This window comes from Acidobacteriota bacterium (genome assembly GCA_018001935.1).
GTDB lineage: Bacteria > Acidobacteriota > JAAYUB01 > JAAYUB01 > JAAYUB01 > JAGNHB01.
Genome location: JAGNHB010000023.1, coordinates 1 through 57,671 on the forward strand (window position 1 = coordinate 1; position 57,671 = coordinate 57,671).

The 57,671-nt window shown below is 66.9% G+C and carries 46 protein-coding genes (1 of these 46 running past the window's edge); 12 read left to right on the plus strand and 34 right to left on the minus strand.

Going from position 1 to position 57,671, the window contains the following annotated elements:
- Positions 1-695: hypothetical protein (locus KA419_10485; protein ID MBP7866366.1), on the plus strand; the 695-nt coding region annotated here is incomplete at its 5' end.
- 80 nt (positions 696-775) lie between these two features.
- Here KA419_10485 and KA419_10490 read toward each other — a convergent pair.
- Entirely contained in the window at positions 776-1,363 is a 588-nt protein-coding gene (locus KA419_10490; GenBank protein ID MBP7866367.1) for a hypothetical protein, read from the minus strand.
- A 24-nt stretch (positions 1,364-1,387) separates the two neighbouring features.
- Here KA419_10490 and KA419_10495 point away from each other — a divergent pair, with 24 nt between their 5' ends.
- Positions 1,388-2,209, plus strand: a complete 822-nt coding sequence (locus KA419_10495; GenBank protein ID MBP7866368.1) for a hypothetical protein — start codon at positions 1,388-1,390, stop codon at positions 2,207-2,209.
- 20 nt (positions 2,210-2,229) lie between these two features.
- On the opposite strand, the gene KA419_10500 is transcribed toward KA419_10495, so the two are convergent.
- Complete coding sequence (locus KA419_10500; GenBank protein ID MBP7866369.1) at positions 2,230-3,123, minus strand: M23 family metallopeptidase; 894 nt, start codon at positions 3,121-3,123, stop codon at positions 2,230-2,232.
- Positions 3,124-3,352: 229 nt separating this feature from the next.
- Here KA419_10500 and KA419_10505 point away from each other — a divergent pair, with 229 nt between their 5' ends.
- Genes KA419_10505 through KA419_10520 form a run of 4 tightly spaced genes read left to right on the plus strand, consistent with a single transcriptional unit; the run spans position 3,353 to position 8,641 of the window.
- A complete protein-coding gene (locus KA419_10505) occupies positions 3,353-4,339 on the plus strand; it encodes a peptidylprolyl isomerase (GenBank protein MBP7866370.1) in 987 nt (328 codons plus the stop codon).
- Positions 4,329-5,357: a peptidyl-prolyl cis-trans isomerase gene (locus KA419_10510; GenBank protein MBP7866371.1), complete on the plus strand. Its 1,029-nt coding sequence runs from the start codon at positions 4,329-4,331 to the stop codon at positions 5,355-5,357. The genes KA419_10505 and KA419_10510 overlap by 11 nt, the downstream gene beginning before the upstream one ends.
- A gap of 23 nt (positions 5,358-5,380) precedes the next feature.
- Positions 5,381-7,879, plus strand: a complete 2,499-nt coding sequence (mutS, locus tag KA419_10515) for a DNA mismatch repair protein MutS (protein ID MBP7866372.1) — start codon at positions 5,381-5,383, stop codon at positions 7,877-7,879.
- A gap of 9 nt (positions 7,880-7,888) precedes the next feature.
- Positions 7,889-8,641: a Nif3-like dinuclear metal center hexameric protein gene (locus tag KA419_10520; protein MBP7866373.1), complete on the plus strand. Its 753-nt coding sequence runs from the start codon at positions 7,889-7,891 to the stop codon at positions 8,639-8,641.
- 100 nt (positions 8,642-8,741) lie between these two features.
- On the opposite strand, the gene KA419_10525 is transcribed toward KA419_10520, so the two are convergent.
- Together KA419_10525 and KA419_10530 are read right to left on the minus strand one after the other, a co-directional pair.
- Positions 8,742-10,844 carry a hypothetical protein gene (locus KA419_10525; GenBank protein ID MBP7866374.1) on the minus strand — a complete coding sequence of 701 codons (2,103 nt, stop codon included), beginning with the start codon at positions 10,842-10,844 and terminating at the stop codon, positions 8,742-8,744.
- Between the two features lie 267 nt (positions 10,845-11,111).
- The gene (locus KA419_10530; GenBank protein MBP7866375.1) at positions 11,112-14,948 is read right to left on the minus strand and encodes a hypothetical protein; all 3,837 of its coding nucleotides are present in this window, start codon (positions 14,946-14,948) and stop codon (positions 11,112-11,114) included.
- A 457-nt stretch (positions 14,949-15,405) separates the two neighbouring features.
- Here KA419_10530 and KA419_10535 point away from each other — a divergent pair, with 457 nt between their 5' ends.
- Entirely contained in the window at positions 15,406-15,804 is a 399-nt protein-coding gene (locus KA419_10535; GenBank protein ID MBP7866376.1) for a hypothetical protein, read from the plus strand.
- 35 nt (positions 15,805-15,839) lie between these two features.
- Here the strand turns inward: KA419_10535 and KA419_10540 are convergent, their stop codons facing one another.
- Complete coding sequence (locus tag KA419_10540) at positions 15,840-19,208, minus strand: hypothetical protein (GenBank protein MBP7866377.1); 3,369 nt, start codon at positions 19,206-19,208, stop codon at positions 15,840-15,842.
- Positions 19,209-19,905: 697 nt separating this feature from the next.
- On the opposite strand from KA419_10540, the gene KA419_10545 reads away from it, so the two are divergent.
- Positions 19,906-21,927 (plus strand): CHASE2 domain-containing protein, encoded by a 2,022-nt coding sequence (locus KA419_10545; protein ID MBP7866378.1) that lies wholly within the window; start codon positions 19,906-19,908, stop codon positions 21,925-21,927.
- Positions 21,928-22,078: 151 nt separating this feature from the next.
- Here KA419_10545 and KA419_10550 read toward each other — a convergent pair whose 3' ends face one another.
- Both KA419_10550 and KA419_10555 read right to left on the minus strand, forming a co-directional pair.
- Positions 22,079-22,309 carry a hypothetical protein gene (locus KA419_10550; GenBank protein MBP7866379.1) on the minus strand — a complete coding sequence of 77 codons (231 nt, stop codon included), beginning with the start codon at positions 22,307-22,309 and terminating at the stop codon, positions 22,079-22,081.
- Between the two features lie 53 nt (positions 22,310-22,362).
- Positions 22,363-23,016, minus strand: coding sequence for a cyclase family protein (locus tag KA419_10555; protein ID MBP7866380.1), 654 nt, complete (start codon positions 23,014-23,016; stop codon positions 22,363-22,365).
- Between the two features lie 280 nt (positions 23,017-23,296).
- Between KA419_10555 and KA419_10560 the strand changes: the two genes are divergently transcribed.
- A complete protein-coding gene (locus tag KA419_10560; GenBank protein MBP7866381.1) occupies positions 23,297-24,940 on the plus strand; it encodes an endonuclease/exonuclease/phosphatase family protein in 1,644 nt (547 codons plus the stop codon).
- A 369-nt stretch (positions 24,941-25,309) separates the two neighbouring features.
- Positions 25,310-28,048 (plus strand): vitamin B12-dependent ribonucleotide reductase, encoded by a 2,739-nt coding sequence (locus KA419_10565; GenBank protein MBP7866382.1) that lies wholly within the window; start codon positions 25,310-25,312, stop codon positions 28,046-28,048.
- A 35-nt stretch (positions 28,049-28,083) separates the two neighbouring features.
- Here KA419_10565 and KA419_10570 read toward each other — a convergent pair whose 3' ends face one another.
- The 27 genes from KA419_10570 to KA419_10700 form a co-directional block, all read right to left on the minus strand.
- A complete protein-coding gene (locus tag KA419_10570; protein ID MBP7866383.1) occupies positions 28,084-28,245 on the minus strand; it encodes a rubredoxin in 162 nt (53 codons plus the stop codon).
- A gap of 32 nt (positions 28,246-28,277) precedes the next feature.
- Positions 28,278-29,474 (minus strand): FprA family A-type flavoprotein, encoded by a 1,197-nt coding sequence (locus KA419_10575; GenBank protein MBP7866384.1) that lies wholly within the window; start codon positions 29,472-29,474, stop codon positions 28,278-28,280.
- Positions 29,475-29,667: 193 nt separating this feature from the next.
- Positions 29,668-31,977: a ribonuclease R gene (gene rnr / locus KA419_10580; GenBank protein MBP7866385.1), complete on the minus strand. Its 2,310-nt coding sequence runs from the start codon at positions 31,975-31,977 to the stop codon at positions 29,668-29,670.
- Positions 31,978-32,010: 33 nt separating this feature from the next.
- Positions 32,011-32,496, minus strand: a complete 486-nt coding sequence (locus KA419_10585) for an adenosine-specific kinase (protein ID MBP7866386.1) — start codon at positions 32,494-32,496, stop codon at positions 32,011-32,013.
- A gap of 54 nt (positions 32,497-32,550) precedes the next feature.
- Entirely contained in the window at positions 32,551-33,408 is an 858-nt protein-coding gene (locus KA419_10590; GenBank protein MBP7866387.1) for a CPBP family intramembrane metalloprotease, read from the minus strand.
- Between the two features lie 66 nt (positions 33,409-33,474).
- Entirely contained in the window at positions 33,475-34,641 is a 1,167-nt protein-coding gene (gene truD, locus KA419_10595; protein MBP7866388.1) for a tRNA pseudouridine(13) synthase TruD, read from the minus strand.
- Positions 34,638-35,807 carry a glycosyltransferase gene (locus tag KA419_10600; GenBank protein ID MBP7866389.1) on the minus strand — a complete coding sequence of 390 codons (1,170 nt, stop codon included), beginning with the start codon at positions 35,805-35,807 and terminating at the stop codon, positions 34,638-34,640. Before KA419_10600 ends, truD begins: the two co-directional genes overlap by 4 nt.
- Complete coding sequence (locus KA419_10605; protein ID MBP7866390.1) at positions 35,804-36,784, minus strand: glycosyltransferase family 2 protein; 981 nt, start codon at positions 36,782-36,784, stop codon at positions 35,804-35,806. Before KA419_10605 ends, KA419_10600 begins: the two co-directional genes overlap by 4 nt.
- Positions 36,785-36,794: 10 nt before the next feature.
- Entirely contained in the window at positions 36,795-38,312 is a 1,518-nt protein-coding gene (locus KA419_10610) for a hypothetical protein (protein MBP7866391.1), read from the minus strand.
- Positions 38,313-38,429: 117 nt separating this feature from the next.
- Positions 38,430-38,927, minus strand: coding sequence for a hypothetical protein (locus KA419_10615; protein MBP7866392.1), 498 nt, complete (start codon positions 38,925-38,927; stop codon positions 38,430-38,432).
- 3 nt (positions 38,928-38,930) lie between these two features.
- Positions 38,931-39,494: a hypothetical protein gene (locus tag KA419_10620; protein MBP7866393.1), complete on the minus strand. Its 564-nt coding sequence runs from the start codon at positions 39,492-39,494 to the stop codon at positions 38,931-38,933.
- 3 nt (positions 39,495-39,497) lie between these two features.
- Entirely contained in the window at positions 39,498-40,085 is a 588-nt protein-coding gene (locus KA419_10625) for a sigma-70 family RNA polymerase sigma factor (GenBank protein MBP7866394.1), read from the minus strand.
- Positions 40,086-40,202: 117 nt separating this feature from the next.
- Complete coding sequence (gspD, locus tag KA419_10630; protein MBP7866395.1) at positions 40,203-42,749, minus strand: type II secretion system secretin GspD; 2,547 nt, start codon at positions 42,747-42,749, stop codon at positions 40,203-40,205.
- A 45-nt stretch (positions 42,750-42,794) separates the two neighbouring features.
- Positions 42,795-43,790: a hypothetical protein gene (locus tag KA419_10635; GenBank protein ID MBP7866396.1), complete on the minus strand. Its 996-nt coding sequence runs from the start codon at positions 43,788-43,790 to the stop codon at positions 42,795-42,797.
- 28 nt (positions 43,791-43,818) lie between these two features.
- Complete coding sequence (locus KA419_10640; GenBank protein ID MBP7866397.1) at positions 43,819-44,850, minus strand: hypothetical protein; 1,032 nt, start codon at positions 44,848-44,850, stop codon at positions 43,819-43,821.
- Positions 44,851-44,902: 52 nt separating this feature from the next.
- Positions 44,903-46,318: a hypothetical protein gene (locus KA419_10645; GenBank protein MBP7866398.1), complete on the minus strand. Its 1,416-nt coding sequence runs from the start codon at positions 46,316-46,318 to the stop codon at positions 44,903-44,905.
- Positions 46,315-47,337 carry a general secretion pathway protein GspK gene (locus tag KA419_10650; GenBank protein ID MBP7866399.1) on the minus strand — a complete coding sequence of 341 codons (1,023 nt, stop codon included), beginning with the start codon at positions 47,335-47,337 and terminating at the stop codon, positions 46,315-46,317. Before KA419_10650 ends, KA419_10645 begins: the two co-directional genes overlap by 4 nt.
- Complete coding sequence (locus tag KA419_10655; protein ID MBP7866400.1) at positions 47,324-48,139, minus strand: prepilin-type N-terminal cleavage/methylation domain-containing protein; 816 nt, start codon at positions 48,137-48,139, stop codon at positions 47,324-47,326. Before KA419_10655 ends, KA419_10650 begins: the two co-directional genes overlap by 14 nt.
- A complete protein-coding gene (locus KA419_10660) occupies positions 48,132-48,590 on the minus strand; it encodes a type II secretion system protein (protein MBP7866401.1) in 459 nt (152 codons plus the stop codon). The genes KA419_10655 and KA419_10660 overlap by 8 nt, the downstream gene beginning before the upstream one ends.
- Positions 48,587-49,126, minus strand: coding sequence for a prepilin-type N-terminal cleavage/methylation domain-containing protein (locus tag KA419_10665; GenBank protein MBP7866402.1), 540 nt, complete (start codon positions 49,124-49,126; stop codon positions 48,587-48,589). The genes KA419_10660 and KA419_10665 overlap by 4 nt, the downstream gene beginning before the upstream one ends.
- Before the next feature lie 4 nt (positions 49,127-49,130).
- Entirely contained in the window at positions 49,131-49,541 is a 411-nt protein-coding gene (gene gspG / locus KA419_10670) for a type II secretion system major pseudopilin GspG (GenBank protein ID MBP7866403.1), read from the minus strand.
- A gap of 63 nt (positions 49,542-49,604) precedes the next feature.
- Positions 49,605-50,822 (minus strand): type II secretion system F family protein, encoded by a 1,218-nt coding sequence (locus tag KA419_10675; GenBank protein MBP7866404.1) that lies wholly within the window; start codon positions 50,820-50,822, stop codon positions 49,605-49,607.
- Positions 50,823-50,853: 31 nt separating this feature from the next.
- A complete protein-coding gene (gspE, locus tag KA419_10680) occupies positions 50,854-52,500 on the minus strand; it encodes a type II secretion system ATPase GspE (protein ID MBP7866405.1) in 1,647 nt (548 codons plus the stop codon).
- A 55-nt stretch (positions 52,501-52,555) separates the two neighbouring features.
- Positions 52,556-53,167: a hypothetical protein gene (locus KA419_10685; protein MBP7866406.1), complete on the minus strand. Its 612-nt coding sequence runs from the start codon at positions 53,165-53,167 to the stop codon at positions 52,556-52,558.
- Positions 53,164-53,850 (minus strand): zf-HC2 domain-containing protein, encoded by a 687-nt coding sequence (locus KA419_10690; protein ID MBP7866407.1) that lies wholly within the window; start codon positions 53,848-53,850, stop codon positions 53,164-53,166. The genes KA419_10685 and KA419_10690 overlap by 4 nt, the downstream gene beginning before the upstream one ends.
- 7 nt (positions 53,851-53,857) lie before the next feature.
- On the minus strand, positions 53,858-54,442 hold the full coding sequence (locus KA419_10695) for a sigma-70 family RNA polymerase sigma factor (GenBank protein MBP7866408.1): 585 nt from the start codon (positions 54,440-54,442) through the stop codon (positions 53,858-53,860).
- 64 nt (positions 54,443-54,506) lie between these two features.
- Entirely contained in the window at positions 54,507-55,190 is a 684-nt protein-coding gene (locus tag KA419_10700; GenBank protein MBP7866409.1) for a Crp/Fnr family transcriptional regulator, read from the minus strand.
- A 356-nt stretch (positions 55,191-55,546) separates the two neighbouring features.
- Here KA419_10700 and KA419_10705 point away from each other — a divergent pair, with 356 nt between their 5' ends.
- Both KA419_10705 and KA419_10710 read left to right on the plus strand, forming a co-directional pair.
- Entirely contained in the window at positions 55,547-57,163 is a 1,617-nt protein-coding gene (locus tag KA419_10705) for a carboxypeptidase regulatory-like domain-containing protein (GenBank protein MBP7866410.1), read from the plus strand.
- Between the two features lie 13 nt (positions 57,164-57,176).
- Positions 57,177-57,671, plus strand: partial view of an FAD-dependent oxidoreductase gene (locus tag KA419_10710; GenBank protein ID MBP7866411.1) — the 5' end (the start) only. The gene runs 1,248 nt beyond the window's last position; 495 of the gene's 1,743 nt are visible here — the first part of the coding sequence; its start codon is at positions 57,177-57,179; the stop codon falls past the right edge of the window.

The following is a 57,671-nucleotide window of genomic DNA, read 5'->3' on the forward strand; positions in this document are numbered from 1 at the left end:
CGGCGGAGGTGCCGGCGGCAACCGCGGAAGTGGCGGAAATCTCGCCGGGAGAACTGGCGGCGACGGCGGAAACGGCAAGGAGTTCCTCTGGGTTGCTGACGGCGACCGTGGAACCGTCAGGGGTCCAGTCGGGGATGCCGGCGGCGGAAACGCCGGGAACCCCGGCAGTAGCCGGGATCCCGCCGCAGATGCCGGTGGAACCGACACAAGCCCCGGGGACGGCAGGGATCCCGCCGGCGGTGCTGGCAACGGCGGAAGCGGAAGGGATCCCGCCGGAGGTTCAGGCGGCGGCGGAAGCGGCGGGGATCCCCCCGGAGGTGCTGGCGGCGGCCGTGGCTGAGGCGGCGCGGGCGCAGGCGCGGGCGTCGTGGCTGGCACCGCTGAACGGCACGGGCGACCGCAAGGGGGTCTTCGCCACGCTGACGGCGGCGGAGTACTACCGGGTGCTGGACGCGGTGGGCCGCGTGGTGCGCCCGGACAAGGCGGGGGCGATCCCGGCGGAGCTGGCGCCGATCCTGGAGCGGCTGTCGCTGGACGCGTCGGAGTGGCTGGCGTCGGTTCAGGGCTACGAGCGCCGCTTCCGCCGGGTGGTGGGCTGCGCCGGCCGCCTCGCGGAGCTGGCCCGCGCCGCCGGCCTCAAGTGGTTCCAGGGCGTCGCCGCCTGCCGCCGGCTCTTCCTCCCCGCCCGGGCATAGGAGAGATCCGTGAATGGGCCCTGGAGCGGGCAGGGGCAATTATCCCCTTTTCCGCGAAGAGTCCGTTCCGGATGGTCTTTTCATTTAAGCCGTTCGAGCGCCTGGCGGGCCAGTTTTTCGGATGCCGTAAAATCGGCCTCCTCACTTCCCAGGCTCACACCAACGGTGAAATAGACCTCGCCCTTGAGCACATGAAGCCCCGCACCGGCCCGGAGACCCGTGCCTCCCCAAAAGGCCTTTTCTCCAAGATTCGGCACCGGTTTGACCTCGCCCAGAAGGCTGGCCGAGTCGTCGAACAGCTTTGGAGCCGATTGGCCATTGCGGCGCATCTTCTCCGGCATGGCGACGGTCTGGTTCACGGAGACCTGGACCTGACCGGCCTGGCGCCCCTCGGTCACGGCGGTGTAGGTCAGGATCTTCTGGCCCATGGGGTTGGTGACGACCTCGGGATCCTTGACCGACGCGCCCAGGGCGGCTTCGGCGTCCGCCTTCGTGACCAGCACGGCAGGATCCACCAATGCCAGGCTTTCAGGCCCTGTACCCCTCGGGCCGTCGGTGGCTGTCACGGCTCCGCCGGACTCTGAGACCTTATTGCCCCCACCGCACCCTTCAAAGCACATCAGCATCCCGAGTACCACAAGACAGATTCCCGTCATTGTCCTTGCCATGTCGAACTCCTTTCCTCTGAATTCATGATCAAGCACAGGAAAGAGGACACTCACCATTCACAAGGAACGAGTGTCCTAATCCTGCCAATCCTGCTTCTATTGAGTGTCCTGTTCTCCTTCCCCGGTATCAGCCGTTATTCCGATGATCCGACCGAACGCTGCGGAATACACCCCCCTTCCGGCGTGGACCACGAGGGAGGGGAGCTCTACGGCTTCACCCACGGGACCGGGTGTGAAGGCCATGAGAACCTGTTTCGCCCGGGCAGATTCCGGGAAGGGGAAGACCCGTCGGAAGGTTTCCAAGGCAAAACCACGGGAGGTTGCTATCTTGCGAACCTCCTTCTCACGCTCTGCGAGGTGGACCAGGAAAAGCCGTCCCGAATCCGCGAGAAACCGCCGGGCGGCGTCAAAAAGGGCGCCCAGGTCGAGGGTGAGCTCGTGCCGTGCCGCGGCCCGCTGCGGGTCGGGGTTCAGCCGGCCGCTCCCCACGGCCCTGAACGGAGGGTTCGAGAAGACGATATTCACTTGCGCGGGGAGCGGAGGCGACGCAAGGTCCCGCACGTCGCCTTGAATCACCGTGACCCGGCCCGCCGCGCCGTTTTCGACGACGTTTTCCGCAGCCAGCGCGGCCAACTCCGCCTGGATCTCGACGGCCCACAGGTGGCGGAACGGTTTCCGATGGAACAGGATCAGCGGGATGATCCCGCACCCGGTCCCGATCTCCAGGAGGTCGTCCTCCGGCCGGCACTGGACGAAGTCCGCCAGGAGGGGAGCGTCGAGGGCGAAGCGATAACCGCGGCCGGGCTGGCGAACGCGGATCTTCCCGTCAAGGAAACGGGTCGATGATACCGTGTCCGGGCTCGTGTTCAGGATGGGTTCCCCCGGTTGAGGAAGAGGATCGGGTTGACAGGCTTGCCGTTCAGGTGGACCTCGTAGTGAAGGTGGGGCCCGGTGGAGCGGCCGGTACTCCCCACGTAGCCCACGCTGTCGCCTTTCTTCAGGCTCTGCCCGGTCCGGGCCTCGATGGCGGAGAGGTGCGCGTACCGGCTGGTGATCCCGTAACGGTGCCACAGGATCACGGTGTAGCCATAGCCCGACTGGGCGCCGGCAAAGAGGACCGTTCCGTCGGCGGCCGCGACGACCCGGGCCCCGGAAGGGGCCGCGATGTCGAGCCCGGCATGGAAATCAGGGGCGCCGGAGAAGGGGTCCGGCCGGCCGCCGAACCAGGAACTGATGTAACCCCGGACCGGCCACTCGCTGGGGATGGAGGAGAGGAACAGGCTCCGCTCCAGAGTCTCGTTCTTCATGCGAACGAGGGAACTCTCGAGTTCCTTCATCCGCCGCCTCAGATCGGGGAGCCGCTCGGGGCCGTTGAGCCCGAGCCCCTGCAGCGCCCTTCCGCCGATTCCGCCCATGCCGCCGCTGGTGGAAACCGGGTTCCCCATGTCGATTCCCGCCAGGTGGCTGATGGTTCGGGTCATGGTTTCCATGTAGGCGAGTTTCTCCGTCAGGCCCTCCGTCTCCGCACGGAAGCGGACGTTCTCCTCCCGCAGTTTCCCGAGGGTCTCCACCGTGCGCTCGTAGCCGTCGAGCCGGGAAATGGCCGTGAAATAGCGGAAAGTGGCGAAGAGGCCAACGACAACGAAAGCCAGGGCCACGGACGCAAAAAGGTACAGGATGCGGGGAGACACCCGGAACTGCCGCATTCGGCGGGAGTCGCGCGGAACAATGATGATCGTGAACAGTCTCTCTTTTTTCATGCCTGTCCGAAGCGTTCAATCGTCATGGCACAGCCGGTTCGAAACGCCATTTTACTTGAAATGGGGAAAGCGTCAAGTCGGAAAAACAAATGTGAAAAGATTTGCCCGACCGACGCGATCATGATATGCTCGCAAGCCGGTTTTCAAAGCCGGGCCCTTGGGACGAAGGGCGTCGGACGAACGCTTCTCCCGGCCCCTTCGGGAGAACCGCCGTGATCGAGGCGAAGTCATGCAGCCAGGGTTGAGACCGTTGAAACACGCCTGCTTCGTCCTGTCGATGGTTGCACTGTCGAGCGCCTGCGGAACCGGCCCGGGAAGCGGGCCCGAGCGGCGGGGCAAGGGCGGCGCGGCGACGTCCCCCGTGGTCTTGCGGGTGGGTGACAACATCTCCACCCTTGCCGATTTCCTGAGTTTCCGGAGCAATGTGGAACGGCGCCTCGGGATCACGGGCCTGGCCGGCCCCGCGGAACGTACGGAGCTTCTGAACCACTTTGTCCTGAGCCGTTTGTGCCGGGTTGCAGCGAGCACCGAAGGGGTCCGGATCACCGATGCGGACCGGGCGAACCTGGCCCGGGGACTGGGGCTGAAAGGCGAGGAGGCGGACGGCCTGCCGGAGGACGAACTGCTCCTGCTCGCTCTGCAGCGGTCCCGGGACATCCGGGTGCCGGAAGTCACCGAGGAGGAGATGCAGGCGTATTACAACGCGCGGCGGGGGGATTTCGATCTGCCCGTCGGGTGGCACGTCCGGGAGATCCTGGTGGACGACCCCGCGCTGGCCCGGCAGCTGTTCCAGGAGTTGGTCGAGGGGGGGAAAGGCCGCTTCGCGCACTACGCGAGGCAGTTTTCCCTCTCCCCGTCCCGGGAAGCCGGCGGGGACATGGGAACCTTCCACCCGGGAGACCTGCCTTCCGAGTTCGAGCGAGTCATCCGCACCTTGCGTCCGGGCGCCTTGTCGGGGGTGGTCAACACTCAGTACGGCCATCACATCTTCTACCTCGAGGAGGTCGTCCATGCACACGCCGCCCGGTACCCGGAAGTCCGGGAACGGATCCGGTCGACGCTGCGGCAGGAAAAGGAACGACAACTGGCCGACGAGCTTCGGAACGCACTTTTCGAGAAATATCGTCCGGTCCTTTTCACGAGATCCCTGGATTTCCGCCCGGACCGGAACCTGCTCTCACCGAAAATCACCGTGGAGGAATTCGATGCCCACTGAGAAGATCGTCCGCCTGGCCCTCCTCGCCGCCCTCGTGGCCGGCGCCGCCATATCCGCCCGTGCGGAAGTGCTCGAACAGATCGTCGCCCAGGTCAACGGAGAGATCATCACCCTCTCCGAGTACACCCGCGAGAAGAACATGGTTTACCAGATGATGCGGTCCCAGTTCACCGGGCAGGAGCTGACGCGGCGTTACGCCGAGGCCCTCGGCCAGATCCTGCCCAACATGATCAACGAGATCCTCCTCCTCGAGAAGGCGAAGGAATACGGGTTCAGCACGGACCTCGACCTGGAGGCCCGGCAGTTCGTCGAGGACATGATGAAGCGCGAGCGGATCCCCAACCTGGAGGCGCTCAAGCAGGAGATGAGCAAGCAGGGCATCACCTACAGCCAGTACTTCGAGGGCCTTAAGAAACAGATCCTTCTGAACCGGATGCGGGGCGCCATCGTGCGCCAGCGGGTGAAGGTCATGAAGGATGAACTCGAGAAATACTACAAGGAGCACGCGAACGAATTCGCCCTTCCCGCAAAGGTCGAACTCCAGGAGATCGTGATCTACTCCAAGGACAAGACCCGGGATCAACTCAAGGCGAAGGCGGCCGAGGTCGAGACCCGCCTGAAGGGTGGCGAGGCTTTCGAGGAGGTCGCCAAGGCGCTGTCCGAAGGTCCGACCGCCGCGCAAGGCGGCAAGATCGGTTCTTTTGCCACCAATGCCCTCTCCGCCACCATCGGCAAGGCGATCACCGGGCTCGGTCCCGGTCAGACCGCCGGCCCCCTGGAGACGGACTACGGGATGGTCGTGGTTCGCGTCACCGCCCTGACCCCCTCCCAGCTCAAGCCTTTCGACGAGGTCAAGGACCAGATCGAGGACGACATTTTCCGGGTGAAGGTGGGGCCGGTCATCGAGACTTACGTCAAGGAACTCCGGGAGGACGCCTACATCAACGTCTCCCCGGAATTCCGGGCCGACTACAACCCCGAAACCCAGGTCAAGCCCCTCGAGGGGGAAACCCGCTAGCGCGGTCCCGCCGGGGAGTCGACATGAACGATCACGCCACCCCCATGATGCGGCAGTACCAGGAAGTGAAACGCCGCTTCCCGGGCAAGCTGGTCTTCTTCCGCCTGGGGGATTTCTACGAGATGTTCTTCGACGATGCCGTGACCGCGTCCCGCGAGATGGAAATCACCCTCACCTCGCGAAACCGGGACCGGGGCGGCGAGCCCATCCCCATGTGCGGCGTCCCCCACCATGCCCTCGAGGGTTACCTGACCAAACTGGTCCGAAAGGGCTACAAGGTGGTCGTGTGCGAGCAGACGGAGGACCCCCGGCCGGGGCATCTGGTCCGGCGCGAGGTCTCCCGCGTGGTGACGCCCGGGACCGTCACCGAGGACGCGATGCTGGACCCCCGGACCAACAACTTCCTCGCCGGGGTGGTCCAGCGGGGCGACGGATTCGGGGCCGCCTTCCTGGACGTGAGCACGGGGGATTTCTTCGTGACCCAGTACCGGGGCGAGGAACCCGGTGCCCGCCTGGCCGCGGAAGTCAACCACTTCCAGCCGGCGGAGATCCTCTACCCCCCCTCCAACGCGCCCCTCTTCGCCGACCGGACCATGAAGGTCCTGTTGGAGGACACGGTCCGCACCGAACTGGAGGAGGAGGCTTTCCGGCCCGACACCGCCCGCGCGAGACTTCTGGAGGTGCTGAAGACCTCCAGCCTGGCGGGCTTCGGGCTCGAAGGCCGGGACCTCGCGGAGGCGGCGGCCGGCGCAGTGGTCCACTACGCCCGGGACGGCAACCTGCTCAACCTGGAGAACCTGGACGGCATCCGTTACTTCGAGTCCACCGACTTTCTCCGGCTGGACGCCGAGAGCATCGCAAACCTCGAGCTGATCACCGCGGGCGGCGGGGGACGCAAGCACACCCTCCTCTCGGTCCTGGACCACACGGTCACGGGGATGGGGGGGCGGCTCCTCAAGTCCTGGATCCTGCGGCCCCTGCTGGACCTCGAGGAGATCCACCGCCGCCACGGGGCGGTGGGGGAGTTGTTCGGCTCCTTCCGGGCCCGGGACACCCTTCGGCGCTGCCTCTCCGGGATCCTCGACGTGGAAAGGCTGATGGGCAAGGTGACCCTCGGCACCGTGCGGCCGCGGGAGCTCCTGGCGCTAAAGGTTTCCCTGGGGCGGTTCCCCGAGTTGAACGCCCTGCTGGGGGGCCTGGACGCCCCCCTGTTCCGGGAGCTGTCCCTCCGCTTCGACCCGGCGGAGGACTTGTGGGAACTGCTGGAGCGGACCCTCCACGAGGACCCGCCCGCGACCATCAACGAGGGCGGGCTCATCCGCGACGGATACCGCGCCGATCTGGACGAACTGCGGGCCCTGGCCCACGGCGGGAAGTCCCTGATCGCCGGGATCGAGGCGAGAGAGCGGGAACGGACGGGCATCAGCTCCCTCAAGATCGGGTACAACCGGGTGTTCGGGTATTTTTTGGAGGTCACCCGGGCCAACGCCCACCTGGTTCCCGAGGACTACATCCGCAAGCAGACCCTGGTGAACGCCGAGCGTTACGTCACCCCCGAGTTGAAGGAACTCGAGGAGAAAGTGCTCCACGCCGAGGAACGTATGGTGACCCTGGAGCGGGAGATCTTCCAGGAAGCCCGGCGGTCGGTCGCCGAGCAGTCCCGCCGGGTGCTGGCCTCGGCGCGGGTCGCCGCCGCGGTGGACGTCCTGGCGGCACTGGCGGAAGCGGCCGTGCGCAACCGGTACGCCCGCCCCGATGTGGACGCGTCGCTGGTTCTCGAGGTGCGCAACGGACGACACCCCGTGGTGGAACGGACCGAAGAGAGCTTCATCCCCAACGACTGCCTTCTGGACGGGGAGGAAAACCAGCTCGTCGTCCTCACCGGCCCCAACATGGGCGGGAAGAGCACTTACCTGCGTCAGGCGGCCCTCATCGTCATCCTGGCGCAGATGGGGTCCTTCGTCCCCGCGGACGCCGCCCGGGTGGGGATCGTCGACCAGGTCTTCACCCGGGTCGGGGCCTCCGACAATCTGGCCCAGGGGCGGTCCACCTTCATGGTGGAGATGATCGAAACGGCCAACATCCTCAACACCTGCACGCCCCGCAGCCTGGTGCTGCTGGACGAGGTCGGGCGCGGGACGGCCACGTTCGACGGCCTCTCCATCGCCTGGAGCGTGGCGGAGTTCCTTCTCGTCACCGAAGGCCGCAACGCCCGGACCCTCTTCGCCACCCACTACCACGAGTTGACCCGCCTCGACGACCTCTACCCCAACGTGAAGAATTACTGCGTAACGGTGCGGGAGGGTGTCGACGAGATCGTTTTTCTCCGCAAGGTCGTGGCGGGTCGCGGCGCCCGCAGCTACGGCATCGAGGTGGCCCGGCTGGCGGGGATGCCCCGGGAGGTGACCCAGCGGGCCACGGAGATCCTCCGTAAACTGGAGCGCAAGGAGATCGATTTGGCGGGCCGATCCAAGCCGGCCCTCGCTCCCGCGCCCTACGTCCAGAAACGCCTTTTCGAGTGAGGTGTCCCCATGGAACTGAAAGCCCTGGTCCGCTGCCTCGACGAACTCCTGGACACTCACTCCATCGAGGACGAGTCCCCCAACGGCCTGCAGGTGGAAGGGCGCGCCGGCGTTCGCCGCGTCGCCTTCGCCGTGGACTATTCCCCCGAGTTCGCCGAGATCGCCGCGGCCGACGGGGCCGACCTCCTCTTCGTCCACCACGGGGCGATCTGGGGCTCGCTCCGCTACGTCCGCGGCGTGGCCCGGGCCTTTTTACAACCCCTCTTCCGCCACGACCTGTCGCTCTACGTGGCCCACCTCCCCCTGGACGTGCACCCCGAACTCGGTCACGGGGCCTGCATGGCCCGACGGCTGGAACTGGGAGACACGGTGCCCTTCGGGCCTTATCGGGGCAAGTGGGTGGGTGTCCTCGGTTGTCTGGCGGAACCGGTGGCCCGGGAGGCCTTCCTGGAGCGGGTTCGCGAGCGAGTGTCCCCCGAGGCGCAACTCCTGCCCTTCGGCCCCGACCGGGCCCACCGGGTCGCCATCGTGAGCGGCGGGGGGGCGAAGATGGCCCCCGAGGCCGCCGAGGCCGGCGCCGACTTCTTCCTGACGGGGGAGACGTCCCACGGGGCCTACCACCCGGCCCGGGCCGCCGGCGTCAACCTCTGCTTCGGCGGGCACTACCGCACCGAGACCTTCGGCGTCCTCGCGGTGATGGAGCGCGTCCGCGCCGACCTGGGCCTCGAGTGCCGGTACTACGACTTCCCCACCCCCTTCTGAACCCCGCCCGCGACGCGGGGCCGACAGACGGGCGCGGCAGTTCGCCCCGCGGCGCCCGGGCCCGGCGCAAGGTCCGGGGAAGCGCCCCGGGCAAGGAGCTTCACAGACTTTCGATGGCCCGCTCCAGCAGGTGCAGGTCCAGGATGTCGACCGCTCCGTCGTGGTTGAGGTCCGGGCAGTTGGAACCGCAGGGAAGGAACTGGAGGTTCCCCGCCAGGCGCTGGGCCAAGGCCTGCGCGTCCAGGCCGTCCAGGAACCCGTCGTCGTTGACGTCGAAGGTCGCGTCGTACACGGTGACGGTGGCCGTTGCCGAATCCGCCTGACCGCAGACGTTGGTCACCCGAACCCAGAACAGGGCTGTTTCCGCCAGGGGGCCGGTGGCGTAGGTGCTCGAATCCGCCCCGACCGGGTGGGTCGTGTCGCCGGTGCCGCCCCGGTACCATTGGTACGCGCGGGGCGCCGTCCCCGACGTGCCGACGGAAAGGGTGACGCCCTGGCCGGCCAGGATGAACGGGGACTGCGGCGGCTGGGTGATCCCCGGGGCGAAGCAGTCCGGGGTGCGGACCGTCACCTCGGTGCTCTGGGGGCTCATCAGGACGTTCTGCTGCTCGCCGTGGGCCTCGGTGCGGGTCTGGACGCGCAGGTAGTAGGTGGTGGAGGGCGTCAACCCGGCGAGGTCGAGGTGGTCGACGGCCTTGTCGGCGGTCGACCCGAGCAGGGTCAGGGCGCCGCCGGGGTTGGTCCTTCCGTAGACGCGGTAGGAACCCGCGTCGCCGGTGTAGAGGATCGGCGTCCACGACACCCGGGCGGACACGGGGGAGAGGGGTTCCGTGGCCAGCTCGGTCGGGGGCACGGTCTGGGTCGCTTCCCAGCCCGGGGCTTCCACCGCCAGGAAGTCGCGCAGGGCCGGGTCGGAGGTGTAAAGCATGTTGTAGCCGATCCAGCACGAGAGCAGCCGGGTCAGGGCGGTGAGACCGGCCGGGAGGGGGCCGGCGAGCGCGTTGTTCCGGAGGTTCAGGGTCGACAGGTGTCCCAGGTTTCCCAGGCTCGCGGGCACCTGCCCTTCCAGTTGGTTGCCGCCCAGATCGAGGGTCAGCAGGAGCGGGATATTGCCTAGGGAGGCGGGGATAGCGCCGGACAGCCGGTTGTCGGAGAGCACCAGGTGATTCAGGCCGGCCAGGTTCCCCAAGCTGGAGGGGATGCTGCCGGTGAGCTGGTTGCCGGACAGGTCGAGCGTCCACAAGGCAGTCAGGAGGCCGAGGGACGGGGGGATCGTGCCGGAGAAGAGGTTGTCGCTCAGAGAAAGCAAAGTCATTTGGGTGATGCCGCCGAGCTCGGTCGGGAGACTGCCGGAAAACTGGTTTCCGGCGAGATCCAAAACCGCCAGCCCGACGGCGTTTCCCACCTCGGCCGGCAGGGTCCCCGCCAACTGGTTGTATTGCAGATTGAGGGTCCTCAGGGAAGGCCGGTTCCAGGCCTGGAGGGGGATGCCGCCGGTCAGCTCATTCCTTTGGAGATAAAGGTATTTCAGGGCCGGAATGCCGAAGAGCGTGGCGGGGATCGAACCGCTGAACTGGTTCCAGCTCAAATCAATTCTTTCCAGGCCCACGAGGTTGCCGAGCTCCGCGGGGATGCTGCCGGACAGCTGGTTGTTGCAGAGTTCGATACTCTGCAGGGACGCCAGGTTCCCTGCCGCCGAAGAAAGACCGCCGGTGAGCTGGTTGTTCTGGGCGGACAACTGTTTGAGGTTAAAGAGGTTCCAGATCGTTTCGGGGAGGGGCCCCGAAATCTGGTTCCCCGCAATACTCAAATCTGTCAACTGAACCAGGTTGCCGATCTCGGGCGGGAGGGCCCCGGAGAGCTGGTTTACATTTAGTTGAAGTTCCTTCATATAAACGAGATTGCCGATTTCACGCGGAATCGGGCCGACGAGATGATTGTGGTAGAGATCGATTTTCGTGACCCGGTCCAGCGTCACCGTCACCCCGTACCACGACCCTTCGGTTCCGGGCAGGGCAAAGCCGTCGGTGTGAAGCGGCGGGGTCTTCCAGCCGTCCTTGTGCGTCCACCCGTTGCCGGCGGTACTGTTGTACAAGGCCGTGAGGGCTTTCCGCTCCAGGGCGGAAACGGCGCCTTCGGCCGGTCTGCCGGCGACGGCGATGAGCAGCGCCGCGGTTGACAGCATCAGGATCGCATGTTGCATAGGGCACCTCCCAACGTCCTGAATACAGAATATTGCGGGACGGTTCGGTGCGCCAGTGCCACAAATCGTGGGTTGGACGGGAAGAATCACAGGTTTTCCGCCTGCACCCGGAGCGGATCGCTTTCCTGGCGCGCCGGACGCCGTTGCGGGAGAGGGTCCGGAATGGTCCTCGCCAAGGCGCCAAATCCTTCAAGAAAAAGGAAAAGGGACACCCGGCGGAAACCGGGTGTCCCTTTGAAGGAGGGGCCCGAAAGAGGGTCCGGGCCGTCAGTCGAGGATGTCAGGGCGCAGGACGGCCTTGTCGAGACGGTCCCGGGCCGCTTCCCGGAAGATCCCCATGTACTCCCGGAGCTGCTCGTACAGGGGTTCGCCCAGGCGCGCCACCAGTTCGTCCCGCCGGCTCTCGATCTCGAGGGCGCAGGTCTCGACCTGGTCAAGGTCCTTCCGGGCGCTCCGGTCGGGGACCCAGACGAAGAGGTTGGCGTTGCGGTCGTCTGCCGGGAACCCCAGGGCCGACGCCGGGATGGAGGGGTTCCGGAACTCGGCGCGGATGAAGTGGAGGCCGTGGTCCAGCGGGCGCCAGTAGTGGTTGGCGTGCGCCAGGTGCCGCCGCTCCCCCGGGTGCCAGGAAACGCCGCTGAGCAGGTGACAGGCGATGGCCTTCTGGGGTTTGTCCGACAGGACGACCCAGTCGTAGAACACCACCTGCAGGTTTCGCCGGTCGGGGACGTCCGCGCTGACCAGCACGCCGAGCCGGCTCCACTCGCCTTCCGGAACGACGCCCCACCCGAAGTGGATCGTGTCGTCCGGTTCGCGGACCCCCAGGACCATCTTCGGTTCGAAGAGTTCCTCGTTGTCCCAGACGCCCGCCGCCTTCCGGGCCGTGGGGTGCCAGATGGCGATCCCGCCGCTCCAGGGCCAGAATCCTTCCTTGTTGTCACAGACGGACCCCCGCGGGTGGATCGTCTCGAAGGTGTCGGGAATGTCCAGGGTGACCCAGATCCGGTAGTTGGTGGAGGCGTTCACCTGAGTGGGCCCGAGCCCGGTGGTGTCCCATTGGACCGAGACCTCCTGCATGCCCCGGGCCTGCATGGAATCGACCTGGGCGTACCCGATGAGGTGACGGCCGCCCGGGTCCTCTCGGTCGGCCCCGTTCACGGCCACGTACTCGAACTTGACGTTGAAGGGGGTCTGGCACGGCATCAGACTGAAGTTGTGGACCCGGGCCCTGAGGGTGAGCCCGGTGCCGGCGGTGATCCCGGCTTTCATCACCGTGATGGGGTCGCCGGTGGAGTCGCTGGGCTGGGTGGTCTCCACGAAGAAGCCCCGCATGCACTTCCCCGACAGGGTGTCGTTGAGCACCCAGGTGTCGTACTCGCCGATGTACTCGTTGTACTCGGCCATGAAGTGGGCCGGCAGGTTGAGCCCCGGGTCGGGGGCCCAGTTGTAGACCTTCTTCCACCAGGAGCCGGACGAGTCGTCGATGACGGCGGCGTGCTGGACCTTGGTGTTGCCGGAGTTGGAGATGTAGGCGTAGGGCTTGAACTTGTAGCTCATGCCGTTGGACGCGATGCCCGGGAAGGACGGGACGCTGATGGTGAGGCCCTGGGACTGGGACGACTCCTTGTCGTCGGTGTCCATCTGCGACCAACTCCCGTTCGCCTGCAGGCCCAGGTTGAAGTTGACCGTCTGCTTGCTGAAGAGGATTTCCTTGACCGACGCCGAGAGCTTGAAGTCGATGTCGCCGCTGAGGTCCTCCTCCCAGGACTTGGAGGTATCCTTCCCCACCGAGTCCTGCCAGGTGACGGAGGTCTCCTTGGACCCGCCGTCCACCCCGATGACCACGTCCGTCTTGTTCAGGAAGTCCTTGACGGGCCCGGGGGCGCCCGGGTAGGTGATCTCGCCCAGGTAGTCCTTGAACAGGTCGTTGGACGGCATCGGGTAGGAGAGCACGTTGCCGTTCTGGTGGATGGGCTGGTAGAAGTCCGGGCAGCCCAGGCCGGCGACGATGACCGTTTCGGGGTTGGACGGGGGGTAGACCACCTCGTAGTAGGACTGGGCCTCCTGGTTCGTGGTGTCGTTGAGGGCCGTGTAACCGTAGACGGGGTAGCGCCAGATGTCGTAGTTGCGGGTCTTGTACAGGAGCATGTCGTCGCAGTCGGTGGCGTACTCCAGGTCGTAGCTGTAGGTCTCCGTGTGGGTGTTCATGGTGTCGATGGCCCGTTTGAAGGCGAAGTCGATCTTCGCCTGGATGTCCATGTCGAGGGTGCACTTGATGAGGAAGAAGAGGTTGAACTTGGCCGTGATGTCGACCCCGAGCCCCGCGTTCAGGCCCATCCCGCCCTCTGACTTGGTCTGCCCGGTGTGCTTCTGGGAGTACTCCCCGTTCTTGGTGAACTTGACCTTGAACTCGGGGTCCCGGCTGAGGTAGACCGTGTCCCACTCCCACTCGGAGGGGTCGGCGTCCGGGTTCGTCGGGACGTAGTCCACGTGCTTGGGCGGTTCCTCGATGGTGAAGTTGGGCGTGATGTAGTCCTGCAGCACGATGTGGGTGGGGGGGCCGATGACCAGGGAGGACCCGTCCCAATCCATCTTCCCCACGCTGATCAGGGGGAAGGCGGCGGGCAGCGGCGCGAAGCCGCTGTCGGTGAAGTAGGGGGAGCCCACCCCGGTTTCACCGTCCCCGTTCCAGACGGTGTAGACGGAGAAGAGGACCTTGCGCCCCCCCTCGGCGGCGGCATTCTGCACCAGGACGAGGCCGAGGTCCATGGCGGGGCCGGCGGGGTTGAGGGTCCCCTTGAAATCACCGGGGATCACCTTGATGTCGTCCAGGGGGGACTTGTAGTGGCCCTCGGTGGGGTTGATGATGTTGGGGTGGTTGTAGTAACCCCAGGTCGCGTCGAAGTCGATGGCTTCGAGGCAGAGGAGCATGTTCTTGCCGCCGTTCGTCTGGTCGTCGTGGTCCGGGTTGATGCCGAGGTTGGCGATGACCAGTTGGCGCTTGGTGAGCGGTTGGTCCGGGTTGGGGGTCCCGAACCAGCCGATCCCGATGGACAGGCGACACTGCTCCGGGGTCAGGGTGAAGGCGGGCGGATAGGGGATGAACTGCTGAGGCCACACCGACGCGTGGATCGAGGCGGTCAGGTTGGCATCCAACCCGTAGACCACCACCTTGTACTGGACGAAATGGCTGGCGGTGATGGACTTGATGGCGCCCAGAGCGACCTCGTCGATGCCGTCCCCGCTCAGGTCGCCGGCGGTGAGGCAGACGGGGAGGGGCTTGTCGGAATTCATCTCGGTCCAGACGGCGGTGGCGCCGGGGACGAGGTGACCGTTCTCGTAACGGAAGGCGATCATGTTGGGGTAGTTGGTGTTGTTGGTGAACGCCTGGAAACCGACGAGGACTTCCTTGGCCCCGTCGCCGTTCACGTCCCCCGCGGCGAGGGCGGCGCTGGGGCCGTCCAGGAAAACCAGGCCCAGCGCGGTCACGTCCGTCGTCACCAGGGTCGCGAGGTGGTAATCCAGCACCGTGACGCGGAGTTTTTCCACGCCGTCCTGGATGTAGTTGTACAGGACTATGATCTCGTCGTGGTTGGTGCCGTCGGGGTCCACCTGGCGGTCCACGTCGCCGGCCGCCAGGCAAAGGTCCCCGTAACGGCGGGGCGCCTGGGCGCCGTTGCCGGCGTCGAGATGGACCTTGGCGCCGGTGTTGAGCCGCACCTCGACGAAATTACCCGTTCCCGACGACGAGTAGACGGCGGTCACGTAGTAGTCCTTCGACTGGTCCACGATCCGCCCGGCGGTGACGGCGGCGGGGGCGTTGAAGGCGGCGCCCCCCAGGGCGGGCGTCCCGGGGTAGTCGTGGTGGTGCCACCAGCCGTCGGACTCGTAGTGGACGTAGTTGAGGTTGAGGTTCCCGTCGGTCGGGTTGGGGATGGGGAAGAGAGCCCCCACGTCCTCCCACGTGGCCAGACCCGAGGAGGTCGGCAGAGGGGGGGTGTCGCCGGGGTTCGTGTCCCCCGCGAGGAAGGCCGCCGTGCCGGCCAGGACGACGAGGCAGAGAAGGATCCGCTGTCGTCGTCGGGATGCGTGGTGCTTCAGCATAAAACCTCCCAGGATGATAGGAATGCAGCAGGCGATATGGGCGCAACCCCCCGGGAGCGCACCCGGCGGCGGCCCGGGTCGGGCCGTCCGGGCGTGCGGAGCCCCGAGGGAAAACCCGCTTCCTTACCCGTTGTCAAATCACGGTGCCGGAAGAGGCAACATCCCCCGCATCCTCGCGGGCCGAAGGGCCCGGGCTTCCCGTGCGCCACGGTGCAGCCCCTTCCGGACGGTCCAGGTCGTTGTACCCTTGATGAAATTCCCCTCGCTCGCAGGATACACCCGCGGTCCAGGATATTCAACGAAAGAAATTCAAGGATATCACCCCGGCATCGCTGCGAGTGACCGTCCGACGGTGGTAAAATGCAACGTGAACGATGGACGCCCCCGCGATTTGGCCGGTAGGGCGTTTCCGGGGCTGTCGTCGGCCCCGACCCGAGGTCTGAAGGAGGTTGAGCGAATGGGTGAAGAGAGTCGGCACTGCCCGAACTGCGCGGCGCCACTGGACCTGGGGCTCGGGGAGCTGGAGACCGTCTGCGCCTACTGCCGCTCGAGGGTGCGCTTTGTCCCCGACCGGCAGGAGATGGAAGTCATCCGCACCCGGGAGGAGATGAAGCACCGGGAGCGGATCGCCGTCCAGCGGGAGATCCTGAACAAGCAACTCCGGCAGGAGGAACTGGCGAAGTGGCGGGAGACCGCCGGGAAGATCGCCATCTCGTCGCTGCCCTTCTTCGGCGAGGGCATCGGGCGGGCCCTCTTCCGGGCCGTCCTCGGCCGGGGCGGGGGGTGCTGCGGTTGCCTTTTCGTGATCCTGGGGGCCTTGGGCCTCGGTCTGTTCTCCGTCCTGAGGGGGATCTGATCCGATTGCGGCAACGGCCGCACCGACGCGTTGAATCAAACGGAACTGTCCGTCGGAAGGGTGAAGCGGAAGACGCAGCCGCCGCCGGGGTTGGGCTCGGCCCAGATCCGCCCGCCATGGTGCTCGACGATCTTGCGGCAGATGGGCAGCCCCAGGCCCGCCCCTTCGGGCTTGGGCGCCAGCGTGTCGCCTGCAGGGTGAAAGACGTCGAAGACGGTGTCCCACTCGTCGTCGTCAAGGCCCGGGCCGGTGTCGACCACCGAGACGCGGGCAAACCGGGGGGCCGCGGGCGGGGAGGCCGCCGGCCCCGGCCCCTCGCCCACCGCCGGCAGCCGGTCCGCCCCGGCCCGGCGGGCGTCCGGCGGCTGGCCCTCGTCGTCCGGGACACCCCACTCCAGCCGGATGCTCACGGCTCCCCCGGTCGGCGTGAACTTGACGGCGTTGCCCACGAGGTTGTCGATGACCTGTCGGAGGCGCTTGCCGTCGCCGAACAGGGCGGCCGGGTCGGCGCAGAGGTCCTGCCGCAGGGTGAGCCCCTTCGCCCCCGCAGCACGCCCGTGCGCCGCGATGACCTCGACGATCAGCCCGTGCAGGTCGACCGGCTCGGTCTTCCAATCGACCAGCCCCGACTCCAGGGTGCTCAGGTCCAGGATCTTCTCGATCAGCTTCTCCAGGCGCCGGCTCTCCTCCAGCAGCACCTCCATGTTGCCCATCACCTGCCGGGTCGCCTTCTGTCGGCGGAACTCGTCCGTGACGTCCGGGTTCAGGAGCACTTCCTGCAGTTTCTTCCGGGTGAGGTTGGCGTACCCGACAATGGACGTGAGCGGCGTGCGCAGCTCGTGGGAGGTGGTGGTCAGGAAGTCGTTCTTCATCCGGTTGACCTGCTCCAACCACGCGGACCGGAGTCGCTGGGCTTCCGTCTCCGCTTTCTGTCGGGACAGTTCCCGCTGGTGGCGGCGCTCGAGGGACGCGACGCCCCAGCGGAACCCTCCGTACCCGAGCGCGACCAGGCCGGCGAGGGCCAGCGCCCGGGCCCACCAGGTCTCGGTCCATGGGGGAAGGATCCGGAAGGGGTAGTCGCCCTCCCGCCCGACGTGCCCGTGGACGTTCTTCGCCCGGACCCGGAAGCGATAGTCCCCCGGGGGCAGGTTGGTGTACTCCTTGAAGGGCGCAGGGCCCCAGGGGGACCAGTCCGGGTCGTAACCCTCCAGGCGGACCTGGTACCGGAGGGCGGAAGGGGCATCGAAGCTGGTGGCGGCGAACTCGAAGGCCAGGGAGTGGTCGGCGGGCTCGAGGCGGGGCCCCTCGGCGCCCCCTTCGCCGGGCGGCGCCCCGGCCCCCCCGAAAAGGCCCCGGCCGTTCACGCTCACCCGCCGGACGAGGGTGGCGAAGTCCCGGGCATAGTCCTTGGGGACCCGGGGGTCGTAGCGCAGGAGACCGTCCGTCCCCCCGAGCCACACCACCCCGTCCGGCTCCGGGCAGATCGCGTCGATGGCATACTCCGCCAGGCGGAGGAAGGGTGTGTCCACGAAGCGGAAGGTCCCGTCGGCCTGGCGGAGGGCCACCCCCGTGCCGTGGGCCCCCTGGGTTTCGATCATGGTGTGCAGCCAGAGGTCGCCCCGGGCGTCCTCCCGGAGGAGGGAGACCCGGCGCGCCTCGCCGCCGAAGAGGCGGGCGAACCGCGGGTCGGGAAGGAAGCGGCCCCTGGGCGTATCGAAACGGTAGATTCCCGCGTGCGTGCAGAAGAGGATGCCGCCCGCGGCCCGGTCGACCCGGTTCTCGTTGGGGGAAGGCAGGCCGTGGGAAAGCCCGTAACGCTCGATTGCAGGCACGGGCCGGGCTGCCTTGCGTCCGCCGCCGGGGAACGTCAGGCGCAGGACCCCGTGATTTCGCGTCCCGAGCCACAGCCGCCCGTCGTCGTCCTCGGCGATGCTGCGGACCTGTTCCGTGATACCCGGGACCCGGCCCTCGTCGACCCACGGCCCCCCGTCGACGTCCGATCGACGGATGGAAGCCAGCCCGTCCTGCATCCCGACGAAGATCCGGGAGGGGTTCACCCGGGAGGGGCACAGGCAGCCGGTGTTGCCGACGGAGGGACGGACCATCGTGGCCTGGCTGCCGCGGATCTCGTGCACGCCCTCGTTGTCGGCCACCAGCAGGGACGTCCCCACGGGGAGGAAGGCCCAGATCTGGCTTCGGATGCCGGTGACAGGGAGAAACGCCGGGGCGGGCAGCCCGTTGTCCGCGCGGAGGACGCTCTCCAGGCGGTGTATCCCCCGGCTGGTACCCACGTGGAGCACCCCCGCGTGCCGGCAGACGGTCATCACCGTGCCCTTGAGCCCCGACCGCTCGTCGTACCGGGAGAGCGGCTCCGACATCGCCACCCGGGAAATCCCGTTCTCCAGGCCCAGCCAGAGCCCTGACTGGCCGTCCAGGAACAGGGCGTAGACCGTCTCGTCCTGCAGGCCGGACCGCTTGTCCACGACCCGGATCAGCCTCCCTTCGTGATCCAGGTGGACGACGCCCCCGTGGACGGTGGCGAGGGCCACGGAGCCGTCCGGCAACACGAGACCGTGGTAGAGCAGGTTCTGCCGGAGGAAATCGTCGGCCTGGGTCGGGAACTCCGCCAGGCCCCCCCCGTCGAGGAGGAGCAACCCCTGGCCCCGCGTGCCCACCAGGATCCGGTCAGGGCCCCCGGGAACAGCCGCGGGCCACGGCAGCATGCACCCGATCTTCTCCCCGGCGAACCGCTCCCCGCCGGGGAGCGGACGGAGGGCGTCCCCGTTCAGTTCCACCAGGCCCCGGCCCGGCTCGCGGAGGAAAAGGCGCTCCCCCACCCGGTAGGACTGGTGAAAGGACGTGGTCGGGGCCCAGGACCGAACCCGGCCGCCGCTGTAGCGAAACAGGCGGTTTCGGGTGGTGAAGAAAACCCCCGCGCGCGTGGCGTGCGTGCACCAGACATCGTTGAAGGTCCGGTGTTGCGGTTTTAGCCGGTCCGCCAGCGAGACGAAGACCAGGGCCCCTCCGGCGTCGGGCCGGAGATAGCCGAATTCGCCCTGGGCGCCCACCCAGATGCGTCCCTCCCCGTCCAGGTCCAGCGAACGGACGCAGGTCCGGTTCGCCGTGGGGATCAGCCGCCAGCGCACCCCGTCGTATTCGAGGACCCCGTCGTTGTTGCCGGCGTAGACCACCCCGCGCCGGTCCTGGACGAAGGCCCAGTTCTGGGGTTGCGCCCGATACTCCCGGGGGCTGAAGTTCTGGATCCAGGGGAGGCCCTGCTCGGCAGGCGGCCCGGCCGCCGCCAGGGACGCCAGGGCGAAGAGGAGGCCGACGACGAGGGTCCGTCGGACGAAACCCCCGGCCGTGCTGCCGGACCCGGTCGTCGTGAAGGGTCGAATCACCATGGCCGTCATCCTGGGCGGATCATGCTCCGGAACGTCGGGCTCCGGCCGAACACCGGGAAGAACCCGCGGCGACAAGGCGCATCGGCGTCCCGCCGGCGGCTCGAACAAAGGTTGTGCGTACACCTTTCCGACCGTTTTCCGTCATTTCCGAGAAACTCTCACGTCCCACTATTATACCGGGGTATAAGCCAAGTCAACATATTCTTCATTCCCTATGGGCCTGTTCCCGAGAACGGTGTGGGTGGCACTGCTGGCGGCCGCCGGGTTCGAGCCGCTCGAGGTTCCCCTGGAGACCCCCTCGGTCGGCAACGCAGGGACGAAGGTTTTCCTCGGGCTGCGCCCCCTCGCCAGCGAGCGGGTTCAGACCGTACGCGCGCCGAGCCGAGGCGCGCGCCTGGAGCAGGTCTCGGCGCAAACGCACGATTGACTGTCCCATGCCCCCGCAACCGACTGTCCCGTCTCTGCGCCTCTCCACCCCCACCCCGCTCACCCGGCGGACGCAGACGATTGCCCTTGACACGCTTTCAGCGCCGTTGTAAGTTCCGGGGAGGGGAAGCGGAAACCGAGGCCGACCGCCCGGCCTGGGACCGCCACGCTCCACCGAAGCCAAACCTTGCCGGTGACAGGACGGATCGCCAGCGTGAACGCAACGGTACGCAACCGGATCAGGCGCCTGTTGAGGAAGTGGTCTCCCGTCGTGGCAGCCTGTCTGGCGGTCTTCCTCCTTTTCGCCTTCCTGCGGGAAACGCAAACCCTCCGGGTGCTGGAGCTGAAAACGCGCGACTGGAGGCTCCGGCTGCGCAACGCCGCCTTCCTGTCCTCCCTGCAGGCGCCCACGCACGTGCGGTCGGACCGGGTCGTGATGGTGGGCATCGACGACCGGGCCCTCGGCACGATCGAGGAACCGATGCTGTTCTGGACCGGCCACTTCGCCGAGGTCCTCGGCGCCCTCGACCGGGCCGGTGCGGCCGTGGTGGCGCTGGACCTGCAATTCCAGGTTTCGGGAGACGACTTCCTGCGCCGCCGAATGGCCCGTGAAACGGGCGGGGCCCCGGACGGGCGGGTCGCCGCCGGCAGCCTGGGCCCGGGTGATCGTGCCCTCTTCAAGGTGCTGCGCTCCGGACGGGTCCTTCTCCTGTCCTACCTTCGCCCCGACGGGTCGCTGCAGTGCCCCTGGCCGCCGTACCGCTTCGCGGCGGGCGATGCGAACCTCTTCCTCGGCAACGTGGAAGCCGATCCGGACGGGGTGGTCCGGCGGCAGTACCTGTACCGGACCGCTCAGTTCCCCGACGGCACCCAGGCCCCCTGCTACAGCCTTCCCTTCCTGGCCGCCTGCCGGGCCCTCCGCGCGGAGCCGGTCTTCGACGGCTCCCGGCTCCGGATCGGCACCCGGCCGGTCGTTCACGACCGCGAGTTCTTCTTCGACATCAACTTCATCGGCCCCCCGGGGACGTTCCAGGACGGCCCGGGCTTTTCCGAACTGCTCGAGCGGGCCCGGGCGAACGACGACCGGTGGTTCGCCGAACGGTTTCGCGACCGCGTGGTGCTGATCGGGCCGACGTACGCCGGCAACAACGACCTGGTGCCCACGCCGGCCGGCGGGGACAGCCACGGCGAGATGGCCGGGATCGAATTCCACGCCAACGCCCTGCACACCCTTCTGAATTCCGACTTCATGATTTCCTGGACTGACAGGGCCAACCTGGCGGTCCTGCTGCTCCTCTGCCTGGGGTCGGCCGTGATCTGCCGGTTGTTCCGGCCCCGCCCCGCCCTGGTCGGCCTGGCCGGTCTTGGCGTCGGGCTGGCGGCCGGCGCCCTGGTGGCCTGCGCCCGGTGGAATACCTGGCTGGACCTCGCGACCCCGCTCCTCGCCCTGCCGGTGGTGTACATGTCGGTGTTCACCTGGCGCTACCTGGCCGAGGACCGGAGACGTCGACACCTCCGGCAGATCCTCGGGCGGTACGTCTCCGAAAACGTGGCCCGGGAACTCCTGAAGGATGCGTCCAGCCTGGCACTGGGCGGGGTGCGGCACAACGTCACCATCCTGTTTTGCGACCTCAACGACTTCACCGAGCTTTCCGAGCAGAGCGAGCCGGAGCAGATTATCTCGATGCTCAACGACTACTTCACCCGCATGGAGACGGTGATCTTCCGCCATGGGGGGACCCTCAAGCAGTTCGTGGGCGACGAGATCATGGTGATCTGCGGCGCCCCCGCGGCTGACCCCGACCACGCCGTGTTCGCCTGCCGGATCGCCCTGGAGATGGAGAAGGAACTGATCCGGTGGCAGGACGAACTCCGGGGAAAAGGCGGACCGACCCGGGACGCCAAGTTCGGCCTTCACAGCGGCGAGGTGGTGGCGGGCAACGTCGGTTCGCCGAACCGGTCCGAGTACGCCACGGTCGGCGACGTGGTGAACACCGCCTCGCGGATCATGGGGCTATCCAAGCGGCTGGGCCGCCGGATTGTCGTCAGCGAGCAGACGCGCCGCCTGGCGGGGGAGGCCTTTTCGTTCGAGGACCTGGGCTCTCACGAACTCAGGGGAAAATCCGCGGCCATCCGGGTCTTCGCCCTGTCCGGCCCGGATCGGCAGCCCGCCCCCACCGCACCGGAAGCCCCCCAGGCCGGACCGCCCGTGGAAACCGGCGGACAACCGGTTCCCAACCTGGATAAACCGGATAATCCACGGATGAACACGGATCGAGTTCCGTCAGACTGAAGCCGGACAACTCGACGAAGTCGACCCGGCCGGCGAGGGATTCGGAGACCTCTCTCACCTCGGTTTCGTTCGATCATGCCCTGATTTTTCCATGAAAACTCGGAGTTCTCCTCCGAATTTTCAAGGAAGCGGTGACGACGTCCGGTGCGGTTTAATCGGGGTCGGGTTCCTTCCGGTCTTTCTCCGCCGCCGCCTCCCGGGCCCGGGAGGCCAGGTGGAGGACGAAGAGGATCCCGGCGGAGACCATGCAGAGGATGCTCGCCGTGGCGAAAACCAGGGGCCGGTCGATGCACGGGGCGACTTTCCAGAAAAACAGCCCGGCACTGATCAGCATCAGGGCGATCCCCGCCCCGTGGTAAAGCGTGCTGTCCTTGAACGTCATGGTGTTACCCTCCACTGCGCGGGATGCCGATCCGTCCCGTTCCGAGCCCGGTTTCAGGGGAGAGCCTCCCCGCACTCGTCCACCAGGGCCACGGCACGGACGGGGGAGCCGTCGGCGGCGGGGATGGGAAGGGGGAAGGCGGCGAAGCGGAACGCCCTGCCAGCCAGGCCGCCGAGCCCCCGCAGGTTCTCCACGAGGATGGCGCCCCGGGAGAGCAGCGCCCGGTGGACCGGCAGTCCCCCGCTGTCGAAAGCATCCACCGACGGGGCGTCCACGCCGAGTCCCTTGATCCCGGCGAACGCCAGTCGTTCGGCAGCGGCGGGGTCCAGCGCCGGGTAACCCCGGTTGTATGCCTGTGTCCCCCAGAACGCGTCCCAACCGGTCCACAGGAGCACGAACTCCCGGGGCCCCGCCCAGCCGGGCGTCCGCTCCAGGTTTTCCCACCGGACGGGGCGCCCGGCGAAGGCGCGCACGTCCGCCACGAACCCCGGACCCGTGAAACGCTCGAGCGTCAACCCGTCCAGGGCGGGGCCGTCCGTCAAGTGGGCGGGGGCATCCACGTGGGTGCCCGTGTGCGTGGTGAGGGTGAGGCGGCGTTCCTCGTAACCGTGACGGGGGCGGTTCTTCAGGAGCTTCACCGCCGGTGACGGCGTGCCGGGCCAGACGGGCATGTCGGGGGCGATGGGTTGAGAAAGGTCTATAACCATGGTTTTTACAGCTTTTTGTAAATCGTTGCGATCTTCATCCCCATGTCGCGGACCTTCTCCGGGACCGCTTCTTACGTGTCGCCCCGGGCCCGTTACCTTCTTGAACCGGCCTTCCCGGTCCACGTATTTTACCCCATCCACGGCACCTTTGACAGGAAATCCCCTTTTGCGTATACTGGCACGGATCATTCGGCGTGTTCCGCGCGTTCTGCGGCCGGCCCCGGCCTGAATCGCGAAGCACAAAGAGAAGAAGAGCATGGGCGTGATGGGGGAAACGGGGATGAAACCGCTTCGGGTTGCTTCAGTCCTGACGATCGTCGCCTGCCTGGCGGGCGCGGCCCTCCGGGCCGATCCCGGGGAGCCCGGCCGTTCGGCGGCGGGCGCCCCGGCGAAACCCGCCGCCGCCCGGCCCGCCGTCTCCGGGCCCGGGTTGCTCTCCTGGGCCGAACTGGACGTGCTGGGCCGTTGCGGAGAGTCCTACCCCCCCGGTCTGAAAGCCCGGATGGACAAGATCCTCGAAACCCCGTTCCGGGGCGGCGCGATCCGGCGGCCGGCCGCGCCGAAGTCCTCCCCCGAACTCGGGCCCTTCGTCCGCGCCGCCATGTGGAACATCGAGCGCGGCCTCAACTTCGACGCCGTGGCGGCGGCCCTGGCCGACCCCGGCAAGCTCGCCGCCCTGCTGGACCCGAAGGAGTGCCCGCCCGGCAGCGCCGCCCGCCGGGAGGCCCTGGAACAGGCCGCCCTCCTCCGGGAGGCGGACATCCTCGTCCTCAACGAGGCGGACTGGGGGATGAAGCGCACGAAATACCGCTTCGTGGCGGAGGACCTGGCCCGCCTCCTTGGCATGGAGTTCGCCTACGCCGTGGAGTTTTTGGAGGTGGACCCCATCGCGCTGGGGACGGAGACCTTCGAAGGGATGGACAGCGCCGAACGCGAAAGGCTCCGCCGCGAGATCGCGGTGGACCGCTCCCGCTACCGTGGCCTCCACGGGACGGCCGTCCTCTCCCGCTTCCCCATCCGGAAGGCCGAGATCCTGCGTCTGCCCCAGGTCTACGACTGGTACGCCGGGGAGAAACGGCCGGTCTCCCTCCCCGAGAAGGCCAAGCGGTCGACCTCGGAGAAGGTGTTTCTCGAGACCGTCCTGCGCGAGGTCCGCCGCGGGGGGCGCAACTGCCTCCGGGTGGACCTGGAGGTGGCGGGACTTCCCGGGAAGACCGTCACGGTACTCGCCACCCACCTGGAGAACAAGTGCAAGCCCGAGAAGCGGCGAAGCCAGGTCTATTCCCTTCTGACCCACTACCTTGACATCCCCCACCCCGTGATCCTGGCGGGCGACATGAACACCACCGGCTCCGACGGCACCCCCACCTCCATCTCCCGGGAGGTGAAACGCCGCGTGGGGAGCGCCGAGTTCTGGACCACCCAGGGGGTGAAGTACGCCACGGGGGTCGGGATCCTCTTCGACCTGATCAGCGGCGGGGTGAGGCTGCTGAAGAACCAGTACGACCCCACCTCCCGCCACGTCCCCGTCTTCGCCCCGAACCCCGAGGCCGCCTTCTTCGACACCCTTCGGGACATGCGTTTCGACGACGGCGGGGCCTTCGACTTCCGCGGCGACGCCGGGCGCACCGTCAACGGCACCGCCGGGAAGTTGGCCAACTCCAACATGCGGCAGGGCAAGGGCTTCGTCCCGACTTTCGAGGTGGAGCGCACCATCGGCGCCCTCGGCCGCCTCAAGCTGGACTGGTTCTTCGTCAAGGGCTTCGCCCGGGACCCGGACCGTGCCGCCGAACCGTACCGCTTCGCGCCCCACTTCCCGCGGACCCTCAAGGCCCTCAACGAAGCGGTGCCCGAGGACATCTCGGACCACTGTCCCATCACCGTGGACCTCCCGCTGGCCGAACCCGGATCCCTCGTCCCCTGAAGCGAGATCACCGGAAGCAGCAGGCCGAAGGGGTCCGGCCGGCGTTTCATTTATACTGTATTCTGAGTGGAAAACCGCCACGGCAGGCCCTCCCTGACCTCCGACCCTCGTATCCGCATTAGATACAATATATTGTGGTTATCAATTTTCCGCCACAAAATATTGTGCTTTCCCCCTTGACAAGCCCCCCCCCGGAGGCATATAAATCGGGTCCGCAATCACGCGCCCGGCGGCCTGCGTCCCACAGGGTCCAGGAGGGGAACTGCGCGCCACGTGACCCGGTTCTCCGGACGCCTGCCACCCGCCCGCCCGCCCGCGATTCCCGGCCGGAAAACCCTCGCCGGGCCATTCTCGACCAAGGAGCCAGCCATGCCGAAAAACGGGAAGAGGGGGACCAAGACCCGGAAAACCGAACCCGTCGAACAATCCCGAAACGCCGCCGGGCTGACGATCCCGGCGCACTACACGGGGACCGGCCCCCACCCCTTCGAACTCCTGGAGTGGAAAAAGCGCGACGCCGTCATCTCCAGCAACAAGGGGGAGGTCATCTTCGCCCAACGGGACGTGGAAGCTCCCGCCGCCTGGTCGGACAGCGCGGTGAACATCACCGTTTCCAAGTACTTCCACGGGGTCCTCGGGCATGCGGACCGCGAGTCCAGCGTGCGCCAGGTGATTTCCCGGGTCGTGGACACCCTGACCGTCTGGGGCACCGAGGGCGGGTACTTCCGCACCGTGATGGACGCAACCGCCTTCTCCCGGGAGCTGGCGTACCTGCTGGTCAACCAGATGGCCTCCTTCAACTCCCCGGTGTGGTTCAACGTCGGGGTCGAGAAGCACCCCCAGTGTTCCGCCTGCTTCATCAACTCCGTCGAGGACACCATGGACTCCATCCTGGAACTGGCCAAGACCGAGGGGAAGCTTTTCAAGTTCGGCTCGGGGACCGGGACGAACCTCTCCCCGCTCCGCTCCTCGTACGAAAAGCTCTTCTCGGGGGGCAACGCCTCCGGGCCGGTGTCGTTCATGAAGGGCTACGATGCGTTCGCCGGCGTCATCAAGTCCGGCGGGAAGACCCGCCGGGCCGCGAAGATGGTCATCCTCAACATCGACCACCCCGACATCGTGGAGTTCATCCAGTGCAAGGCCAAGGAGGAGAAGAAGGCCTGGGCCCTCATCGAGGCCGGCTACGACGGCTCCTTCAACGGCGAGGCCTACAGTTCCATCTTTTTCCAGAACGCCAACAACAGTGTCCGCGTCACGGACGAGTTCATGCGCGCCGTGGAGATGGACACCGTCTGGAAGACCCGGGCCATCACCACCGGCGAGGTGATCCACGAGTACGCCGCCCGCGACCTCATGCGGATGATCGCCGAGTCCGCCCACCTCTGCGGTGACCCGGGCATCCAGTTCGACAGCACGGTGAACCGCTGGAACCCCTGCAAGGCCAGCGGGCGCATCAGTGCCTCCAACCCCTGCTCCGAGTACATGTTCCTGGACAACTCCGCCTGCAACCTGGCCAGCCTCAACCTCCTCAAGTTCGTCGACGACGAAGGCCGTTTCGACGTGGACGGTTTCCGGCACGCCGTGAACATCGTCTTCACGGCCCAGGAGATCATCGTGGAGAACGCCAGCTACCCCACCCCGAAGATCGGCGTCAACTCGGTGGAGTACCGCCCCATCGGCCTGGGGTACGCCAACCTCGGCGCCGTCCTGATGCACATGGGGCTCCCCTACGACAGCGACGAGGGGCGCAACTACGCCGCCGCCGTCACGGCCCTCATGACGGGCGAGGCCTATCGCACCTCCTCCCGCCTCGCCGCCGTCAAGGGACCCTTCAAGCACTTCGAAATGAACCGGGCCTCCTTCATGGAGGTGATCGAGATGCACCGCGGCCACGCCTGGCGGATCGGTAAGGCCGGCGTGCCGCCCAACCTCCTCACGGCCGCCCGGGACGCCTGGGACAAGGTGACCAAGGAAGGGCCCGTCCACGGCTTCCGGAACGCCCAGGCGACGGTCCTGGCCCCCACGGGGACCATCGGCTTCATGATGGACTGCGACACCACCGGGATCGAGCCCGAGCTGGCCCTGGTGAAGTACAAGCAACTGGTGGGCGACGGCATGCTCAAGATCGTGAACCGCACCATCCCCACCGCACTTCGGCGCCTCGGTTACACGGGGGAGGAGACGGAGGAACTGGTCGGCTACATCGAGAAACACGGGACCATCGAGGGCGGGCCCCACCTGCGCGACTCCCACCTCCCCGTCTTCGACTGCGCCCTGAAGCTCCCGTCCGGTCAGCGGGTCATCCACCATCTCGGGCACGTCCGGATGATGGCCGCCGTCCAGCCGTTCCTCTCCGGCGCCATCTCCAAGACCGTCAACATGCCCAACGACGTCACCCCGGAGGACGTGGAGAAGGTCTACCTCGAGGCCTGGAAGCTGGGGCTCAAGTCCGTCGCCCTCTACCGCGACGGGTCGAAGAAGGCCCAGCCCCTCTCCCTGAAGAAGGAGGAGCCGAAGGCCGAGCAGACCGTGGTTTACAAGCCCGTCCGCCGGAAGCTCCCGTCGGAGCGGACTTCCATCACCCACAAGTTCCGGGTGGCCGACCACGAGGGCTACATCACGGTGGGGGCCTACGAAAACGGGCAGCCGGGGGAGATCTTCCTGCTGATGGCCAAGGAGGGCTCCGTCATCTCGGGCCTCATGGACGGCTTCGCGACGGCCATCTCCATGGCCCTCCAGTACGGCGTCCCCCTGAAGGTGCTGGTGGACAAGTTCACCCACACCCGCTTCGAGCCGTCGGGCTTCACGGGCAACCCCCACATCCCCATGGCCAAGTCGATCCTGGATTACATCTTCAAGTGGCTGGCCCTGAAGTTCCTCCCCGAGGACGACCAGCGGAAGCTCGGCATCATCAACCCGACGGCCAACCCGTCGTTCGTGGAGCCGCCCGCGGTGATCATCGCCAGGGGGGAGGAGCCCGGCAAGCCGGAGCGGACACCCACCATCCAGGGCGACGCCCCGACCTGCCCGGTCTGCGAGACCCTGATGGTCCGCAAGGGGACCTGCTACTACTGCCCGAGCTGCTTTTTCAACAACGGGTGCTCATAAGTTCTTGGCCGCTCCTTCCGGGGCGGCCAAAAACTTCAATCCATGGGCTCGAAGTCGCTCTTGCCGACCCCGCACTCGGGGCAGACCCAGTCGTCCGGGAGGTCCTCGAAGGCGGTCCCGGGGGAGATGCCGCCGTCGGGGTCTCCGTTGGCGGGGTCGTACACGTAGTTGCAGATGCTGCAGACGTACTTCTTCATCGCTTAGTCTCCTCTTTACGTATAGTTTCCGATCAGGCCAGCCGGGCGGCGACGGCGCGGCCGAGTTCGAAGCACTTCTCCAGGTCCTCCGGGCGAGGGACGTACTGCACCTGGATCCCGTCTCCCACGAGGTCCACACCCATCTCCCGGAGGGCGGCGTTGAGTTGGTCGACGGTTTTCCCGCTCCAGCCGTAGGAGCCGAACGACGCGCCCACCAGGTTCTTGCGCTTCAACCCTTTCAGGTAGGTCAGGACGTCCGCCACCGTCGGGAACATCTGGTTGTTCAGGGTCGGTGAGCCCACCACCAGGGCGCCCGCCTCCAGGATCTCCGTCGCCACCTCGCTCCGGTGGCTGCCCGAGAGGGGCATCAGCTTCGGCACCGCCCCGCCGGCAGCCAGCCCGTCGCCGAGGGCCCGCGCCATCCGGTCGGTGCTCCCCCACATGGTGTCGTAGACCACCACGGCCTTCCGGGTCGGTTTCTGCTGCGCCCACAGGGCGTAGAGGTTCACGATCCAGGCCGGGTCCTTGCGCCAGAGGGGCCCGTGGTCGGGGGCGATGACGTCGAAAGTGAGACCCGCCGCCGTCACCTTCTCGATGAGCTTGAGGACCAGGTTCGAGTAGGGGTTCAGGATGTTGCCGTAGTACTTCGCCGCCTCCTCGCGCAGGAGCTCGGCGGGGAGTTCGTCCGCGAAACGCTCGCCGGAGGCCAGGTGCATGCCGAAGCCGTCCTGGGAGAAGAGGAGCTTGTCCTCTTCCAGGAGGGAGAACATGCTGTCGGGCCAGTGAAGCATCCGGGTCTCCAGGAAGCGGAGGGTCGCGCCGCCCAGTTCCTGGCGGTCGCCGTCCCGGACGGCCTCCAGCCCGGGGATGGCCCCAAAGTGGGCATGGAGCGCCTTGACGCCCTGCTCGGAGGCGAGAACCCGGGGAGACGGCCCGATGGCGGCCACCGTCTCGAGGAGCGCCCCGGAATGGTCCATCTCCGCGTGATTCGAGACAACGATGTCGATGGTCGTCGGGTCCACTACCGAGGCAATGCGGGACATCATCTCGTCGAAGAAGGGTTTCTTCACCGTGTCGATCAGCGCGGTTTTTTCTCCCCGCACCAGGAAGGCGTTGTAGGTGGTCCCCCGCTTCGTGGCGTACCCGTGGAAGTCCCGGATCGACCAGTCCACGGCGCCGACCCACCACACGCGGTCGGTCACTTTCACGGCCTTGAATACGTTGTTCATGTTCGCTCTCCTGTCCGATCTCGGCCGGCGTCCTCCCGGTCACGCAAAGCACGAGGGAATTATAATCGCTCCTCTGCCAACGTTCAAGGTTGAAGGGTTCGCACAAGTCGTCCCGACGCGGGAGGCACCCACTCAACCCCAACCCTCTCGATGACCGCTCACGCCCGCGCCGGGACGGTGCGTGGGAGCGGCGTCACCGCTTGATGCGGCGGCGACGGAATTTCTCCAGGCCTTCCTCCCCCCGCCGCGCGGCCCGGGCCGCCGCCGGGGCGAACTCGATGTGGTGACGGCTCATGTCCACTCTGGCCACCCGCACCCGCAGGGGGTCTCCGAGCCGGAAGGTCCGGCCCCCGGTCTTCCCGACGAAGCAGTGCTTGACCTCGTCGAAGAGGTAGTAGTCGTCATCCACCAGGGACAGGTTCACGAATCCTTCCACGAAGTGCTCGAGCAGCTCCACGAAGAACCCGTTGGTCTTGAGGCCGGAGATGAAACCGTCGAACTCCTCGCCGAGGCGCTCCTTCATGAACTCGGCCTTCTTCCACGCCATGACCGCCCGCTCGGCGTCCATGGCCTCGTGCTCCCGCTCGGAAGATCGGCGGGCGATCTCGGGGAGGTCCGCCGGCCCCGCCACCGGCGCCTCGAGGACCTTTCCCGCCAGGACGTGCCGCAGCAGCCGGTGGACCACCAGGTCAGGATACCGCCGGATGGGGGAGGTGAAGTGGGTGTAGTCCTTCAGGGCCAGGCCGAAGTGCCCGATGTTGTTCGTCGAGTAGACCGCCAGCTTGAAGGAACGCAGCATCAGGTAGCTCAGGAACTTGCCCACGGCCGAGTCGCCGAGGCCGTCCGCCACGCGCTGGAAGTCCTTCGGTTCGTAAGTTTCACCTTTCGACTCGAAGCGGTGCCCGAACCGGGCCGCCACCTCGGCGAACTCCTCCACCTTGACAGGGTCCGGCACGTCGTGGACCCGGAAGAGGGCAGGGAGCGCCTTCCGGGTGAAAAGGGACGCCACCGCCTCGTTGGCGGCCAGCATGAACTCCTCGATGAGCCGGTGGGCGTCGTTCCGCTCGGTGCGGACGATCCCCAGCACCTCGCCCGTCTCGGCGAGGCGGACCACGCTCTCCGGCAGGTCGAAGTCCACGGCCCCCAGCTTCCGGCGCCGACGGTTCAGGACCCGGGAGAGGTCCGCCATGGTCCGGAAGTGCTCCGCCTGGTCGGCGAAGCGGCCGAGGAGTTCAGGGTTCCCCTTCAGGACGCCGGCCACCTGGGTGTAGGTCATGCGGGCGCGGCTCCGGATCACCGAGGGCGTGAAGCGGGCCTTCCGGACGCGCCCCGTGACGCCGTGAACGTCCAGGACCGCGGTGAAGGCCAGCCGGTCCCGGCCGGGGAGGAGGGAGCAGACTCCCGACGAGAGGGCCGGCGGGAGCATGGGAACGGAACGGTCGGGGAAGTAGACCGAGGTTCCGCGGAGGAAGGCTTCCGTGTCCAGGGCGCTCCCCGGCCGCACGTAGTGGGAGACGTCGGCGATGTGGACCCAGAGGGTGAAGTGGCCGTCGGCCCCCCGGGTCACGTTCACCGCGTCGTCGAAGTCGAAGGCGGTCTCCCCGTCGATGGTGACGGTGTCCAGGCGCCGGAGGTCCTCCCGCCCCGCCACGTCGCCCGCGAGCGGGTCCGGCGCGAAGGCGTCCGCCTCCGCCAGGGCCTCCGGGGGAAAGTCCGTCCGGATCTCGTGCCGGGCCAGGATGATCTTCAGGGGCAGCTCGGGGTCGTCGGCCTTACCCACCAGCCGGAGGACGCGCCCCCGGGGGCGGTGGCCCGCCGACGGCGGCACGGTGATCTCCACCTGCACCACGTCCCCGTCCTCGAGGGGGAAGCCCCCGTCGTCGTCCACCAGGACGGAGTGCTGAAACCGCGCGTCCACGGGGATGACGGTCAGGGTCTTGAACCGGATCACCTTCCCGATGACCTTGGCCTTCGACCGTTCCAGGATCCGGGTCACCCGGCCTTCCAGGCGCCGCGGACGGCGGGGCGGCTCCGCGGCCTCGTCCGCCGACCCCCGCCGGCCCCGGCGGCCGGCCCCGGCCTCGGGCTTCCGGGCCGGTTTTCCCCGCCCGCGGCCCGACCCCGACGGGTCCCGGGGCGCGGACTCCCGCCACTCCACCACCACCCGGTCGCCGTGCACCGCGTCGCCGAGGTGCGGGGCGGGGATGAAAACATCCTCCCGGAGTGGGCTCCCCGGGTCGGGAACGAGGAAACCGAAGCCGGAGGCATGACACTGCAGGGTCCCCGCCACCACGTTGCCGGCGCCGGGCACGGCCCAGCAGTTCTTCTTCACGGGGAGGAGCTTCCCCTCCGCCGCAAGTTCCCGCAGGGCCGCCCGGAGGGAACGCTTGTCCTCGGCGCCCACGTCCAGCGCCTCGGCGAGCTGCCGCCGGGTCACCTGCCTCACGTCCGCACCTTCAAGCCAGGCGAGAATGTCCTTCTTCAACCGTTCCGTCGGATTCATGCACACCTTCCGTTTTGCGGCAGGCCGTGGCCCTCAGCCGCGTTTGTACCCGATCTTCCGCAGGAAGTCGAGGCGGTGGCGACGGTCGTCGTCCTTCTCGACCCCCCTGGGTGCGAAGCCGTCGATGACGCCCAGGATGCCGTTGCCCTGATCGGTGCGGGCCAGCACCGCCGTGACGGGGTTGGCCGTGGCGCAGAAGATCCGGACCACCTCGTGGCAGTCCCGGACCTTCGGGAGCACGTTGAGGGGAAAGACGTTGCTCATCACGATCACGAATGAGTGTCCCGCGCCGAGACGTTCGGCGTTGGACACGGCGCACTGCTCCAGCTCCGGGTCGGTGCCGTCGTGCCGGATCAGGCACGGCCCCGACGCCTCGCAGAAGGCGACCCCGAACTTCGCGCCCGGGACGGAGTTGACCATGGCCTCGTAGAGGTCTTCCACGGTCTTGATGAAGTGGGATTGCCCGAGGATGAGGTTGCAGCCCTCGGGGAAGCTCAGGTCGACGGGGATCAGTTCCATTTTTCCTCCTTGTGTCGAACGATGGGGCGGCGAAAACGGCGATCGGCCCTTCCCTCAGGCGCCCCCGGGCCGGAGGTTCCGGGTGAACCAGTATAGCAGGAGGACCGTCACGTTGAACAGGGCGTGGCACAGGAAGGGTGCGTACAGGTTCCGGCGCCGCAGGAAAATCACCCCGAAGACGAACCCCAGCACGGCCGTGGAGAAGACGGCGTCCCAGCCCTGCACCCGGTGTTCCAGGCCGAAGATCACGCTCCAGATCAGCAGGGTGGCCAGGGGCGCCTGGAAACACACCTCGCCCCGCAGGACGATGACCGCCCGCTGGACTTCCTCCCGGACACCCCCGGCCACCACCGAGCTGACCAGGAAGAGCACCAGGTCCAGGGGCCCCCCGATGGAGTCCAGAAGGGCGTTCGACGGCGGGACGGCGCCCGGCAGCACCCACGCGAAGAGCAGCTTGAGGACCACCATGAGAACCAGGAGCCCGGGCAGGACGGCCAGGCAGAACCCCGTCTCCCGGAGCAGGCCCCGCGGGGGCGGCAGCGGCAGGGCGAGGCGGGGCTCCTCCGGGTGTATCACCTGCAGGCACCAGGCGATGAACACGATGACCACCGTGCTGGTCATCATCACGGCGAAAAGCAGGACCGTGTTCGGGGACAGGTCCCGGACGTGTACGCCGAACAGGGACGCGACGAGGACGGCCACGAGGAAATCGGTCAGGAGACCCGAGACCAGCACGATCTCCAGCAGGCCGACCAGGGCGGGTGGACGGGGCCCCCGTGCCGGCGGGAAACCCCTCCCGTCGAACGGCGCCGCCAGGCCGGCAGGGCCCGGCACCGGCTCGTTCGGCGCACCGGGACCCCCGCCGGGCGCCAGGTCGCCCCCGTCCGGTCCCGGCACCGTGAAATCGGTCATGCGGTCTCTCTCTTCGGCGATGGGGTCCTCCTGCGACGTCGGTGGAAAAACCACTCCGCACTCCGTTCAGGCTTCCAGCGACAGCCGTTTCACCAGCATGGTGGCGTAGCACCCGCGGGGCAGGGCGAACCGGAGGAGGAGCGACCACCGCCCGCCGGCGTCCGGCTCCGCCGCCCACTCCCACCGCAGGGCCTCGGGCTGGAACCAGGCCCGGCGAAGGAAGGACTTGAGGTACATCCGTTCGAACGTGAACTTCCGGAAGGCGTTCGCGGGGATGGCCTCCCGTTCGAGGACCTCCCGGTAGATGCGCGCCACCCGCTCGTCCTTCAGGGACGGCCGGGCCCCGCACGCCGGGATCTCCAGGGTCGGGAGAACGGTGATCAGGGCCGGGTTCGGGTCCCGGAGGAAGAGGTAGTCCCCCACCTCCCCGCGAACCGAACCGGACTTGCCGGACCCGGCCAGCTCCCTCGCCAGGGACACCAGGCACTGGTTCCAGACGCCGGACTGCCACGCGGAGAGGGCCAGGGCCACCTCGTCCCGGGGCAGGATCCGGAGGGCCCCGTAGAAGTCCCTCGGGTGGGCCGCCAGGTACTCGAAGACCGTGGTCTCCAGCGTGGTTTTGGCCGCTTCCCGGCAGGCCTTCCAGTCCTTCCACCGCGCGAAGAACACGTCGCGGCGTTCCCGGTCCTCCGCCCGGCCGCGCGGGTCCGGCCGGGTCAGGAAGCTCTTGAGCGCCCCGTTGAACTGGCCCAGGACCATCATCTTCCCCGGGAACCCCATCCGGGGGTCCACGCCGGCGAAGCGCTGGTCGTCATAGTAGTTTTCCACCCCCGACGCGACCACCCCCCGCAGGCAGTCGGAGAACCGTTCCCGGGACCCTGCGGCGATTCCGCGCAGCCGGATTTCGAAGCGGTTGCACCGGATCAGGTCCGGCCCCATGGGACGGTCCGAGCGGCCCACGGGCTCCAGGGAGTACCCATCCTCCCGGACGGAGAGGGCCCGGTCCGTCTCCACCGTCACGTACTGGACCGTCACCGCGTGACGGTCCTTCCGTCCCCCCCAGGCAAAAGCGCCCACGGGGAGGCCGAAGCGTCGTGCGACGGCGTGCAGAACGTCCAGCGTGTTCCACCCCCGCTTCTCCAGGCGGCAGACCAGGTACGCCCCCCCGGCGGACAGGGGTACGTCCGCCTCCTCCGTCACCCGGAAGTCCTCCGGCTCGACCTTGACTTTCACGGTTCCTCCTCGGCGGGGACCCGGCCCGCGGGGCCGGTCTCCGCCCCGATGAATCGGAGCAGACCCTCGACGTAGCGCCGGGGGGTGAAACGCGCCGCCGTTGCCGGGACGGCGGACTCGAAGCGGTCCCGGGCCTGCAGGTAGGCGAGGATCGCCCCGGCCAGGGCCCGGGGGTCTCCCGGCGGGACCAGGATCCCCGAGACCCCGTCGTCCACCGTCTCGGCCAGCCCGCCGACCCGGGTGGTCACCACGCCCCGTCCCCACTGGTAGACGAGGGGGATCACCCCGCTCTGGGTGGCGTGATGGTACGGCAGGACCGCCACGTCGGAAGCCTTGACGTAAACCTCCACCGCCTCGTTGGGCACGAAGGCGTCCGTCACCCGGATCCTCCCGGCGCGCTCCAGGGGCGCGATCCAGGTCTGGTAGTCCCGTCGCTTGTCGTAGAACTCGCCCGCCACCACGAGGAAGAGGTCGGGGTGTTCCGCCGCGAGCGTCTCGAACGCCTGCAGGAGCACGTCGAGCCCCTTGTACTTCCGGATAATGCCGAAAAAGAGGACGATCTTCGCCGCCCCGGGGAGCCCGAGCCGCTCCCGGGCTTCCATCCGGGTCAGGCCGGGCGTGTCGGGGAACCCGGAAAACCGGGGGACGAACAGCCGGCAGACGGGCGTGTGCGGCCACGCCCGGGCCAGGGCCCCGGCGTCGCCTTCCCAGTGGGCGATGAAGGCGTCCGCCAACCGGAAGAGGCGACGCTGGAAGAAGCGCCCCAGGGGGACCGGTTCGTGAGGCTCCACGTTGTGGCAGACCAGCAGCAGCCGCTGGTAGGCGCGGTGGTGGAGGGGCCCCAGGAACCGGAGGAGGAACGGCGCGAAGAAGGGCGTCCACCAGGAGAGCAGGAGGACGTCGAGGCCCTCCGCGGCGATCCGCCGGCGGCCGCGCCGCCAGGAGAGCGGGTTGTAGGGGTCGAAGACGGGGTCCGCCGCGCCCGGGTAGCGGACCCGGCTCGTGTCCAGGGGGGTCTTCCCCGGGAACAGCAGACGGGGGTAGAGGCGCGTGTAGTTGAAAGCGGCGCCATCGACGGTCTCCGGGAGGTTCCGGACCAGTTCGGCGTCGAAGTTGGAGATTCCGCCCCGGAACGGGGGGAAGGGGCCGAGCACGCCGATCTTCAACGCGCGCCCTCCTCCGGGGGGGAGGCCGGAGGGGCGTGGCGCCGGTGCTCCCGGATGGAGTAGAACGTGTCGGCGCTGCGGGAGTGGGCGATCATCTCGGCCAGGAAGCCGAAGAAGACCACCTGGATCCCCACGATCAGAACGGAGAGGCCGAGGTAGAACAGCGGCCGGTTGCTCAGGAAGTTCCCCATGAGGCGCCAGACCAGGAGGGCGAGGGTGATCCCCGCCCCGGCCAGGGTGAGCAGCAGCCCGAACATGCCGAAGACGTGCTGGGGGCGGGCGGCCCAGCGGGTGAGGATCAGGACCGTGAAGAGGTCGAAGAAGCCGCTGAAGAAGCGCCACAGGCCGTACTTGGACTTCCCGAACCGGCGTCGGTGGTGGGTGATCTTCACCTCGCCGATGCGGAAGCCGAAGCTGGAGGCGATGACGGGGATGTACCGGTGCATCTCGCCGTAGAGGTTCAGGTACTCCGTGGCCTCACGGCGGTAGGCCTTGAAGCCGCAGTTCATGTCGTGGAGCTTCACCCCGGCCAGCCTCCCCGCCACGCGGTTGTAGACCCAGGAGGCGAGGCGGCGGGTGAGGGGGTCCCGGCGGGGAGACTTCCAGCCGGAGACCAGGTCGTATCCCTCCTCGATCCGGGCCAGGAACTTGGGGATCTCCACGGGGTCGTCCTGGAGGTCGGCGTCCAGGGTGAAGAGGATTTCCCCGCGGGCCTGGGCGAAACCTGCAGCCAGGGCCGCGGCCTTCCCGAAGTTCCGGCGGAGGTGGATGACCTGGACGTCGGGGTCCGAGGCAAAGAGTTCGTCCAGCACGCGATCCGACCCGTCGCGGCTGCCGTCGTCGACGAAAATGATCTCGCAGGGGCGGCCCAGCTTCCCCATGGCCTCCCGAATGCCGGCGTGGAGAAAGCGCAGGGATTCCTTCTCGTTGTACACAGGGATGATGAAGGACACCCGGTTCGAGGCAGGGTCGGACACCGGCGGGCCTTTACTGGGCGATGGCGAGTGCGGTGTCCACGACTCCGTCACGGTTGAAATCACCGAAGACGAGGCACTCGTGCCGGCGCACGTTCGCGACGACGGCCAGCAGGCGGGGGACCCCCGGGAGGGGGTTGAAGGTGTAGACGAACGCCTGGCGGCCGATCCGGAAGAGGACGATGGACTGGGTGTCCGAACCGCCCGCGGGGGCGTAGGAGAACACCTGCTGCTGGTAGATCGGCAACTGCGTGGCGGAAGGCTGGAAACCGGCCCCCCGGTCGTTGAGCAGGAGCACGCCGGCGTTTCGGGCCATGCTGAGCATGGCGAGGTCCTCGAAACCGTCGCCGTTCACGTCGAGGCATGCCATCCCGTCGTAACCGGACGGCATGGGCAGGCAGAGTTGCGCATCCAGGACGAGGCCTCCGGGTTGGGAGAAGACCGTCAGGCAATTGCGCTCGGAGGAGTAGACGAGGAGTTGGGACCCGCCACCGGCCCCCGCCGAATCCCCCTTGCTCCGCACCGAGGAGAGGGGCTGCAGCAGGCGCATGAAACCGGCGGAGGTGATGGGCGGGGCGATCTGGTAGCACTGCACGCCCGTCCACTCGTAGCCCGGGTTGAACAGGACCACGATGCGGCCGGAGTTGCGGCCCACGAAGACGGCCTCGTTCACCCGGTCGTCGTTCATGTCGTCCATGAGAAGGAAGCAGTTGTCCGCCATGTCCAGGGACGAGAAGAAGGGTTGAATGGACATCACCCGGTCGTCGACCTGGAAGTGGGTGTCGTCGAGGCGACTGGCCTTCAGGACATAGGCGCCGTTGTAGATCAGGACCTCGGGGTGAGTCTCGGCCGCCGGCGGGGGATCGGTCGGGGTCGTCGTCCCCTGGTCGGGGTCCGGGTCCGGCGGGTTGGCCGGGGGGTCGGCCTGCCCGTTGGGGGGAGGCGTCGGCACGTCTGTCGCGACGTCCACGACCCCGTCGATGGTTGCCGTGGGTCGGGCGGGATTGCTGGACAGGAGCATGGTGAACGGGTTCCCCTCGTCGAGATCGAGGGAGTCCATCCACCCGTCGTCCACCACGGCGGCCAGCAGTTCGAACGGGTACGTGACGGCGGATGCGACGCCTCCCGGCCGGGAGGCGGACACGGCAGCGACATCGACCCGCCCGCCGGCCGCGGGGGAGGAACCGACGGCGAAACCGGTCTGCCCGATTTCCAGCAGACCCGTATCGATGGCGGCGAAAACGCCGGCGTCGGGACGGCTGGAGGGCCCCCGCGCACCGATCAGGCCGAAATGGTGATTGAAAACCGGCTGCTCGAAGCGGCGCCAGAGGGAGTCGCTCATCCCGGCGAAGCCCACGGGAAGCAGCCGCGTCCCGTTCGCGGTTTCGGACGCGAGGGGGAGGTTCAGGACGGCCCGGGACGAGGGACCCGCCGGCCTCTGCGCGGTGGCCGGGGCGGACCCCCACTCCAGCGCCGGCTTGAAGGCCAGAGCCAGGGCGACGATCAATGTTTTGACGGCGAGTGACTTCACAGGAATCCTAAAACCGTCGTCTTCCATTTCTCACGATAGCACCGCCCGCTCGGTACTGTCAAGAAAAAACTTTTTACCAATCGAATTTTAGTTCAACCTTCCTGAGAAACGACTTCGTTATCTGCCCAGGCCGCTCTCCCGGAGTTCGACCTCGGCACGATAGGTTTCGATGGCCTCTTCCAGGCGGCCGTCGTTCTTGAGCATCCCCGCCTTCACGTTGAGGACCCGGGCCTTGTTCTCCGTCACCTGGAGCTGCCGGAAGCCGATCTCGAGGACCTGGTAGGCCATCTCTTTCTGCCCGCGGTCGTAGATCTTCCGGGCGACGATGACGGTCTCCTTCATCAACGCTTCCTCGAAGCGGAGGGGCAGACGCAGGTCCATGATGACCCGGAACTCCTGCATCGCGCGCTTGAAGTCACCTTTCTGGATCAGCAGTTGAATGATCTCGTGCTGCGATTCCGCGATGGAGAGGAGCCGGAGGGTCGCGTCATCGACCGAGGGCCCGGGGGCGGACTGCCCGGGAACAGCAGCCGTCGCCAGCGCCAGCAGCAACACCCCCTTCAACACGACCCGCAAAATGCGGGGCACGGGATGGTTGTGAAAAAGGGCGCTCATGATCTATCTCCTTGTCTCGTTCATTTTCCATGGATTCTCGAACGGGTTCTCCCCGTCGGCGATCCGGGGGTCCGCCTGGTTGATGGCCAGGAAGGGGTTCTCCGCCTCCGTTGCCGCCGCGCCGGTCTCCACTTCCCGCTGAACCTGGAAGGGATTCTCGCCCGTGGGGGAGACCATGTGCATCGCGGCGTGGTAGTGCCGGTCGATGGCGACCAGGATCAGCCGGTCTTCGCGAACCTGCTGCTCCCGCACCGTGAAGACGCACAGCAGGGCAGAGAGCAGGACGAGGACCAGGGCCGCGGCGGTCTGGAGGGCGAACGCCCGGTTCGGCCGGGAGGGGAAGGCCGTCACCCGGCCGGCGTCCGCCGCCAGGGCCGACTCGATCCGTCCCCAGAGTTCGGGGGAAGGCCGGTGTCGGGGGGCGTGCTCCCGGAAGAGGCGGTCCATCGCCGCTTCTTCGCGGTCGAGGTCGCCGCAGGGCCCGCACCGCCGGATATGCTCCGCCAGGGCCGGGTCGAAAGACCGGCTGGAGGCTCGGAGGATGATTTTCTTTTTCGGACAGGCCATCGCTCAACCCTGTTTGAGATAGTGACGAATCGAATCCTTCGCGAACACCCGGGCGCGGTAGATGTCCGTCTTCACCGCCAGAAGCGACCGGCCCACGATCTGAGCGATTTCCTTGTAGCTCTTCTCGTGAATGACCGACAGGATGAACACTTCCCGCAGCTTCGGCGGCAGGGTGTCCAGCGCCCTCTGAACGACCGTCGCCAGTTCGTCCCCGAGCACGCGCTCCTCCGGGTTCCGGGAGTTCTCGGTGGGGTCGGCGTCGTCGCCCTCGGGGGTCGAGGCGCCGGGGAAGACCGTTTCCTCCGTCCGCCGCTTCCGGAACCGCTGGTAGGCCTCGTTGCGGGCGATCCGGTACAGCCACTGCTCGAAGCGCCCCGCCTCCTTCAGCGTGTGCAGCGCCCGGAAAGCCAGCACGAAGGTGTCCTGCGTGATGTCTTCCGCGTCTTCCCGGCGCTTCACCATGCTCAGGATGAAGTTGAAGATCCGCTGTGCAAAGATCCCGTAAAGCTCATGCCTCGCTTCGATGTCGCCAACTGCCGCTTTTCGAATGAGATCCTCGAGGCAATTTCCCATGGAGGCATTCTCTGTCACGCTGTTCTCTCTCACAGATCAGACGGTCCACATAATATTGATCTGGGACGGAATTGAAAGTTGCTATTTTTTCGACAAAAGAGGGAGCCTTTCGGCTCCCTCCGTGTTCGGGGACGTTCAAGCGCCCGGTGGCGGCGGGCCCGCCAGGGACTCCGGTGGCAGGGTTCGGGCCGAGCTTTTCGGGGGCTCCGGCTCCGGCTCCGGCTTCTTCGCCGGGTCCGCCGCGGGTTCCGGGATATCGATCTTCTCCGGGTCCTTCGGTTTCTCCTTGTCCGGGTTGGTGTCGGCGGAGGGCCTGGGCTCCGGCGGGGCGACGGCCGCGGTTTCATCGCCGGCGCCGTCCTTCGCTTCTTCCTTCTTGCCGTCTTCCTTCTTCTTCTTTTTCGCCTCGTCCTTCTTCTTGTCCTTCTTCTTCTTCTCCTCGGGGGGCTGGTAGACGCCGTACTCGCGGTGTTTCTTCTTGTTGCGAATGAAGTTGTTGATGTTCTTGAGGCTGTGCTGCACGGCGTCGGAGGTCTTGATGAGGTCCTCGGAAGTGTGGATGACGTGCGGCGTCAGGATCACCAGGAGTTCGTTGCGGGTCTTGCTCTTGCTGGAATCCCCGAAGAGCCAGCCGAGGACGGGGATGCGGCTCAGGCCGGGGAGACCGGCCACCGACGTGCCGTCCCGCTCCCGGATGATCCCGGCGAGGACCACCGACGCGCCGTCCTGGACCACCATGGTGGTGTTCAGGGCGGCCCGGCTGATGGGAGGCGAACCGGCCAGGCCCTTGGAGGCCTCGCCGGGCGTGCTGACCTCCGTGGCGATCTCCATGGTCACCACGCCCGCGGCGCTGATGCGGGGCGCCACGTTGAGGCTGACGCCCGTGGAGCGGTACTGGATCTGGGTGTTCGTGATGTTGTACTGGTTGTTGTCGGGGGTGGTCCCGCCCAGGTAGGGGTTGGTGAAGCTGCTGGTGGCGATGGGGATCTCGTCGCCGACGTTGAAGGTCGCCTGGTTGCCGTCCAGGACCAGCAGGGCCGGCGAGTCGAGCACCTGGACCTTGGTGATGGACTCGAGGGTGTTCAGGAGCAGGTCCACCTGCCGCTGCCCGTTCAGGCCGAAGGTGAACAGGGTGGAGATGGTCAGGCCGGGCTTGGTGGCGTCGCTCGGGGTGAACTGGCCCTGGGTGGGGGGATAGATGTCGTTGCCGTCCGCGTCGCCTCGCCCCTTCAGCCAGGCCCCGACCCCGTAGGTGAGGGTGCCCTGAAGCTGGACGGCGATGATCTTGGCCTCGACGAGCACCTGGCGGGGCAGCACGTCGAGCTTCTTGATGGTCTTCAGCAGGAACTCGTAGTCCGCCTGGGTGCCCTGGATGATCAGGGAGTTGTTCAGGTCGTCACAGATGATCTTGACGTTGCCGGAGAGGCCCTGGATGGCCACGCCCTCGCCGCCCTTGGTGGTCCCTTTCAGCTCGGGCTGGATGACCTGCCCCCCCATGGGGACGCTGGGCTGGCCGCTGGCGGTGGTGGAGGCCTCGCCCGTGGCAACCGTTTTCTGACGCGGGCCTACCGCGCCGGTCTGGGCGCCCATGTCCTCGAAAAGCTGGCCCAGGATGTCGGCGATGTTGGTGGCCGTGGTGTTCTCCACCTTGTAGACGAAGGTCTCGACGCCCCGGGCAGCCGGCGCGTCCAGCTTCTCGATCCACTTCTTGACCTGGTCCATGGCGTTCGGGGTGCGGCAGACCACCAGCACGGAGTTCAGCCGGGGAACGGCGATGAACTTGATGCCCGTACTGTTCGACCCGGCGCTGAAGACCACCGTGAGGTCCTTGGTCACGTCCTCGGCCTTGTTGAACTGGATGGGGACGAGTTCGAGCATGTTGACCTCGAAGAAACCGTTGTCCAGGATCTCGACGATGTCGAGCAGTTTCTTGAGGTTGTCGCCGAAGTCGGAGATCATCAGGATGTTGTAGGTCTCCAGGTTGATGATCTGGGTGTTGTCCGTCTTGAACTCGTCGAGGATCCGGGCCAGCTCGCCCGCCGGCATGAACTGGACGGGGATGATGTAAGTGTTGAGCTCCTCGCCGACCACGTCCTCCCGCCCCTTGATCCGCTTGATTTCCGACGGGTACTTCTTGCCTTCCTGGATGGGCACGAAGTGATAGATCTCGCCGGACTTGACGATCGTCGCCCCGTTGATGCGGAGGATGTCGATCAGGATGGGCATCAAGGCCTCCCGTGGAACCGGCTTCTTGATGCTGATGTTGACCTTGTTGGCCTGGACCTTGGCGTCGATGAGGTAGTCCATCTCCAATTGCTTGCAGATCAGGTCGATGAAGTCGAAGAGGTCCGCATCGTAGATCTGGAGGTTGAACCCCGCGCCCGACGAGGACCGGCTGAGGCCGTCGGACACCGGCCGCGAGGGTCGCGGCGACGGTGACGGCGCCGGCTCGGGTCCCTGGGGGGAATCGGGCGACGGCGTGATCCCGGGGGCGGGTGCGCCCGGGCCGAAGGGGATCGGGGTGGGCGAGCCCGCGGGACGCATCACGCTGGGCCGCATCGGGGGACGCTCCTTCACCTTCGGGGGCACCTTGTCGGGGTCGTCCTGGGCCGGCGCCAGTCCGAAGGCCAGGACCGCCAGGACGAGGCACGTGGTGAACGGTTTCCACGGGAATCTCTTCATATCATGAACTCCTTGCTCGGTTTTCCGGTATGGCATACGGTGCTTCTAGTTCTTCCGGCGCTGGTTGAACGGGTTCGTGCGCTGGGTGGAGGCTGCCCCGCCGAACGGGGATTGGGACCGGGTGGCCCCGCCCGAGTTGATCGAGGTCCCGAACACGTCGCGGGCGGTGGCGCCGCGCCCGCCGGGCCCGGCCTGCTCGCCGCCCGGGCGGCCGGACGCCGGGCCGGCGGCCCCACCCCCGGACATCACCTTGACGGCCGGGGTCGGGGCCGAGGCCGCGGAAGGCGCCGCCACGGGCCCGCCGGCCATCCGTCCGCCGCCGCTGGTCCCCCCGGACCCGATGGTCACCACCCCGCCGCCCCCGCCGCCGGAGCCGTTGATGGTCACCACGCCCTGCCCGATGGCCCCGCCGCCCCCGCGGGGAACGTTTGCGGGGAAGGCGCCGTGGCCCCCCGGCCCCCCGGAAGCCTGGCGGGTCGGCTTGGAGATGAACTCCTCGTACTTCTGCGCGGTCAGGCCGCGGATCTCCTCGTCCTTGGCCCGCTGAGGGTCGTCCCACAGCAGGTTGAAGCCCTTGTCGTCGATGCTGGTCACCCGCCACTTGTCTTCCCAGAAGTCCCCCACCTTCAGCTCGTCCGGGTAGCCCTTGCCGCCGGCGTTCTGGGGCTTGACGCCCACGTAGTCGACCTCCCCCTTGCGGGTGATGTACTTGATCTGGGGCGGGTTCTTCAGCTGCACCGGCGGGAGCGGGGGCAGCATCTGCGCCGGGTCGACGATCACCGAGTTCCGGTCCTTGTGGAAGAGGTTCTTCTCCCCGATCACCGCCACCACGTCCGGCGTGACGGTGGTCTTCGGCAGGGCGATCAGCGGGACGTCGAAGTTCTGGACCGCCTTCTTCTGCCGCTTCGCGATCTCCTCCATCAGCTTGCCGACGCTGTTGGTCTTCTGCCAGGTCTTGAGGTCCTGCGAATAGACGATGAAAAGGGCGACCCCGAAGATCAGCAGGACGAGGTTGACGCCGATCAGCACGTACTTTTTCATGATTGCACCTCCCTGAGCGGGTTGGGGCTCAGACCCGGGTTTCCTTCTTCTTGGTGTCCGTTTCCTTCTTTTCCGGCTTGAAGATGTAGGTCGACAGGTAGAGGACGCCATTCACCGTCTTGTCGGGGGCGACGCTGAAGGACTTGACGTCGAGACGTTCCACGTAGGCGAACTTGTCCAGGTTTTCCAGGCTCTCGAGGAGCTTGGCCAGCTGGTCGGGCGTGCACTTGATGTACGCCACCACCTTGACCCGGAGGAAGTCGGCCAGGAAGGGGTCCTTGTCGACCACGTCCTTCGGGATCCGCTCGGGCTTGACCGCCTGGTCGATGCGGGTGATGCCGATCCCGTTGGCCGTCGCCCGGTCCGTGACGATCTTCAGAAGCTCGGCGGAAACGGCTTCCGAATCCCCCGTGAACAGAAAGCCGGAGGCCTTCTTCAGGTCGGCCTCGAGGCGTTCGAGCTTGCGCTGATAATTTCCCTTCTCGTTGATGGCGGCCTGCTTGCGGACGATGACGTCCCTCAGGGAACGGATGGTCTCCTCTTCCTGCTTCTTCTCCTCGCCGAAGTCGGACTCGTCCCAGTAGAGCATGGGGGCGAGGGAAACCAGCACGGCCAGCCCGCCGGTCATGATGGCCCGGCGGACGTACTCCCGCCGACCGCCCTTCCCCAGCCGGAAAACCGCCTTCACCCGCCGGGAGAACTGGAGGTAGGCGAGCCAGGCGCTGCAGAGGACCACGAAGGCCCACCCCTCGATCATCTCCACCTCGTACACGACGAACCAGAGGAGATTCGAAAGGACGACGGCCCCGAGGAGGGCCTGGACCGTCTTCGAGCCGTACGGCTTCTCCCGGAGGAGCAGGTAGAGGCACAGGATGAGCCAGAACGTGTTCAGCCCCACCAGCACCAGGACCTTGCCGCCGCCGATGGGCGAGTCGTCCCCGACCAGGGGGACCTCGGTGAACGCGTAAAAGAAGATGAGGAAGAGGAAGGTGACGACGCACAGCAGGTTCCAGAAAAAGAAGACTCTCAGCCAGCCTTCAGACTTGTTTATCGCACTCATGCCGCCACCTCGCGTTCGGTACGGTTGGAAAGGGTCTGCATCGGCGCCTCCTTCACTTCGTCGGCCCGTCGGCGAACTGGATGTTGAATCGGAAGCTCTCCAGCTCGCGGTAGGTGGGCTTGCCGCCCTTGGGCTCCCCCGGGACGCGGATCTTGTTGATGGCCCCCTCGGGGATGATCTTGCGGAAGTACTTGATGGACCCCAGGGCTTCGGGCCCCTGGAGCTTGAGGACCGAGTCGGTGTAGCCGCCGATCACCAGGTTGTCCGAGCGCACGTAGTCGAACAGGTAGGAACTGACGTTGATCTTGTCGGTCAGGTCCTTCAGGACCACCAGGTCCGACTGGGGCTTCTTCAGGACGAACCGGTAGGACTCGAGCTTCTTCTCCGCCTCGGTGACCGTCCTCTTGAGGTTCAGGACAGCGCCGTACTCCTTGTCCAGGTCCGCCGACTTGGCCTTGAGCGCCTTCTTCAGCTCGAGGCCGGTGTACTTCTCCAGGGAGACGTTGAGCAGCAGCCCGACGACGAGGGCGCAGCCCAGGAGGATGGCCAGGACCGCCCCCAGGCGCGACGGCTTCGGCCGGAGTTCGGCGGGGAGGAGGTTCATCTCGGGCTCCGCCGTCTGGAGCGCCTGGCACGCGGCCGCCAGGCCCAGCATGTCGCCCCGGGCCCGGGCGGGGAAGGGGGAGCACTCCGTCAGGTGACGGATGAAGGGGTACTCGGCGGGGTTGATCTTGTCCTCCCAGTTGGGGTCGGACAGGTTGACGAAGACCTCGATGTCCGCTTCCCCCTCCATCTGCGAGAGCGAGGCGCAGCGTTCGACCTCCTTGAGCACGTTCTGGAGGTTCTTGTCCATGGGGTTGATCCAGGCCAGCTTGAAGTAGCTGAACTTCCCGTCCCGGAACAGGTAGATGGAAAAGTGATTGAAATCGAGGTCGGCGACGAAGGTGTAGGGGCAGGGCGGCTTGCCGCGGCGGTTGATAAAGCCCTCCAGGCCGAACGCCGTCAGGGTCACCCCGCCGACGGTGATCCCCAGGGATTTCAGGAACTCGACGATCTTGAGGAGTTTTTCCCTGGGGATGATGTAGAGGTCGACCTCGATGGTCTTCTCCTTGCCCTGCTGGATGATCTTCTCGATGCAGAAGTCCTCGAGTTCCGAGGGCACGAAGTTCATCAGCTGGAGCTGGATGGCCTGGTCGAGGTTCTCCTCGGCCTCGGGGGGCAGGGAGAGGTGGCGGAAGGCGACCTGGTCGGGCCCGAGCGCGAGGAGGGCGCCTTCCGGCACGACCTTCAGCTTCTCGAAGAACCCCTGCACTTCCATCCGGGTCAGCACCGGGTCCTTGCGGGCGGTGCCCGTGAGGGCGAGGTTCCCCAGGAACTGCTCTTCGGAGAACGTCTTGGTGACGACCTCGATATCGATCAGGTCCTCCTGGTAGTAGACACCGATGGCGGTTTTCAGAGTGACACTCATTTTTCAACCTGCTCCTGTACGGAGTAATTTTCGTTCCAGTACACGATGGAGTGCCGGAGCGGCGCGCCGGCGTCCAGCTTGACCACGCAGTAGATGCGCTTCCGGATGGTGGAGTCCTTCAGCTTCCCCGTGGAGACGAGGGAGAAAAAGGAGGACTGGATCGGGGAGCGCGTGATGATGGGGGCCTTGAGCTGGTCCATCCCCGGCGCCTGGGGGACCCGCAGGGCGAAATCCTGCTGGTCGCGGAAGGGCTTGGTGGTGCGCTGCGAGATGATGGACGCCGCCATCTCGGGCGGGAACCCGAGCGCGATGAGGACGGGCAGCGGGGCCGAGTTGACGTTGATGCCCGCCGGGGTCCCGTAGACCGTCAGGCAGCTGTTCAGGCCGTACATGTACGCGGGCTTCCCCCCCTGGCCCCGGACGTAGCGGCCGTAGAAGAGGTTCTTGTTGATCCCCTTGACCAGGAGCAACTCCTCGACGGTCTCGAACTCCGCGTTCTTGACGCGGTAGTTCCGCCCCATCGCCTGGTACTCGGGGGTCTCCGCACCGTTGAGGTGGTGGTCGTCGTCGGGGTCCCGCCAGTCGAGGATGCAGTCGGAGATCATGTCCGCTTTCTGCTCCGCCACCCCCAGGCTGAGGAGCAGGCTCATGAGCAGTTCCTTGTCGGCGTAGTTGAGGTGGATCTTGCCGTTCTCGTCCGTGATGTCGGTCTCGGCGTCCCCGAGGTCGGTGTGGAGGATCACCTTCCCCTTCTCGATGTCCAGGGGCTCGATCTCGGCCTGCTGCTGGGGGTTGAAGAGCCGGTCGCTGGTCTCCAGGGTGTAGACGATGAGCTTGTAGATGGTTTCCGCCACCCCCGCCTGGGCGAGGTAGTGGCACTTGGTGATCAGGAGGGTGTTGGCCGAGGTCTGGGCCTCCACGCGCATGGTCTTGGAGAAGGAGATGCACAGGACGCTGACCACCATCAGCATCCACAGCATGACCACCAGGATGGACCCCTCCCGGTTACATCGGCACACCGGTGAACCTCCTCTGGACGGGGTAGATGATGTTGCCGCGGCTGCGGATCTGCATCAGGAACTCGCCCTCCCCGCGGAGCGACGGGATCCGCGAGGCCTGCTTGTACTTGATCCGGACGGCGTCGGGGAGGGTGCCCATGCGCTTGGAGTTCCACTCGGTCCGCCACTCCTGGCGGATTTCCTCCTCCGCCTTCACTCCGACGTCGTTGAGGTCGGCGCCGAAGTACTCGAACGCGGCGTCGTCGAGGTTCTCCAGGAGGACGCGGCGCAGCTTGTCCTCGTCCCGGACGCCCCCTCCCGCCACGGCGGTGGGGCCGAACTCCGGGTCCTCGCAGGTGTACTGGGTCTCGTACTCCACCAGGTCCATGCCGCTGCCTTTCCGGGAGGACTCGAAAGCGTACGTGATGAGGCACAACCCCGGCAGGCGCGACAGGTGGAGCGAGTAGAGGCTCACGAAGGTCATCCGGTTCGAGCTGCCCTGGAAGAAGGGGATCCGGTGACCCATGAAGCGCGACTGGGGCTGGTCGGCGGTGACCTGGGGCTTCGGCGCGTTGGGGTCCTCCTTCGGCACCGCCGGGAAACAGCACGACACCTGGCGGCGGATCAGCTCGCACACGCTCCGGATGCGTTCGCCCTCCTCGGTCCGGACCTGCTCCTTGCGCCACGCCCGGGTGATGATGTGGAAGCCCGAGAACAGGAGCGTGCAGACGATGGCCAGGATGGTCATGGCCACCAGCATCTCCAGCAGGGAGAAGCCAGCGGGGCGCAGTTTCCGTGACGGGGTTCGCCGAGGGTCAGCCACCGAGGTACCCCCTCTGACCAATTTTGGGCTTGGGCACCACCTTGGTGCAGAAAAGCCGCACGTCCTTCTCCGTGCCGCGGTACTTGTAGAAAACCGTCATCCGGATGTCCAGGAGCCGGGTGGTGAGGCGCGTCCGGTCGATCTTGAGGTCGTCGACCTCCCGCAGCACCAGGTCGGCCCGCCAGTGGAAATGCTCGTTCCAGGCCCCCGACAGGTGCCCGGCCTGGTAGACCTCCTCGGAGGCCAGCAGTTCGTTCATCTTGTTCTGGGCGTACTGCATGGCCTGGTGGGACATGTCCCGGCGCTCCATGCTGCGGAACGAGAGGGCGATCACCTGGAAGACGGAACCGAAGGTCAGGCCGAGGAGCACCACGGCCACCATCACCTCGATGAGGGTGAAGCCCGCCGCCGGTAAAGCTGCGCGGCCGTCCCGCCGCCCGGAGCCCGTCATGGTTTGAACACCTCGTCTTTGAACCCTTCGTCGCTGGACTTGAAGATCCGGGTCACGCCCGTCAGGACGTCCGTCTTGAGCCGGAACTCCCTCCCGGCTTTCTGCTTGAGGACCAGGGCCACCCCGGAACACCGCCCGTCCGGGTAGAACCAGACCAGCGGCATCCGCTCCTGTTCCGCCTGGTCCTCGTCCTCGGGCTGGTCGCCCTCGACCTCGTCCGGCTGGCGGTCGACGACGACCCGGGGGATCTCGATGTCCTCGGCGAGGACCAGTTTCTGAACCTCGGAGCCGTCCTCCTTGAGCAGCCGCAGCGACCGGGCCCCCGGCTCGATGAGGACGCCCATGGCCACCTGCTCGCTGAGGGCCCGGTTCTTGGCCAGCTTCAGGAAGGTGGCCACTTCCCGGGCCGACGCGTCCACCCGGGCCTGGTCGTACATCCGTCGGACCTCCGGGAAAGCCAGCACCCCCGCGATGGCCATCAGGATGAGGACCACCATGATCTCGATGAGGGTGAAGCCCGACCGGGCGATCTTCATGTCGTCACTCCCAGGAGTTGATGTCGTCGTTGGTCCCCGCCTGGCCGTCAGGCCCCTTGGAGCTGATGTCGTAGTCGGTGTTGTGGTCGCCGGGCGACTTGTAGATGTAGTCGTTGGTCCAGGGGTCCTTGGGGATCTTCTTCTTGTCCAGGTAGCCGTTCTGTTCGAAGTTGGTGTTGTTGGGATCGGGGTTCTCGATCAGGGCCTTGAGGCCCTCGTCGGAGGAGGGGTAGCGCCCCATGTCGGCCCGGAACGCCTCCAGCGCGGCCTTGAGGGCGGTGATCTGCTGCTTGGCCGCCTGGATGGAGCCTTTCTTCGTGAAGAGACCCGTCCGGGGGATGACAATGGCGGCGATGAGGCCCAGGATGATCAGGACCACCATCAGCTCGATCAGGCTGAAACCCTTGCGGTTCATCTTGTTTTCCGTCGAGTGGATCTTGCTGTTCATTGCTGTCTCCCTACGCGATTTTCGCACCGGTCATGTGGGGATATCGCCGATGCTGAAGATGGAATTGACCATGGTGAGGACGATGGCGCCGACCATCACGCCCATCAGGAGGATCAGGAAGGGCTCGAGGAGGTTGATGAGACGCTTGATCTCCACGCGGACCTCCTTCTCGAACACGTCGGCGGCCTGGAGCATCATCGCCGAGAGGTTGCCGGTCTCCTCGCCCACCTCGATGAGGTGCAGGGCCAGGGGCGGGAAGATCCCGGTCTTCTTCATGGGCCCCGTGAGCCCCTCGCCTTTCTTGACCCCGCTCTTGATGGGCTCCAGGGCGTTGGCGACCACCTGGTTCCGGACGACCTCCTTCACCAGGGTGAGGGCGCTGACCATGGGGACCGCGCTCTGCAGCAGGGTGCCCAGGGTCCGGCTGAAACGGGCCACCTCGATCCGGTTCATCAGTTTGCCGAAGAGCGGGAGCTTGAGGACCTTCTCGTCCCAGACGCGGCGCCCCTTGGGGGACACCCGGAACTGCCAGGCGGAGATCCCGAGGACGATGAAGACGGCCAGGAACGCCCACCACCAGGACGACGCGAAGTTGCTGATTCCCAGGAGAAACTGCATGGCCATGGGGACCGGCATGGTGGTGCCGTCGAAGACCGAGGCGAACTTCGGGATGACGAAGAAGAACATCACCAGGACCGAGACCACCATCATGAGCACCACGATGCAGGGGTAGATCAGGGCGGAGACGAGGTAGGACCGGAGTTCCTCCGTCCGTTCCAGGTAAGCCGTCAGCTCGGAGAGGACCTGCGGGATGATCCCCCCGGCCTCGCCCGCCTTCATCATGTTGACGTAGACCTTGGGGAAGGCCTCGGGGTGCTCGGCCATGGCGTCGGAGAGCGACTTCCCGCCCTTGATCTTCTTGATGATGTCGTGGACGATCTCCCGGAAGACCGTTTTCTCCGACAGCTCCTCCAGGATCATCAGGCTGCGGTCAAGCGGGAGGCCGGAGCGCAGCAGGGTGTTGAGTTCCCCCGTGAAGTGGAGCAGGTCCTTGACCTTGACCTTCTTCTTCTGGCCGAAGCGGAAGCCGAACGCCGACTCCTGCGCGTCCTTCCCCGCGGAGACCCGGATGGGGAAGTAGCCGAGGTCCTGCAGCTTGCCGAGGACGGCCCGCTCGTTCTCCGCGTCGAGGGAACCCTCGACCGCCTTGCCCTCGGGCGTCACCGCTTTGTAGGAATATTCCGCCATGGGTACCTCTGGTTTCCTTTTTCCCGTGTCCTCAGGTTTCCTGCGTGACGCGGAGCACTTCCGCCAGGGTGGTGGCGCCCTGGAGGACCTTGTGGAAGCCGTCCTCCTGGAGCGTCCGCATCCCCTGCTCGACGGCCGTCTTCCGGATCTCCGACGCCGGGGCGTTGGTGACGGTGAGGTGCCGGATCTCCTCGGTCATGGGCATCATCTCGAAGATGCCGATCCGTCCCCGGTACCCCGTCTTGGAGCACGTGGGACACCCCTTCCCCGAGTAGAACACCGCGTCGGGGGGGAAACCGAACTGCTTCAGCAGCCGGGCCTCGGGCCGGTAGGCCTCCTTGCAGTCGTCGCAGATCACGCGCACCAGGCGCTGGGCCAGAACGCCCAGGATGGACGAGGCCAGCAGGTAGTCCTCGGCGCCCATGTCCACGAGGCGGGTGATGGCGCCCGGCGCGTCGTTGGTGTGCAGGGTCGAGAAGACCAGGTGCCCGGTGAGGGCGGCCCGGATGGCGATCTCCGCCGTCTCGAGGTCGCGGATCTCGCCCACCATGATGACGTCGGGGTCCTGGCGGACGATGGAGCGCAAACCGCTGGCGAACGTCAGCCCGATCTGGGGGTTGACGTGGATCTGGTTGACCCCCTCGATCTGGTACTCGACCGGGTCCTCGATGGTGATGATCTTCTTGTCGGGCAGGTTGATCCGGCTCAGGCAGCAGTAGAGGCTCGTGGACTTGCCGCTCCCGGTGGGGCCCGTCACCAGGAACATGCCGTAGGGGCGGTGGATGAGGTCGTCCACCATCCGCATGATGTCGGGCTGGAAGCCGAGCTTCGTCATCTCGTACTGGCGGGAGGTCCCCTTGTCGAGGATGCGCAGGACCACGCTCTCGCCGTAGAGCGTGGGGAGGGTGGAGACGCGGAGGTCGATCTCCTTCCCCAGCAGGCGCAGCTTGATCCGGCCGTCCTGGGGGAGGCGCCGCTCGGCGATGTTGAGCTTGGACATCAGCTTGATGCGCGAGATGATGGCCGCCTTGAGCTGCTTCGGCGGGGACTCGATGTCGTGGAGGATCCCGTCGATGCGGAACCGGACCTTGAACTCCTTCTCGAAGGGCTCCACGTGGATGTCGCTGGCGCCGACCTCCACCGCCTTCTGCATGAAGAGGTTGACCAGGCGGATGACCGGGGCTTCCGAGGCGAGGTCCTTGAGGTGCTCGATGTCGGCGTTCTCGCCCAGCATGTCCATGTCGTCGCCCTGGAAGCCGTCCATGATGCGCTCGACGTCGGTGCCGCCGGTCCCGTAGAGTTTCTCCACCAGGTCGGAGATTTCCGCCTCCCCGGCGAGGTAGGTCTTGATCTCGTGCTGCGTCAGCTGGCGGATGGTGTTCACCAGGGCGTAGTCGTTGGGGTAGACGCAGGCGATGCTCAGGAGTCCCTCGTCGAAGTGGATGGGGACGAACTTGTTGAATTTCATGAAGTTAAGACTGAAGGCATCCTCGATGACCGGCACGGCGGGGATCATCTCCGGGTTGAGGAGCGGGATCTCCAGCTGCAGGCTCAGCTCCCTGAGCAGGTCCTTCTCGGAGATGTACCCCAGGCTGACCAGGATCTTGCCGAGCTTTTCGCCCTGGGGGTTCTCCTTCTGCAGGTTGAGGGCCGTCCTGAGGTTCTCGGGGGAGATCATCTCCTTCTCGAGCAGGATCTCGCCGATCAAACGCTTCTGCTTGATTTCGGATAGTTTAATAATCAATGAACTTCACCCTGCGCTTGAATTGATCGAAAGTCGGTCTCTGCCCCGAACCGCCATTCGCCAGGTCCGCTTTCTGGATGGTCAGGATCATGACGCGTTTGGGAGAATCATCCCGACCGGTGGGCAGATTCAGAACGTGGGTGATTATACAGATTCTCGCGTTCGAAGACAATTGGGATATTGCATTCCCGTTCTGCCAGAGGGTGTAGAGCAGGCTTTGCTTCAACTGGGCCAGCGTGCGGCGGTTCTCGGTGGCGACGGCCTTGCTGTCCCGGGCCATGGGCTGGGTCCCCGCGAAGAGGATGAACCCCCGCCCCAGGTTGACCGTCAACTGGAATACCACGCCGTAGTTTTCCACGTAGGCGCCCTGGGTCTTTTCCGTCAGGAACATGGGGTGGGGGATGGCCTGCCGGATGGCGGCGTCCAGGGCGGTCTCGAACTGGCCGCACTCGGTCTTCATGCGAAAGAGGTCCACCGACGGGCTGCCCGGCTTCCAGGGGGACTGCGCCGGAAGGGGAGCGGGCGCCGCCAGGGACACCAGCAGGAGGGCCGCCGGCAGGAGAGCGACGGCGGGGGGCCGGGGGGTCGGGCGCTTCCTCATTGGGTCACCCCGGTGTGCTTCTCCCAGCGGGAGGGCCCGTCCGGTTCCCTCAGCGCGACGGGGAGAGGGCTCGCGCTCGCGGGGGCGGCCGGGGCGAACCCGACCCCCTCGCCCTGGACGCCCCTCGACGCCCCCTTGCGGGCCTCGAGCTGCTGGTAGACGTTCTGGATCAGGTCGAGGGTCCGCTGCAACTGGCGTTCCTCGCTCTCGGCGATCATCTGGTTGACGACCACGTAAGCCTTCTGGATCTGGTTCTCCTCGATGGAGTCCGCCAGGCGCCTCAGCTGATCCTCCTGGCGGGAGGCGCCGTCTTCGGGGCCCCCGCCCCCGATCCGCACTTCCAGGGCACCGTTGGAAAAGCGGATCGAGGTCTTCATCACCAGGAGCCCGGCCAGCAGGCAGACGGCGACGGCCGCCGCCACGGCCGCCCACCGGCGGCGGCGGGGCGGGAAGGCGGCCACCCGGGCCGGCGACGGGTCCGCACCGGGCAACGCCACGAACGCCACGTCGGGAAGCGGCTCGTCCAGGGTGCGCAGGCACTCCCGCGTCCCCCTCACCGCCTCGAGCCGGGCGCGGCAGGCTTCGCACCCCGCGGCGTGCTCCCGGGCGGCGGCGCTCGCCCCGGGGTCGATCTCGTCGTAAACCAGGTCCATCAGCAGCGTTCCGAATTCCCGACAGTTCATGGTGCACCTACAGTCGGATGATTTTCCGGATCTCGTGGCGGAGGTTCTCGAGCCCGATGTACATCCGCGATTTCACCGTGGAAAGGGGGATGTCGAGGGTCTCCGCGATCTCCTGGAACTTCAGTCCCCCGTACTCCTTCAGGAGGATCACCTCCCGCTGGCGGTCCTCCAGGCGGCCAAGCGCCTTCCGGACGGCGGCCGCCATCTCCTTGCGCCCCAGCGCCTCCTCGGGGTCGACCGGCGGGGCGAACCGGTCGCCGGCGCCCGCGTCGGCCTTGAGCCCTTCGCTCTCCACGTCCGCGAGGTCGTCGCGGACGATCCGCCGGGCCGAGCGGAAACGCATCCGGGCATGGTTCAGCGCGATCGCGAAGAGCCAGGCGGTGAACTTGCCCGGTTCCTTCAGCCGGTGGAGGTTCCGGTAGACGCTGACGAAGGTCTCCTGGAACAGCTCCTGGGCGTCGTCGGCGTTCCCCGAAGCTTTCAGGAGGAAGTTCAGGACGGGCTTCCGCCACCGGCTCAGCAGCGCCGCGAACGCGTCGCCGTCACCCGCCTGGAAGTCCGCCACCAGCTGTGCATCGCTCCTGTTCTCCATTCGACGCATCCACGGCCAAAGGATAAGATGACGGTCGGTCCGAAAAAGGCGAAGCCGGGTTCTCTCAGATTTTCTCGATCCCCTCGGCGACCGCGGAGAGGCGGGCGGGGTCGACGACGGTGACCGCTCCCCCGCTTTCCCGGATGACGCCGGCTTCCTTGAGCTTGCGCAGGGACCGCGACAGGGTCTCGCTCACCGTCCCGAGCTTCGCCGCCAGCTCCATCTTTTTCATGCCGAGGGGGAAGGTCCGGCTTGTGCCCCGGCGAAACACGGACCACAGGTACAGGGCCAGCCGGGAAGGCACGTCCCGCAGGGAGAGCTCGCCCACCATCCGGTTGAACTCCCGGACGAAGCGCGACAGGGAGACGATGATCTTCAGGGACAGCCGGGGGCGCTCGGCGAGGAGCCGGACGAAGGCCTCCTTCGGGAAGAAGGCGGTGACCGTGTCCTCCACCGCCTCGCAGTTGGCCGGGTAGGTCCGGGCCGAGAACATCGCCGCCTCGGCGAAGAGCTGGCCCGGGGTGATGAGGTGCAGCGTGTACTCCTGCCCCCCGGGGGACGCCTTGTAGACCCGCACTTTCCCCTCCAGCAGCACGAAGAACCCGGTGGCGGGGTCGCCTTCCTGGAACAGGATCCCCCCCTGCTCCCGCCCCACTTTCGTCGCGATCCGGCCGAGCGCGGCGAGGTCCGCCGGGTCCAGCTCGGCACACAGTTGCGTATCCTTCAGAAGAGACGGGTCCACCGGCATTCCATCACCGCCGCGTGAAATTCGCCGTGAGAGGGCGGTCGGGATTTTGCGCCCTCCCCGACAAACCTGTCAAGGTTTTTCCGTACGCGCGCCGAGCCGAGGCGCGCGCTCGCCGAAAGGGACGTTTTCCCCGTACGCCCGCCGAGCCGAGGCGCGCGCTCGCCGGAGGGAATGTCGTCTCGGGTCAGCCCCCCGGCCGGTTGCCGTGACCGGGAAAAAAACGGACCTGCCAGGCGCCGGGCTCGGCTCGCCCGGCGTACCTTTCCCTTGCGTTCTTGGTGAGATTGGGATTAAATGGGCCTTCGCCGGCTCACGAAACTCCAGGGGGGGAGCCTGCCCGGCGGAAAGGATGCTCGATGACCCAACGGACGCTGATCCTCGGCCTTCTCCTGTGCCTGGCTCCCGCCGTCTGCCTCCCCCGCCAGGGCCGCGGGGACCCCGCGCACCCGCCCGGCGCGGGTTGGCCGGGGGGAGACCGCGGCCCTGCCCTCGTCCAGGTCTATACCGACGCCGACCTCGCCCGCCTCTCCGGCCTGGTCACGGACATCGTGTCCGTCCGCCGGGGCTGGGCCGAGGTCCGCCTCACCGACGACGAGCGGGAGCGGCTCTCCGTGGAAGGGTTTTCGGCCTTCCCCATCCCCGACCGCGCCCTCGAGGAATTCCGGCAGCGGCTGGCCGCGGGGGAGATCGGGGGTGACGCGGCCGACGCCTACTACACCCTGGCCACCCTCGCCGCGGACCTGCAGGCCGTCGCCGCCGCCCACCCGGACATCTGCCGCCTTTACTCGGCGGGAACGTCGGTGCAGGGCCGCCCTCTCCACGTCATGAAGATCACCGCCAACCCCGACGCGGTCGCCCTCAAGCCCGGGTTCCGCTACATCGGGTCCATGCACGGGAACGAGCCCCTGGGCATGGAGATGCTCATGCGACTGATCCACCTCCTGGCGGAAGGCTACGGCTCCGACTCGCGGATCACCCGCCTGGTGGACCAGATGGAAATCTTTGTTCTCCCCCTGATGAACCCCGACGGTTACGGCGGTTTCGCCTCCCCGCAACGCTACAACGCCCACGGTGTCGACCTCAACCGCAACTTCCCCGACCGGATCGACGACCCGGTCAACACCCCGGACGGCCGGGAGCCGGAGACGGCCGCCGTCATGACCTGGTTCGACAGCCGCCCCACGGTGATGTCCGCCAACTTCCACACCGGCGCCCTGGTGGTGAACTACCCCTGGGACAGTACCACCAAGCCCTCCGGTTCCTACGCGGCCTGCCCCGATGACGACACCTTCATCCACATCTCCGAGGCCTACGCCTGCCACAATCCTCCCATGTGGAACAGCAGCGAATTCCACCACGGCATCACCAACGGCTGCGACTGGTACATCCTCTTCGGCGGGCTCCAGGACTGGAGCTACAACTGGACCGGCGACCTGGCCGTCACCATCGAACTCTCCGACACCTTCTTCCCGCCCGCCTCCACCCTTCAGACGTACTGGGACAACAACCGCGAGAGTCTCCTCTGCTACATGGAAGAGGCCCTGAAAGGGGTCTGGGGCGTGGTGACGGACGCCGGCACCGGCCAGCCCCTGGCGGCGGACATCACCGCATTCGGCCGGAACGTCCCCTTCCGGTCGGACCCGGTGACGGGCGACTACTACCGGCGGCTCCTCCCGGGGACCTACGCCCTCACCTTCGAAGCCGAGGGCTACGCCCCACTCACCGTGAACGACGTGGTGATCACCGAAGGGGCCCCGGTCCGGCTCGACGTCCAGCTCAGCCTTCACACGGGCCCCACGGAGGGGGACGTGAACGACGACGGGCTCATCGACGCCCTCGACCTCGCTACCCTGGCTGCCTTCGAGGCGGGGAACCTCCTGAAGTCGGACATCGACTGGCGCGAGGCCGACCTCGACCACAACAACCGCGTGGACGTCCGGGACACCCTCCTCCTCCTGCTCAGCCTGACCTGAGCCGCCCGAGGCCATGCCGACGCCCCCCGCCCCCCCTCTCGAACCCCTCCTGTCGGGACACCCCGCGGACCTCGCCCGCTTCCGGGCGTGCGTCCCCTGCACCGCCGCCTGTCCCGTGATCACCGACGTGGCCGGCTACCTCCGGGCCATCCGGAACGGGGATTACACCGAGGCCAACAGGCTCAACGCCGGCACCAACCTCTTCCCGGGCCTCCTGGGCCGCGTCTGCTCGCGACCCTGTGAGAAGGCCTGCCGGCACGCCGATCCGGACCTGGGCGAGGCCGTGGAGATCTGCCGCCTCAAGCGCTTCGCCGCCGACCAGGGGCACTTCGCCTGCGTCGTTCCCACGGCGCCCGCCCCGTTCACGGGGAAGCGGGTGACGATCGTCGGGGCGGGCCCCGCGGGGCTCACCGCCGGCTACCTCCTCTCCCGCCTGGGCCACGCGGTGGAGGTTTTCGAGATGATGCCCCGGGTGGGGGGCATGCTCACCTACGGGATCCCGCCCTTC

Coding starts and splice junctions, on each gene's coding strand:
- KA419_10490 (MBP7866367.1), bottom strand. CDS start 1,363: ATGGCAAGGACAATGACGGGAATCTGTCTTGTGGTACTCGGGATGCTG.
- KA419_10495 (MBP7866368.1), top strand. CDS start 1,388: ATGATCAAGCACAGGAAAGAGGACACTCACCATTCACAAGGAACGAGT.
- KA419_10500 (MBP7866369.1), bottom strand. CDS start 3,123: ATGAAAAAAGAGAGACTGTTCACGATCATCATTGTTCCGCGCGACTCC.
- KA419_10505 (MBP7866370.1), top strand. CDS start 3,353: ATGCAGCCAGGGTTGAGACCGTTGAAACACGCCTGCTTCGTCCTGTCG.
- KA419_10510 (MBP7866371.1), top strand. CDS start 4,329: ATGCCCACTGAGAAGATCGTCCGCCTGGCCCTCCTCGCCGCCCTCGTG.
- mutS (MBP7866372.1), top strand. CDS start 5,381: ATGAACGATCACGCCACCCCCATGATGCGGCAGTACCAGGAAGTGAAA.
- KA419_10520 (MBP7866373.1), top strand. CDS start 7,889: ATGGAACTGAAAGCCCTGGTCCGCTGCCTCGACGAACTCCTGGACACT.
- KA419_10525 (MBP7866374.1), bottom strand. CDS start 10,844: ATGCAACATGCGATCCTGATGCTGTCAACCGCGGCGCTGCTCATCGCC.
- KA419_10530 (MBP7866375.1), bottom strand. CDS start 14,948: ATGCTGAAGCACCACGCATCCCGACGACGACAGCGGATCCTTCTCTGC.
- KA419_10535 (MBP7866376.1), top strand. CDS start 15,406: ATGGGTGAAGAGAGTCGGCACTGCCCGAACTGCGCGGCGCCACTGGAC.
- KA419_10540 (MBP7866377.1), bottom strand. CDS start 19,208: ATGGTGATTCGACCCTTCACGACGACCGGGTCCGGCAGCACGGCCGGG.
- KA419_10550 (MBP7866379.1), bottom strand. CDS start 22,309: ATGACGTTCAAGGACAGCACGCTTTACCACGGGGCGGGGATCGCCCTG.
- KA419_10555 (MBP7866380.1), bottom strand. CDS start 23,016: ATGGTTATAGACCTTTCTCAACCCATCGCCCCCGACATGCCCGTCTGG.
- KA419_10560 (MBP7866381.1), top strand. CDS start 23,297: ATGAAACCGCTTCGGGTTGCTTCAGTCCTGACGATCGTCGCCTGCCTG.
- KA419_10565 (MBP7866382.1), top strand. CDS start 25,310: ATGCCGAAAAACGGGAAGAGGGGGACCAAGACCCGGAAAACCGAACCC.
- KA419_10570 (MBP7866383.1), bottom strand. CDS start 28,245: ATGAAGAAGTACGTCTGCAGCATCTGCAACTACGTGTACGACCCCGCC.
- KA419_10575 (MBP7866384.1), bottom strand. CDS start 29,474: ATGAACAACGTATTCAAGGCCGTGAAAGTGACCGACCGCGTGTGGTGG.
- rnr (MBP7866385.1), bottom strand. CDS start 31,977: ATGAATCCGACGGAACGGTTGAAGAAGGACATTCTCGCCTGGCTTGAA.
- KA419_10585 (MBP7866386.1), bottom strand. CDS start 32,496: ATGGAACTGATCCCCGTCGACCTGAGCTTCCCCGAGGGCTGCAACCTC.
- KA419_10590 (MBP7866387.1), bottom strand. CDS start 33,408: ATGACCGATTTCACGGTGCCGGGACCGGACGGGGGCGACCTGGCGCCC.
- KA419_10615 (MBP7866392.1), bottom strand. CDS start 38,927: ATGAGCGCCCTTTTTCACAACCATCCCGTGCCCCGCATTTTGCGGGTC.
- KA419_10620 (MBP7866393.1), bottom strand. CDS start 39,494: ATGGCCTGTCCGAAAAAGAAAATCATCCTCCGAGCCTCCAGCCGGTCT.
- gspD (MBP7866395.1), bottom strand. CDS start 42,749: ATGAAGAGATTCCCGTGGAAACCGTTCACCACGTGCCTCGTCCTGGCG.
- KA419_10635 (MBP7866396.1), bottom strand. CDS start 43,790: ATGAAAAAGTACGTGCTGATCGGCGTCAACCTCGTCCTGCTGATCTTC.
- KA419_10640 (MBP7866397.1), bottom strand. CDS start 44,850: ATGAGTGCGATAAACAAGTCTGAAGGCTGGCTGAGAGTCTTCTTTTTC.
- KA419_10645 (MBP7866398.1), bottom strand. CDS start 46,318: ATGAGTGTCACTCTGAAAACCGCCATCGGTGTCTACTACCAGGAGGAC.
- KA419_10660 (MBP7866401.1), bottom strand. CDS start 48,590: ATGACGGGCTCCGGGCGGCGGGACGGCCGCGCAGCTTTACCGGCGGCG.
- KA419_10665 (MBP7866402.1), bottom strand. CDS start 49,126: ATGAAGATCGCCCGGTCGGGCTTCACCCTCATCGAGATCATGGTGGTC.
- gspG (MBP7866403.1), bottom strand. CDS start 49,541: ATGAACCGCAAGGGTTTCAGCCTGATCGAGCTGATGGTGGTCCTGATC.
- KA419_10675 (MBP7866404.1), bottom strand. CDS start 50,822: ATGGCGGAATATTCCTACAAAGCGGTGACGCCCGAGGGCAAGGCGGTC.
- gspE (MBP7866405.1), bottom strand. CDS start 52,500: ATGATCTCCCCCGAGAACCTCAGGACGGCCCTCAACCTGCAGAAGGAG.
- KA419_10685 (MBP7866406.1), bottom strand. CDS start 53,167: ATGAGGAAGCGCCCGACCCCCCGGCCCCCCGCCGTCGCTCTCCTGCCG.
- KA419_10690 (MBP7866407.1), bottom strand. CDS start 53,850: ATGAACTGTCGGGAATTCGGAACGCTGCTGATGGACCTGGTTTACGAC.
- KA419_10695 (MBP7866408.1), bottom strand. CDS start 54,442: ATGGAGAACAGGAGCGATGCACAGCTGGTGGCGGACTTCCAGGCGGGT.
- KA419_10700 (MBP7866409.1), bottom strand. CDS start 55,190: ATGCCGGTGGACCCGTCTCTTCTGAAGGATACGCAACTGTGTGCCGAG.
- KA419_10705 (MBP7866410.1), top strand. CDS start 55,547: ATGACCCAACGGACGCTGATCCTCGGCCTTCTCCTGTGCCTGGCTCCC.